The 56,783-nt window shown below is 72.5% G+C and carries 52 protein-coding genes (2 of these 52 only partly in view); 31 read left to right on the top strand and 21 right to left on the bottom strand.

What is annotated here, in order from left to right:
- Both AB0F52_RS43650 and AB0F52_RS43645 read right to left on the bottom strand, forming a co-directional pair.
- On the bottom strand, positions 1–15 hold the start of the coding sequence (locus AB0F52_RS43650; protein ID WP_360183947.1) for a crosslink repair DNA glycosylase YcaQ family protein. 1,089 nt of this gene lie to the left of the window's left edge; 15 of the gene's 1,104 nt are visible here — the first part of the coding sequence; the start codon lies at positions 13–15; its stop codon lies off the left edge, out of view.
- A 9-nt stretch (positions 16–24) separates the two neighbouring features.
- The gene (locus AB0F52_RS43645; RefSeq protein WP_360183945.1) at positions 25–420 is read right to left on the bottom strand and encodes a DUF3224 domain-containing protein; all 396 of its coding nucleotides are present in this window, start codon (positions 418–420) and stop codon (positions 25–27) included.
- Positions 421–483: 63 nt separating this feature from the next.
- Between AB0F52_RS43645 and AB0F52_RS43640 the strand changes: the two genes are divergently transcribed.
- Positions 484–1,452, top strand: coding sequence for a YafY family protein (locus AB0F52_RS43640; protein WP_360183943.1), 969 nt, complete (start codon positions 484–486; stop codon positions 1,450–1,452).
- Entirely contained in the window at positions 1,445–2,254 is an 810-nt protein-coding gene (locus tag AB0F52_RS43635; RefSeq protein WP_360183941.1) for a uroporphyrinogen-III synthase, read from the top strand. The genes AB0F52_RS43640 and AB0F52_RS43635 overlap by 8 nt, the downstream gene beginning before the upstream one ends.
- On the opposite strand, the gene AB0F52_RS43630 is transcribed toward AB0F52_RS43635, so the two are convergent.
- Together AB0F52_RS43630 and AB0F52_RS43625 are read right to left on the bottom strand one after the other, a co-directional pair.
- The gene (locus AB0F52_RS43630; protein ID WP_360183939.1) at positions 2,255–3,070 is read right to left on the bottom strand and encodes a siderophore-interacting protein; all 816 of its coding nucleotides are present in this window, start codon (positions 3,068–3,070) and stop codon (positions 2,255–2,257) included.
- A gap of 28 nt (positions 3,071–3,098) precedes the next feature.
- Positions 3,099–3,422, bottom strand: a complete 324-nt coding sequence (locus AB0F52_RS43625) for an MGMT family protein (protein ID WP_360183937.1) — start codon at positions 3,420–3,422, stop codon at positions 3,099–3,101.
- Between the two features lie 235 nt (positions 3,423–3,657).
- Between AB0F52_RS43625 and AB0F52_RS43620 the strand changes: the two genes are divergently transcribed.
- Both AB0F52_RS43620 and AB0F52_RS43615 read left to right on the top strand, forming a co-directional pair.
- Positions 3,658–6,831: an ATP-dependent DNA helicase gene (locus AB0F52_RS43620; protein ID WP_360183983.1), complete on the top strand. Its 3,174-nt coding sequence runs from the start codon at positions 3,658–3,660 to the stop codon at positions 6,829–6,831.
- Between the two features lie 139 nt (positions 6,832–6,970).
- Positions 6,971–10,213, top strand: a complete 3,243-nt coding sequence (locus AB0F52_RS43615) for an ATP-dependent DNA helicase (protein WP_360183935.1) — start codon at positions 6,971–6,973, stop codon at positions 10,211–10,213.
- 146 nt (positions 10,214–10,359) lie between these two features.
- On the opposite strand, the gene AB0F52_RS43610 is transcribed toward AB0F52_RS43615, so the two are convergent.
- A complete protein-coding gene (locus AB0F52_RS43610) occupies positions 10,360–10,728 on the bottom strand; it encodes a hypothetical protein (protein ID WP_360183933.1) in 369 nt (122 codons plus the stop codon).
- A 79-nt stretch (positions 10,729–10,807) separates the two neighbouring features.
- On the opposite strand from AB0F52_RS43610, the gene AB0F52_RS43605 reads away from it, so the two are divergent.
- Positions 10,808–11,887: a potassium channel family protein gene (locus AB0F52_RS43605; protein ID WP_360183931.1), complete on the top strand. Its 1,080-nt coding sequence runs from the start codon at positions 10,808–10,810 to the stop codon at positions 11,885–11,887.
- Between the two features lie 81 nt (positions 11,888–11,968).
- Positions 11,969–12,418, top strand: a complete 450-nt coding sequence (locus AB0F52_RS43600) for a hypothetical protein (protein WP_360183981.1) — start codon at positions 11,969–11,971, stop codon at positions 12,416–12,418.
- Here the strand turns inward: AB0F52_RS43600 and AB0F52_RS43595 are convergent.
- The gene (locus AB0F52_RS43595; RefSeq protein ID WP_360183929.1) at positions 12,411–13,385 is read right to left on the bottom strand and encodes a neutral zinc metallopeptidase; all 975 of its coding nucleotides are present in this window, start codon (positions 13,383–13,385) and stop codon (positions 12,411–12,413) included. The genes AB0F52_RS43600 and AB0F52_RS43595 overlap by 8 nt on opposite strands.
- Before the next feature lie 298 nt (positions 13,386–13,683).
- On the opposite strand from AB0F52_RS43595, the gene AB0F52_RS43590 reads away from it, so the two are divergent.
- From AB0F52_RS43590 to AB0F52_RS43570, 5 genes are read left to right on the top strand one after another with little or no spacing between them, the layout of a single operon-like run.
- On the top strand, positions 13,684–14,877 hold the full coding sequence (locus tag AB0F52_RS43590; RefSeq protein ID WP_360183927.1) for a hypothetical protein: 1,194 nt from the start codon (positions 13,684–13,686) through the stop codon (positions 14,875–14,877).
- Complete coding sequence (locus AB0F52_RS43585) at positions 14,871–15,512, top strand: DUF4129 domain-containing protein (RefSeq protein ID WP_360183925.1); 642 nt, start codon at positions 14,871–14,873, stop codon at positions 15,510–15,512. Before AB0F52_RS43590 ends, AB0F52_RS43585 begins: the two co-directional genes overlap by 7 nt.
- 34 nt (positions 15,513–15,546) lie before the next feature.
- Positions 15,547–16,686: a DUF4350 domain-containing protein gene (locus tag AB0F52_RS43580; RefSeq protein ID WP_360183923.1), complete on the top strand. Its 1,140-nt coding sequence runs from the start codon at positions 15,547–15,549 to the stop codon at positions 16,684–16,686.
- Positions 16,683–17,654 (top strand): MoxR family ATPase, encoded by a 972-nt coding sequence (locus tag AB0F52_RS43575; protein WP_013223047.1) that lies wholly within the window; start codon positions 16,683–16,685, stop codon positions 17,652–17,654. The genes AB0F52_RS43580 and AB0F52_RS43575 overlap by 4 nt, the downstream gene beginning before the upstream one ends.
- Position 17,655: 1 nt before the next feature.
- Positions 17,656–18,948, top strand: a complete 1,293-nt coding sequence (locus AB0F52_RS43570) for a DUF58 domain-containing protein (RefSeq protein WP_360183921.1) — start codon at positions 17,656–17,658, stop codon at positions 18,946–18,948.
- A gap of 1 nt (position 18,949) precedes the next feature.
- Here AB0F52_RS43570 and AB0F52_RS43565 read toward each other — a convergent pair whose 3' ends face one another.
- On the bottom strand, positions 18,950–19,957 hold the full coding sequence (locus AB0F52_RS43565) for a stage II sporulation protein M (protein WP_360183919.1): 1,008 nt from the start codon (positions 19,955–19,957) through the stop codon (positions 18,950–18,952).
- Between the two features lie 34 nt (positions 19,958–19,991).
- On the opposite strand from AB0F52_RS43565, the gene AB0F52_RS43560 reads away from it, so the two are divergent.
- Together AB0F52_RS43560 and AB0F52_RS43555 are read left to right on the top strand one after the other, a co-directional pair.
- A complete protein-coding gene (locus tag AB0F52_RS43560; RefSeq protein WP_360183917.1) occupies positions 19,992–20,939 on the top strand; it encodes an RDD family protein in 948 nt (315 codons plus the stop codon).
- Between the two features lie 153 nt (positions 20,940–21,092).
- Entirely contained in the window at positions 21,093–21,461 is a 369-nt protein-coding gene (locus AB0F52_RS43555) for a VOC family protein (RefSeq protein WP_360183915.1), read from the top strand.
- 6 nt (positions 21,462–21,467) lie between these two features.
- Here the strand turns inward: AB0F52_RS43555 and AB0F52_RS43550 are convergent, their stop codons facing one another.
- Entirely contained in the window at positions 21,468–22,538 is a 1,071-nt protein-coding gene (locus AB0F52_RS43550; RefSeq protein WP_360183913.1) for a neutral zinc metallopeptidase, read from the bottom strand.
- A 500-nt stretch (positions 22,539–23,038) separates the two neighbouring features.
- Here AB0F52_RS43550 and AB0F52_RS43545 point away from each other — a divergent pair, with 500 nt between their 5' ends.
- The 6 genes from AB0F52_RS43545 (at position 23,039) to AB0F52_RS43520 (ending at position 31,379) form a co-directional block, all read left to right on the top strand.
- Complete coding sequence (locus tag AB0F52_RS43545) at positions 23,039–24,748, top strand: DUF2207 domain-containing protein (RefSeq protein WP_360183911.1); 1,710 nt, start codon at positions 23,039–23,041, stop codon at positions 24,746–24,748.
- Between the two features lie 2 nt (positions 24,749–24,750).
- A complete protein-coding gene (locus AB0F52_RS43540) occupies positions 24,751–26,373 on the top strand; it encodes a DUF2207 domain-containing protein (protein ID WP_360183909.1) in 1,623 nt (540 codons plus the stop codon).
- A 9-nt stretch (positions 26,374–26,382) separates the two neighbouring features.
- Positions 26,383–27,675 (top strand): pitrilysin family protein, encoded by a 1,293-nt coding sequence (locus tag AB0F52_RS43535; protein ID WP_360183907.1) that lies wholly within the window; start codon positions 26,383–26,385, stop codon positions 27,673–27,675.
- Complete coding sequence (locus tag AB0F52_RS43530; RefSeq protein ID WP_360183905.1) at positions 27,672–29,051, top strand: pitrilysin family protein; 1,380 nt, start codon at positions 27,672–27,674, stop codon at positions 29,049–29,051. Before AB0F52_RS43535 ends, AB0F52_RS43530 begins: the two co-directional genes overlap by 4 nt.
- Positions 29,051–30,070: an NAD(+) diphosphatase gene (gene nudC / locus AB0F52_RS43525; protein ID WP_360183903.1), complete on the top strand. Its 1,020-nt coding sequence runs from the start codon at positions 29,051–29,053 to the stop codon at positions 30,068–30,070. Before AB0F52_RS43530 ends, nudC begins: the two co-directional genes overlap by 1 nt.
- A gap of 220 nt (positions 30,071–30,290) precedes the next feature.
- The gene (locus AB0F52_RS43520) at positions 30,291–31,379 is read left to right on the top strand and encodes a hypothetical protein (protein ID WP_360183901.1); all 1,089 of its coding nucleotides are present in this window, start codon (positions 30,291–30,293) and stop codon (positions 31,377–31,379) included.
- A 41-nt stretch (positions 31,380–31,420) separates the two neighbouring features.
- On the opposite strand, the gene AB0F52_RS43515 is transcribed toward AB0F52_RS43520, so the two are convergent.
- Complete coding sequence (locus AB0F52_RS43515) at positions 31,421–31,897, bottom strand: hypothetical protein (protein ID WP_360183899.1); 477 nt, start codon at positions 31,895–31,897, stop codon at positions 31,421–31,423.
- A gap of 220 nt (positions 31,898–32,117) precedes the next feature.
- Here AB0F52_RS43515 and AB0F52_RS43510 point away from each other — a divergent pair, with 220 nt between their 5' ends.
- Genes AB0F52_RS43510 through AB0F52_RS43485 form a run of 6 tightly spaced genes read left to right on the top strand, consistent with a single transcriptional unit; the run spans position 32,118 to position 38,880 of the window.
- Positions 32,118–33,329: an ROK family transcriptional regulator gene (locus AB0F52_RS43510; protein ID WP_360183979.1), complete on the top strand. Its 1,212-nt coding sequence runs from the start codon at positions 32,118–32,120 to the stop codon at positions 33,327–33,329.
- Between the two features lie 11 nt (positions 33,330–33,340).
- On the top strand, positions 33,341–34,699 hold the full coding sequence (locus AB0F52_RS43505; RefSeq protein WP_360183897.1) for an extracellular solute-binding protein: 1,359 nt from the start codon (positions 33,341–33,343) through the stop codon (positions 34,697–34,699).
- On the top strand, positions 34,696–35,727 hold the full coding sequence (locus AB0F52_RS43500) for a sugar ABC transporter permease (protein WP_360183895.1): 1,032 nt from the start codon (positions 34,696–34,698) through the stop codon (positions 35,725–35,727). Before AB0F52_RS43505 ends, AB0F52_RS43500 begins: the two co-directional genes overlap by 4 nt.
- Positions 35,724–36,614 (top strand): carbohydrate ABC transporter permease, encoded by an 891-nt coding sequence (locus tag AB0F52_RS43495; RefSeq protein ID WP_360183893.1) that lies wholly within the window; start codon positions 35,724–35,726, stop codon positions 36,612–36,614. The genes AB0F52_RS43500 and AB0F52_RS43495 overlap by 4 nt, the downstream gene beginning before the upstream one ends.
- Positions 36,611–37,876, top strand: a complete 1,266-nt coding sequence (locus AB0F52_RS43490) for a 6-phospho-beta-glucosidase (protein WP_360183891.1) — start codon at positions 36,611–36,613, stop codon at positions 37,874–37,876. Before AB0F52_RS43495 ends, AB0F52_RS43490 begins: the two co-directional genes overlap by 4 nt.
- Positions 37,873–38,880 (top strand): BadF/BadG/BcrA/BcrD ATPase family protein, encoded by a 1,008-nt coding sequence (locus AB0F52_RS43485; RefSeq protein WP_360183889.1) that lies wholly within the window; start codon positions 37,873–37,875, stop codon positions 38,878–38,880. The genes AB0F52_RS43490 and AB0F52_RS43485 overlap by 4 nt, the downstream gene beginning before the upstream one ends.
- Positions 38,881–38,935: 55 nt before the next feature.
- Here AB0F52_RS43485 and AB0F52_RS43480 read toward each other — a convergent pair whose 3' ends face one another.
- The 5 genes from AB0F52_RS43480 to AB0F52_RS43460 all read right to left on the bottom strand — a co-directional run bounded on the left by AB0F52_RS43480 (position 38,936) and on the right by AB0F52_RS43460 (position 42,113).
- Positions 38,936–39,448, bottom strand: a complete 513-nt coding sequence (locus AB0F52_RS43480) for an SRPBCC domain-containing protein (RefSeq protein WP_360183887.1) — start codon at positions 39,446–39,448, stop codon at positions 38,936–38,938.
- Positions 39,445–39,768 (bottom strand): metalloregulator ArsR/SmtB family transcription factor, encoded by a 324-nt coding sequence (locus AB0F52_RS43475; protein WP_103340579.1) that lies wholly within the window; start codon positions 39,766–39,768, stop codon positions 39,445–39,447. Before AB0F52_RS43475 ends, AB0F52_RS43480 begins: the two co-directional genes overlap by 4 nt.
- A 120-nt stretch (positions 39,769–39,888) precedes the next feature.
- Positions 39,889–40,155: a DUF2510 domain-containing protein gene (locus tag AB0F52_RS43470; protein WP_360183884.1), complete on the bottom strand. Its 267-nt coding sequence runs from the start codon at positions 40,153–40,155 to the stop codon at positions 39,889–39,891.
- Positions 40,156–40,251: 96 nt separating this feature from the next.
- On the bottom strand, positions 40,252–41,619 hold the full coding sequence (locus AB0F52_RS43465; protein ID WP_360183882.1) for a gluconate:H+ symporter: 1,368 nt from the start codon (positions 41,617–41,619) through the stop codon (positions 40,252–40,254).
- Positions 41,616–42,113: a gluconokinase gene (locus tag AB0F52_RS43460; RefSeq protein ID WP_360183880.1), complete on the bottom strand. Its 498-nt coding sequence runs from the start codon at positions 42,111–42,113 to the stop codon at positions 41,616–41,618. The genes AB0F52_RS43465 and AB0F52_RS43460 overlap by 4 nt, the downstream gene beginning before the upstream one ends.
- 60 nt (positions 42,114–42,173) lie before the next feature.
- Here AB0F52_RS43460 and AB0F52_RS43455 point away from each other — a divergent pair, with 60 nt between their 5' ends.
- Both AB0F52_RS43455 and AB0F52_RS43450 read left to right on the top strand, forming a co-directional pair.
- Positions 42,174–42,920, top strand: coding sequence for an FCD domain-containing protein (locus AB0F52_RS43455; RefSeq protein WP_360183878.1), 747 nt, complete (start codon positions 42,174–42,176; stop codon positions 42,918–42,920).
- 43 nt (positions 42,921–42,963) lie between these two features.
- Positions 42,964–43,848: a cobalamin biosynthesis protein gene (locus AB0F52_RS43450; RefSeq protein WP_360183876.1), complete on the top strand. Its 885-nt coding sequence runs from the start codon at positions 42,964–42,966 to the stop codon at positions 43,846–43,848.
- 24 nt (positions 43,849–43,872) lie between these two features.
- Here AB0F52_RS43450 and AB0F52_RS43445 read toward each other — a convergent pair whose 3' ends face one another.
- From AB0F52_RS43445 to AB0F52_RS43430, 4 genes are all read right to left on the bottom strand, one after another.
- Positions 43,873–44,493 carry an FMN-binding negative transcriptional regulator gene (locus AB0F52_RS43445; protein WP_360183874.1) on the bottom strand — a complete coding sequence of 207 codons (621 nt, stop codon included), beginning with the start codon at positions 44,491–44,493 and terminating at the stop codon, positions 43,873–43,875.
- Positions 44,494–44,543: 50 nt separating this feature from the next.
- Positions 44,544–45,374 carry an SURF1 family cytochrome oxidase biogenesis protein gene (locus tag AB0F52_RS43440; RefSeq protein ID WP_360183872.1) on the bottom strand — a complete coding sequence of 277 codons (831 nt, stop codon included), beginning with the start codon at positions 45,372–45,374 and terminating at the stop codon, positions 44,544–44,546.
- A gap of 49 nt (positions 45,375–45,423) precedes the next feature.
- A complete protein-coding gene (locus tag AB0F52_RS43435) occupies positions 45,424–45,885 on the bottom strand; it encodes a low molecular weight protein-tyrosine-phosphatase (protein ID WP_360183870.1) in 462 nt (153 codons plus the stop codon).
- A gap of 652 nt (positions 45,886–46,537) precedes the next feature.
- Positions 46,538–46,963, bottom strand: coding sequence for a hypothetical protein (locus AB0F52_RS43430; RefSeq protein ID WP_360183868.1), 426 nt, complete (start codon positions 46,961–46,963; stop codon positions 46,538–46,540).
- Positions 46,964–47,059: 96 nt separating this feature from the next.
- Here AB0F52_RS43430 and AB0F52_RS43425 point away from each other — a divergent pair, with 96 nt between their 5' ends.
- The 4 genes from AB0F52_RS43425 (at position 47,060) to AB0F52_RS43410 (ending at position 51,854) form a co-directional block, all read left to right on the top strand.
- The gene (locus tag AB0F52_RS43425) at positions 47,060–47,881 is read left to right on the top strand and encodes a Nif3-like dinuclear metal center hexameric protein (protein WP_360183866.1); all 822 of its coding nucleotides are present in this window, start codon (positions 47,060–47,062) and stop codon (positions 47,879–47,881) included.
- Between the two features lie 9 nt (positions 47,882–47,890).
- Positions 47,891–48,628 (top strand): C4-type zinc ribbon domain-containing protein, encoded by a 738-nt coding sequence (locus AB0F52_RS43420; RefSeq protein WP_360183864.1) that lies wholly within the window; start codon positions 47,891–47,893, stop codon positions 48,626–48,628.
- A gap of 77 nt (positions 48,629–48,705) precedes the next feature.
- Entirely contained in the window at positions 48,706–49,914 is a 1,209-nt protein-coding gene (locus AB0F52_RS43415; protein ID WP_360183862.1) for a bifunctional RNase H/acid phosphatase, read from the top strand.
- A 197-nt stretch (positions 49,915–50,111) separates the two neighbouring features.
- Positions 50,112–51,854 (top strand): hypothetical protein, encoded by a 1,743-nt coding sequence (locus tag AB0F52_RS43410; protein WP_360183860.1) that lies wholly within the window; start codon positions 50,112–50,114, stop codon positions 51,852–51,854.
- A gap of 12 nt (positions 51,855–51,866) precedes the next feature.
- Here AB0F52_RS43410 and AB0F52_RS43405 read toward each other — a convergent pair whose 3' ends face one another.
- The 3 genes from AB0F52_RS43405 to AB0F52_RS43395 form a co-directional block, all read right to left on the bottom strand.
- On the bottom strand, positions 51,867–53,108 hold the full coding sequence (locus AB0F52_RS43405) for an SLC13 family permease (protein ID WP_360183858.1): 1,242 nt from the start codon (positions 53,106–53,108) through the stop codon (positions 51,867–51,869).
- 559 nt (positions 53,109–53,667) lie between these two features.
- Entirely contained in the window at positions 53,668–56,583 is a 2,916-nt protein-coding gene (locus AB0F52_RS43400) for an AAA family ATPase (protein ID WP_360183856.1), read from the bottom strand.
- Between the two features lie 31 nt (positions 56,584–56,614).
- A protein-coding gene (locus AB0F52_RS43395; protein WP_360183854.1) for a hypothetical protein crosses the window boundary here: on the bottom strand, positions 56,615–56,783 show its 3' end. Its footprint extends 239 nt past the window's final position; 169 of the gene's 408 nt are visible here — the last part of the coding sequence; its start codon lies off the right edge, out of view; the stop codon is at positions 56,615–56,617.

Below are 56,783 nucleotides of genomic sequence, written 5' to 3'. Positions count from 1 at the left end.
CTGACGGCGGTCCACGTGCGGCTCCTAGAACGCGTACTCGAAGGTGTAGGCCACCTTGTCCTCGCCCAGGGCGCCCCCGGCGGTGCCGCTGCCGGTGATCCCGGCCAGCTCGCCGGTGCCGGAGCCCGGGACGACGGTGAACGTCGAGGCGATGCCCTTGGCGTCGAACGTGTACTCGTGGCGCACGATGAACGTCCCTTCGCGACCGTCGACTTTGCCCTCGAAGCGCTCGAAGCACGGCGACGTCGTCTGACCGCTTTCGTACCCTTCGCCCGCGTAGTACAGCAGAAGGTCGCAGATCGACTCAGCCTCGATGACGCCTTCGTACGCGAAGGTGGCGTGCGCGTACGCCACCCGGGGGCCACCTTCGGTCCCGCTGACGATCTTCTCTTCCCAGTTCTTCGTGGTGAATCCGTTCATGGGGACCACTCTGCCGGGCATACCTGTCAGCTTGTGTCAGGTATTTCTGCCAGAATTCGAGTCATGCGCGCGAGCCGCCTCCTGTCCGTCCTCCTGCTGCTGCAGAACCGCGGCCGGATGACGGCCGAGGAGCTGGCCGAAGAGCTCGAGGTCTCGGTGCGGACGGTCTACCGGGACATCGACGCGCTCTCGGCGTCCGGCGTCCCGGTGTACGCCGACCGCGGCCGCACCGGCGGCTACCGGCTGGTCGACGGCTACCGCACCCGGCTCACCGGGATGACCGAGGAAGAGGCCCAGTCGCTGTCACTGGCCGGCCTGCCGGTGGCGGCCGCCGAGCTGGGGCTCGGCACGGTGCTGGCGGCGGCGCAGCTCAAGCTGTACGCGGCGCTGCCCGCCGAGCTGCGCGACCGGGCCGGCCGGGTCGCCGAGCGGTTCTACCTGGACGTTCCCGGCTGGCACCGGGGCATCGAAAGCCTGCCCACACTGTCGGCGATCGCCGACGCCGTGTGGTCGTCGCACCGGATCCGGATCCGCTACGAACGGTGGGGGCAGCGGGTCGTCGAGCGGGAGCTGGAGCCGCTCGGGCTGATCCTCAAGGCGGGCAACTGGTACCTCGCGGGCCGCTGCGACGGCACCGACCGGACGTACCGCATTTCGCGGGTGCTGGAGCTGACCGACCTCGGCGAGGTGTTCGAGCGGCCGGCCGGGTTCGACCTCGCGCGGTACTGGCAGGAGTGGTCCGAGCAGTTCGAACGCCGGATGTACCCGCGCGTCGCGGTGGTGCGGCTTTCCCCTCGGGCCCAGGCTCTCGTACCGTTCTACGCAGGTTCCGTCGGCGCCCGCGCGTTGCGCGACTGCCGCAACGAGCCCGACGCGGACGGCTGGCTCACCGTGGAGCTGCCGGTGGAGCCGGGCGAACCGGCCATCGGTGAGCTGCTGCGCTTCGGGCCGCACCTGGAGGTCCTCGCCCCGGCGGACCTGCGGGCGGAGCTGGCCGAAGCGATCGAAGAGATGGGCGCGTTCTATGGGTGAGCTGAGCGGCACCGCGATCGGCGTGACGGCCGAGCGCCGGGCCGGCGAATTCATCGGTGCTCTCGAACGCTACGGCGCCGAGGTCCGGCACGCGCCGACGATCACCATCGTGCCCCTGGACAGCGACCCCGAGCTGCGCGCGGGCACCGAAGCCGCGCTGGCGGCCCCGGTCGGGTTCACGGTGGTCACGACGGGTGCGGGCTTCCGCGGCTGGCTCGACGCGGCCGAAGGCTGGGACCTGCGCGATCGGCTCGTGGCGGCGCTGGGGGCGTCCCGGATCTACGCCCGCGGTCCGAAGGCGGTGGGCGCGGTCCGCGGCGCCGGCCTGCGCGAGTCCTTCTCGGCCGTCTCGGAGAGCAACGCGGAACTGTTCGAAGCGCTGACCGCGGCCGGGGTCGGTGGCGAGCGGGTCGCCGTCCAGCTGCACGGAACGCCGCTGCCGGAGCTCACCGATCCGCTGGTGCGGGCCGGCGCCTCCCTGGTGCAGGTGCAGCCGTACCGCTGGCATTCGCCGCCGGACGTGACTCCCGTGCACGAGCTGATCGACGCGATCGTGACGGGTGAGCTGGACGCACTGGCCTTCACGAGTGCCCCGGCGGCGGCGAACTTCCTGACGCTGGCCCGCACCTCCGGCCGCTACGACGAGCTTTTGGCGGCTCTGCGCGGCCCGCTGGTGGTGGCGTGCGTCGGCCCGGTGACCGCGGCCCCGCTGGAGGCGGCGGGCATCGAGACGCTGCAGCCGGACCGCCAGCGCCTGGGCGCTTTGGTGAAGCTGCTGGTCACGAAGCTCGGCAAGGGGTAGTCAGGCCTGCACGGCTTCCCGGGCCACGGCTTCCTCGCTCATCCCTTGCCGCCAGTACCCCGTGAAGCAGATCAGCCGCTTGCCGACCTCGCGCTCACGCACCAGGTGGCGCCGCACCGACTTCACCACTCCGGCCTCGCCGGACACCCACGCGTACGGCGTCCCACCCGGGAACACCGCTCCCCGCAGTGTCGCCAGCAACGCCTCTCCCAGCGGCCGCGATCCCCGCAGGACCCAGTGGATCTCCACCGCTCCGCGCGTCTCGAACGTCTGCCGCGCCGCGCGGTCCGCCAGCTCGACGTACACCGAAGCCCGCGCGCCCGGCGGGAGCTGCTCGACGATCGCGCCGATCGCCGGCAGCGCCGTCTCGTCGCCCACCAGCAGCTGCCAGTCGCAAGTCTCAGGCGGCGCGTACAGCCCGTACGGCCCGGCGAACGTCACCCGGTCGCCCGGTGCCGCCCGCGACGCCCACGCCGAGGCCAGCCCCGAATCGCCGTGCAGCACGAAGTCGACGTCGATCTCCGCCGCTTCCGGGCGGTGGGCTCGAACCGTGTACGTGCGCATCGGCGGGCGGACGTCGTCCGGCATCGCCAGGTACGTCCGGTACCAGGACATGACGTCGGAGCCCGTTTCCGGCAGCACCGGCGCGTCCTGCCCCGGCAGCGGGAAGAACACCTTGACGTACTGGTCGGGCGCCCCGGCCGGCACCTCGCGGAAACTCTCCGCGGCGAAGGTCGCCCGCACCATGTGCGGGGTGATCGGGCGGACCGCGCTCACCGCGGCACGGTGGTAGGTCAGAGCCTCCTGCGTCGTCATTAGGCGAGGCTAACCTAATAATATGGGGTTAGAACAGCCCTTCGGGTCCCGTTTCCTCCTCTCCGTCCGGTTTCCACCGGTACTTCCGCAGGTCGACGCGCTGGCCGTCGGCCAGGACACCCTCCGCGCGCAGCCGCTCCAGCTGGTCGTGGACCAGGTGCGGCGCCGGGGTGCCGTTCGCGCGCAGGATCCGGTGCCACGGCAGGTCGTGCCCGTCCTCGGCCAGGATGGCGCCGACCATCCGCGGCGAAGGCGCGCCGGCGAGGGCCGCGATGTCGCCGTACGTCGCGACCGTGCCGGCCGGCACGGACTCGATGATTTCCCGCACGCGCTCGTGCAGAACGTCGTCCATACCGACACTGTGCCGTACGGGTACGACATTTTTTCGGGGGTTCGGGTGGCGGAGCCCCCGGCTTGGGGCGGAGCCCCGGATGTCACCGACACTTTTCGTGGCCGTCCGCCGCACCGCCGGGCGCCTTCACCGAACGAAGCCCCGCTAAGCCGTGCCGGTGCGCCACCCGGGGGACCGGGCGTGGTTCCATCGCGGGGTGAACGGGAGGCGAACGGCGCAGGCGGACGCGCGGCTGGTGCGCACGCCGATCACCGCCACACCCTCGTTCACCTGGGACGAAGGCGCCCGGCGCGTGCTCTCCGCACCCGGCGGGTTCCTCCGCGTGCTCGGCGGCCCGGGCACCGGCAAGACGGCACTGCTGGCCTCGGCCGCCACCCGCCGCATCGCCGAGGGCGCCGACCCGGAGAGCGTGCTCGTGCTCACCACGTCCCGCAAGTCCGCCGACGCGTTGCGTGCCGACATCACGCGGCGGCTCACCGCCGATCCCGACCTGGCGCGGCCGCTGCCCCGGACCGTCCGCGAGCCCCTCGTGCGCACCGTGCACTCCTACGCGTATTCACTGCTGCGGCTGGAGGCGATGGCCGAAGAGCTCCCGCCGCCGCGCCTGCTCGCCGGGGCCGAGCAGGACGTCGTCGTCCGCGAGCTCCTGGCCGGTGACCTCGACGAAGAGGCCGAGTACTGGCCCGAGCAGCTGCGGCCGGCCCTGGTGGTCCCCGGCTTCGCCGAAGAACTGCGCGACCTGCTGATGCGTGCGGCCGAGCGCGGGCTCGGCCCCGGGGACCTCGTCGAGCTGGGCCGCCGCCGCGGGCGCGAGGAGTGGATCGCCGCCGGGCACTTCTGGGCGCAGTACGAAGAAGTCACGCAGCTGCAGGGCGCGGGCGGCAACGCACTCGGCGTGGCGAGCGCGCCCGCGCTGGACGCCGCCGAGCTGGTCACCTCCGCGCTGCTCGCCCTGGAGGACGACGACGAGCTGCGCGAACGCGAGCGCACCCGCGTCCGGCACCTGTTCGTCGACGACGCCCACCACCTCGACCCGCTGCAGACCGGCCTGGTCCGGATGATCGGGCACACCGCGGCCGAGTTCGTGGTGGCCGGCGACCCCGACCAGAACGTGTTCTCCTTCCGCGGCGCCGACGCGAGCCTGTTCGCCGACGCCGACCCGGACGGCAGCCGGACCGTCACGCTCACCACGGCCCACCGGCTCGCCCCGGCCGTGCGGCTCGCGGTGGCCAAGATCGGCGCGACACTGCCGGGCGCGTCGGCGCACCGCAAGATCGTCCCGCCCGCGGGTGCTTCCGGGGGGACCGTCCGCGTCCGCGTGATGCCGACCCCGGCCGCCGAAGCGAGCTGGATCGCCGACCAGCTCCGCCGCGCGCACCTCGTCGACGGTGTGCCGTGGTCGGAGATCGCGGTGCTCGTCCGGTCGCCCGCGCGGACTTTCCTGGTGCTGCAACGCGCGTTGCGCGCGGCCGGCGTCCCGATCGGGTCGGCGACCGAGGAGCTGCCGCTGGCCAAGCAGTCCGCGGTGCGGCCGCTGCTGGCCGTGCTGAAGCTGGCGCCGTCGCCCGAACTGCTCGACATCGACCTCGCCGAGATGCTGCTTTCGTCCGCTCTCGGCGGCGCGGACCCCCTGGCGCTGCGGCGGTTGCGGCGCGGCCTGCGCCGGCTCGAACTGGCAGGCGGTGGACAGCGCTCGAGCGACGAACTGCTGGTGGAAGCGTTGCGCGGTGGGGACATCCTGGCCGGGCTGGCCGACGCCGAGGCCGAGCCGGTGCGGCGCGTCGGCGGGCTGCTGCGCGTCACGCACCAGGCCGTGACCCGCGGTGAGGGTGTCGAGCAGGTGCTGTGGCAGCTGTGGCGGGAAAGCGGGCTCCAGGACAAGCTGCTGAAGCAGGTCGAGCGCGGCGGGTCGCTGGGGGCGCAGGCCGACCGCGACCTCGACGCCGTCGTCGCGCTGTTCGACGCCGCCGGCCGGTACGTCGACCGGCTGCCCCGCGCGAGCGTCGCCTCCTTCGCCGACTACCTTGGCGCACAACGGATCGCGGGTGACACGCTGGCGCCGGCGGCCGTCCCGTCCGACGGTGTCTCGCTGCTCACCGCGCACGCCGCCGCCGGTCGCGAGTGGACGGTCGTCGCCGTCGCCGGTGTCCAGGAGGGCGCGTGGCCGGACCTGCGGCTGCGGGGGTCCGTGCTCGGGGTGGAGCGGCTGAAGGACCTGATGGCCGGGGTCGACGACGACGCCGTCTCCCAGACCGCGCCGATCCTCGCCGAGGAGCGGCGCCTGTTCTACCTCGCGATGAGCCGGGCGAAGCAGACGCTGCTGGTCACGGCGGTGTCGGGGGAGGACGAGCGGCCGTCCCGGTTCCTCGACGACCTGGAGGAGAACGGCGCCGACGACGGCGGGCTCGACTCGCGGATGAAGCCGCCGGGCCGGTCGCTGGTGCTCGCCGAGCTGGTGGGGGAGCTGCGCGAGGTCGTCTGCGACGACAAGGCCGACCCCGCACGCCGCCGCCGGGCGGCGAAGCAGCTGGCGCGGCTGGCCGATGCTCGCGTTCCGGGCGCGCACCCGTCGACGTGGTACGGCCTGCTGCCCGCGTCCAGCGACGAGCCGGTGCACCCGCCGGGCGACCTCATCCGGATCTCACCGTCCACAGTGGAGATTCTGACGAAGTGCCCGCTGCGCTGGATGATCGAGCGCCACGGCGGCAGCGACCCGGCCCAGCTGGCGGCGGTGACGGGGACGCTCGTGCACGGGCTCGCGCAAGCGGTGGCTTCGGGGAGCACCGACGCGGAACTGCAGGCCGCGCTGGACGAGGCCTGGGTGCGCGTCGACGCGGGCGCGCCGTGGTTTTCCCGGCGTGAACGGCGTCGCGTCGAACAGATGCTGCGGAACTTCACGACCTGGCTGGAGCGCAGCCGTGCGGAGCTGAAGGAAGCCGGGGTCGAGCAGGACATCGAGGTCGAGCTGCCGGCGGGTGGTTCGGACGAGGTCCGGGTGCTGCTGCGCGGGCGGGTCGACCGGGTGGAGCTGGACGCTTCGGGTCGACCGGTCATCGTGGACATCAAGACGGGCAAGGTCCCGGTGTCCGGCGCGGAGGCCGAGGCGCACCCGCAGCTGGCGGCGTACCAGCTGGCGGTGCTGCTGGGGGCGATCGAGGGCCGCACCGAGGCCGGCGGCGCGCGGCTGGTGTACGTCGCGAAGGCCAACAACAAGACGGGGGCGACGGAGCGGTCGCAGCCACCGCTCGACGAAGTGGGCGGCAAGCAGTGGCTGGAGCTGGTCCAGAAGGCGGCGGCCTCGGCGGCTGGGCCGGACTACCAGGCCCAGGAGAACCCGGACTGCGACCGCTGCCCGGCGCGCGGGTGCTGCCCGCTGCGCCCCGAGGGGCGGCAGGTGCCGGGGCCATGACCGGTCCGAGCCACCGCCCCGATGCAGTGAATGACTCATTCCTGACGTTCGAGGCAGACGCGGTGAATGACTCATTCCTGACCTCCGGCGATATGAATGAGTCATTCACTGCAGTGGTGGGCCGCGGTGGAGGGCGCCCGTGAGCCCGCTCCTCATCGCCAACCCCGTCGAGCCCGCCGAACTCGCCGATGCCCTCGGCCTGCACCGGCCCACGCCCGAACAGGCCACCGTCATCGCCGCGCCCGTCGAACCGTCGCTCGTCGTCGCCGGGGCCGGGGCCGGGAAGACCGAAACCATGGCCGCGCGGGTCGTCTGGCTCGTCGCCAACGGCATCGTCAGCCCCGATCGCGTCCTCGGCCTCACCTTCACCCGCAAAGCCGCGCGCCAGCTCGGCGAGCGCGTCCGGGCCCGGCTCCGCCGCCTCGCCGGCTCCGGCCTGCTCGACCGGCTCGACCCGACCGGCGGCCTGCGGTCCACTGTGGTCGCCGGCGAACCCACCGTCCTCACCTACCACGCCTACGCCGGGCGCCTGCTGTCCGAACACGGCCTCCGTCTCCCGGTCCAGCCCGGCGTCCGGCTCCTCTCCGAAACGTCTTCGTGGCAGATCGCGCACCGCGTGGTGTCCACTTGGGACAACGAACTCGACACCGATCGCGTCCCGCCGACCGTGACCGCCGACGTGCTCACCCTGGCCGGGGAGCTGGGCGAGCACCTCGTCTCCACCGAGCAGCTCGCCGAGTACACGACGTGGCTGTGCCGCGTCATCGAGAACGCGCCGCGCGCCAAGGGACAGCGGGCCGCGCTGCCGCAGAAGCTCACCGAAATCATGGCCGCGCAACACTTCCGGCTCGCGCTGCTGCCGCTCGTCGACGACTACCACCGCCGCAAGCGCAACGAAGGCGCGCTGGACTTCGCCGACCAGATGTCGCTCGCCGCCCAGCTGGCCGGCGGCTACCCGTCGGTCGTGCGCGGGGAACGTGAGCGCTACGGCGCCGTGCTGCTCGACGAGTACCAGGACACCGGGCACGCCCAGCGCGTGCTGCTGCGGGCGCTGTTCGGCGGCGTCGAGAACCCGCCGATGCCGGTCACCGCTGTCGGCGACCCCGCGCAGGCCATCTACGGCTGGCGTGGTGCCAGCGCGGCCAACCTGCCCCGGTTCACCACGGACTTCCCGCGCTTCGACGGCGAACGGCTCGTCCCCGCGCACGAATTCGGGCTGCTGACCAGTTTCCGCAACCCACCGGAGATCCTGGACCTCGCGAACGCGATCGCCGAACCGCTGCGCGCCCGCGGCCTCGGCGTCGAGCGGCTGCGGGCGCGCGAAGGCGCCGGGCCCGCGGACATCGCGTGCGCGCTGCTGCCGGACATCCGCGCCGAACGCGCGTGGGTCGCCGACGCGCTCGCCCGGCGCTGGTACGCCCACCAGGAACAGGCCGGCAAGCCGCCGACCGCCGCGGTGCTCGTGCGGCGCCGGGCCGACATGGCCCCGATCGCGGCCGAACTGCGGGCGCGCGGGCTGCCGGTCGAGGTCGTCGGGCTCGGCGGGCTGCTGGACGAGCCCGAGGTCGCGGACCTCGTTTCGACGCTGAAGGTGCTGGCCGACCCGCTGTCCGGGAGCGCCGCGGCCCGGCTGCTGACCGGTGCGCGCTGGCGGCTCTCGGCCGCCGACGTCGCCGCGCTGTGGCGGCGGGCCGGCGAGCTGTCCAGCCCGGAGAAGCCGGACACACCGGAACTGGTCGTCGAGCGCGTCGAGCAGGCCGGGCTGATCGACGCCGTCGACGAGCCGGGCGACCCGGCGCGGTACTCCGAGGAGGGGTACAAACGCATCCGGCGGATCGGCTGGGAGCTGGCCGCGCTGCGGCGGCGGCTCGACCAGTCGCTGCCGGAGCTCGTCGCCGACGTCGAACGCACGATGCTCCTGGACGTCGAATCCCTGGCCCGGCCCGGCTCCGCGGGACGGGCGCACCTGGACGCGTTCGCCGAAGTCGTCACCGACTACGCCGAGACGGCGCCGACGGCGACCCTGCTGTCCTTTGTGGACTACCTCAACACCGCCGCGCACGCCGAGGACGGGCTCACCCCGGGCGAGGTCGAGGTCGTCCCGGACCGCGTGCAGGTGCTGACCGTGCACTCGGCGAAGGGGCTCGAGTGGGAAGTCGTCGCCGTGCCGCACCTGGTGCACGACGTGTTCCCCGGGCGGCGGCGGTCGTCGTCGTGGCTGCGGACCGCGACGTCGCTGCCGGCCGCGTTGCGGGGCGACGCCGAGGACCTGCCCGAATTGCGGATCGCCGAGGGCTACGACCGCAAGGAAGTCCAAGAAGGACTGGAGCTGCACGAAGCCGGGTTCGTCGAGCGGGAGCAGGCGGAGGAACGGCGGCTCTGCTACGTCGCGCTGACGCGGTCCGAGCACGCACTGATCGTCTCCGGGCACTGGTGGAACGAAAGCAGCAGCCGGGCGAAGGGGCCGTCGGAGTTCCTCACCGAGATCGCCGACGTCGTGCGCGAGACCGGCGCCGGGCAGCTCGCGGAGTGGGCGCCGGAACCCACCGAGGACGACGAGAACCCGCTCGTCTCGGACTCGCGGGCGGCGCGCTGGCCGGTCGACCCCCTCTCCGACCGCCGCACCGGCGTGCAGACCGGCGTAGAGCTCGTGTCCGAGGCGCTCGCCTCGCCGCCGGACGAGGAAGTGTCCGAAGAGGACGACGACCCCGACGGCTGGCTGACCGACACCGACGTCCTGCTGGAGGAGTGGGCGCGCAAGGACGACCACGTCAAGCTGGTCCCGTTGCCGTCGCGGCTTTCGGTGAGCCAGCTGGTCGCCCTGGCCGACGACGCCGCCCGGCTCGCCGCCGACCTGCGCCGGCCGCTCCCGGTGGAGCCCAACAGCTTCGCCCGCCGCGGCACGGAGTTCCACGGCTGGCTCGAACGCCGGTTCGCGGGCGACCAGCTCATCGAGATCGACGACCTCCCGGGCGCGGCCGACTTCGGCGAGGCCCCCGACGCGGACTTCGAGGAGCTGCAGACGGAGTTCGAGAAGAGCGAGTGGGCGTCGCGGGTCCCGGTGGCGGTGGAGGTGACGTTTTCGGCCGACGTCGAAGGCCTCACCCTGCGCGGCCGCATGGACGCGGTCTTCGCCGACCCCGACGGCGGCTGGACGGTGGTCGACTGGAAGACCGGCGCGGTCCCGCCGGAGTCCCGGATCCCGGCCCTGTCGGTCCAGCTCGCGGCGTACCGGATGGCCTGGGCGGCCCTGAAGAACGTCCCGGTGGAGCAGGTCCGCGCGGCCTTCCACTACGTCCGCGCGAACCGCACGATCCGCCCGGCCGACCTCCTGGACCCGGAAGCCCTCCGCCGCCTCCTCCGCGACATCCCCGAGGCGTGACCAGCGGGGCATCTCACGTGACTGGAGGGGCATCTCGCGTGACTGGAGGGGCATCTCGCGTGATCAGAGGGGCATCGGCCGAGATGCCCCGCCAATCACGCGAGATGCCCGCTCAGACACGTGAGATGCCCGCCTGATCACGCGGGTCAGGCGTTGTCGCGGACCTTCAGGGCCCAGGCGATCAAGGGCCACTGGAGGGGGAGGCGGGCCCAGGCCATCGCGCGGCGGGGAGCGGGGGCGCGCCGGGCGTCCACGGCCATCTTGACGTTGCCCGGGAAGACGCCCAGGAACAGCAGCGCCGCCGCCAGGCCGCCGAGGCGGCGGGTGCGCGGGGCCGCCACCGCGGCCGCGATGGTCAGCTCCGCCACGCCCGACCCGTACGTCCACGCCCGGCGCGAACCCGGCAGCGAAGCCGGGATCAGGCCGTCGAACGGCTTGGGGACGGCGAAGTGCAGGACGCCCATCGTGCCCAGCACGCCGGCCAGCACGTGGGCGGGCCGTTGCGAGGTTGCCATGAACTCATCGTTTCACGCGGCGGCACGGTCTCCGGTTCGGCTATCCTCCGGGCGTGAGTGACGCTCGACACGAGCCAGCATGAGGGCCCTCAAACGGTTGCCGCTGGGCAGTCTCACCGATCGGCCCGACCACGAGCTCGTCGGCATCCTGCGGATGCCGGAACTGACGGTCAGCCCGCTCCGCGCGATCGTCAAGCGGATCATCGGGGCGACGCTCGCGCTGCTGGCCACGGTGATCATCGTCTACGTCGACCGTGACGGCTACCGCGACGCCAACGGCGACGGCCTGTCCTTGCTGGACAGCCTGTACTACGCCACGGTCTCGCTGTCGACGACCGGCTACGGCGACATCGCGCCGGCCACGTCGTCCGCCCGGCTGGTGAACGTCCTGGTGATCACGCCGCTGCGGGTGCTCTTCCTCATCGTCCTGGTCGGGACCACCCTCGAGGTGCTCACCGAGCGCTCCCGCCAGGCGTTCAAGATCCAGAAGTGGAGGACGAAGGTGCGCGACCACACGGTCGTCGTCGGGTTCGGCACCAAGGGCCGGTCCGCCGTCAACGCGCTGCTCGGCGACGAGAACATCGCCCCGGGCCAGATCGTCGTCGTCGACACCGACCAGCAGGCCCTCGACGCGGCCAGCGCGCTCGGTCTCGTCGCCGTGCACGGGTCGGCGACCCGGTCCGACGTCCTGCGCGTCGCCGCGGTGCAGCACGCCCGCGCGGTCGTGGTCGCCCCGAACCGCGACGACACGGCGGTGCTCGTCACGCTCACCGCCCGCGAGCTGGCGCCCAAGGCGCACATCGTCGCGTCGGTGCGGGAGGCGGAAAACGTCCACCTGCTCAAGCAGTCCGGCGCCAACCAGGTCGTCGTCTCCAGCGAGACGGCCGGGCGGCTGCTCGGCATGGCGACGTCGACACCGCTGGTCGTGGACATCATGGAAGACCTGCTGACCCCCGAATCGGGCCTGGCGATCGCCGAGCGCGCGGTCGAACCGTCCGAAGAGGGCGGGTCGCCGCGGCACCTGTCCGACCTCGTCCTCGGCCTGGTCCGCGACGGCGTTCTCTACCGCGTTGACGCGCCGCAGGCCGACGCCATCGAGCCGGGCGACAAGCTGCTTTACGTCAAGAAGGTGACGCAGGCGGAGAAGATCGAGCGCTGACCAGGGCACCTGGGTTTTGCCCGCGGGATCTGGAACCATGACCAGGTGCCCCCGCGACCTCTCGCCCTCAAGTGGCCCACGGTGGCGATCCCCGCCGCGGCGGGCGTGCTCGTCGTGCTGCTCGCCTGGCTGGCCGGGCCCGGGCTGCTCGGCATCGGCAACGAAGTCCTGGGCGTGCCGGTGCAGGCCGAGGTGACCAAGCCGGCGCCGTGCGACCGGCCGGACGCGAAGGAAACCGTCAAGTTCACCGTCGGCGGGAAGGCCCACGAAGGCACGCTCGACGGCTGCGGGCACGGCCCGGGCGAACGCGTCGAGGTCGCCGTGCCGGACGTGGTGGCGGACCAGGGCCCGGTCGCCGTCACCCTCGCGGACACGTCGATGGGCGCGTCGGACGCCCGGCGCCCGCTCGGCCTGGCGCTGCTGGTGTTCGCGTGCTTCTCCGGCGGGATGTTCGTCTACCTCTGGCTGAGCATCCCGCTGCGACCCAAGACGGCCGGGCCCGCCACAGCCAGACCCAAAACCGCTAGCTGACCTCGGACGACGGCGCCGCGAAGGTGTTGCAGTCGGAGATCCGGTTGCTCGTCGCGCCCGCTCGCCACCAGGACGCGTAGTGCGCGTTCGTCCCGTGGTCGTGGCTGCGGGAGGTGTTGTCGCCGCGGGTCTCCTGGTCGTTCCAGGCCTTGTTGTACATGTCGCGGGTGACTGTGCCGCCCTGTTCGACGTGCGCGCCGAGGAACATTCCCGAGAAGCACTGGGCCTGCAGTTCCTTGCGCCGCGACATCTCGAGCCCGGCCGGGCTGTTCTGGCCGGCCTCGTAGATCTTCTGCCAGGCCGCGTCCATCAGCCCGGCGACCTCCTGCACGTGGTGGCCGTACTCGTGGGCGAACAGGGCCAGGTAGACGCCGGGGTTGTTGCCGTACTGGTCGGTCTGCAGGCCGCGGAACGGGACGTACAGGTTGTTTTCGCAGTAGTACGCGGCCGTCGCGATGCCCACCTGGATGGTGCCGCACTCGGTCTCGAAGCTCGCGCCGGTCGGGAAGTGCAGCGACGGCGGCGTGAACGGCAGCTGGTAGGCCGTGAGGAACGGGCCCCACGCCGCGTCGAGGCACTTGCTGGCCGCGGTGAAGAACGCTTCGGCGCCGGCCTGCGTGCTCTGCCAGGCGGGCAGCGTGCAGACGCGGTTCTGGAGGCCGGCGTTGGGGTCCTGCAGGATCGGGTGGTCGGCCAGCTTGAGGATCTTCTGCGGGCCGGTCGGGCTGGGCGTCGACAGCTCGGTCGCCGGGCTCGACGCCGACGCCGGGGCACCCGCGCCACCGGGTGGCAGCTGCTGCGGGGGAACGTCCTGCGACGACGGGACGTCGCGCAGGTTCGGGTTGGCCAGGGGGGTGTTGTCGCGGTTGAGGGCCACGATCGCGACCAGGCCGAGCACCAGCACGGCGACCGCGCCGAGGCACACGCCGATCACCGCCGCCGGCGAACGGCGCCTGGGTGCGGACACGGTGTGCGGGCGGCCGAGCCACGGAAGATCCGGTTGCGCATCCGGCACCGGCGGCGGCTGGACGGTCCCGCGAGGCGGTACCTGGCCGGGGGGCGGTTGCGTCACTAGGCAGTCCCGAAGGGTCTCGGTACGGACCGGGGGTACCCGATCCCGCCATTCAGCATATCGGGGGAATGGGTCGGCTCGCACCCGTCCGTGCGCGTGCGGTCACGGCGCACCGACGTCACCCCAGGTCTGGCCGGGTGCAACCGGCTCTGAGAGAGTGAACGCAAGCAGGTACTGCAGGCGAGGGGCTTCGATGACAGACACCGGTGGCGCGCCCGGCGGCGAGGGCGCCGACACGCCGACTCCGAGCCAGGGCGTCCCCCAGGCTCACGCCCCCGGATCGGGTGAGCCGAACCGGCCCGAAGATCACACCGCGTCACCGGCGACGCCGCCGCGAGGCTGGCAGGCGCCGGACGCGCAGGCCGCACCGCCGACCCCGCCGCCGGGCTGGCAGCACGGGCCGGGCCACCGGCCGGAGGCGCTGCCGCCGTTCGGCGCCCAGCCGCAGTTCCAGCAGCCGCAGTTCCAGCAGCCGCGCTGGAACCCGCACGGGCTCGGCAAGCCCGGTGTGATCGCGCTGCGGCCGCTCAACATCGGCGACATCCTCGACGGCGCGATCACGGCGATCCGCCGGCACGCGTTGCTGGTCCTCGGCATCGGCGCGGTGATGGCGGTGATCGGCGCCGCCGTCACGTTCGTCCTGCAGAAGTACCTGTTCACGGACCTGGAGCGCTTCCCGTCGACGGTCCGGCTCGGTCCCGCGGCGACCAACGAGGAGCTCCGCGACGCCGTCTTCGGCACGTTCGGCGACGCCGTCTTGGTGCTGGTCTCCCAGACGCTGGTCTCGACGTTCCTGCTGACCGTCACCACCGGCCTGATGGCCGCGGTGATGGGCCGCGCCGTGCTGGGCCGCGAGGTCAGTTTCGGCCTCGCCTGGCGCGAGGTGCAGCCGCGGCTGCTGCCGCTGCTCGGCGTGGCGTTCGGCTACGCGCTCCTGACCACCATCGGCGTCGTGCTCTGCATCTTCCCGGGCGTGCTCGCCTGGGTGTTCTGGGCGCTGGCCGCCCCGGCGCTCGTGCTCGAGCGCGGCACGTTCCGGGAGGCGTTCGCGCGGTCGGTCAAGCTGGTCGGCGGCGCCTTCTGGCGGGTGCTCGGCGTGCTGCTGCTGGCCCGGATCATCGGGTCGTTCTTCGAGAGCATCATCCAGCTGCCGTTCACCATCGGCAGCGGCACGTTCAGCCAGATGCTCAACCCGGCCAAGGTGATCGTGCCGGGCACCGGTGACCTGCTGCTGGCGTCGGCCGGGCAGATCATCGCCGGCACCATCTCGATCCCGTTCATCGCGCTGGTCACCGTGATCGTGTACCTCGACCAGCGGATGCGCCGCGAAGGCATGGACATCGAGCTGGCCCGCGCCGCCGGGGTGCAGCCGCCCCAGGCGTGGTGACCTTCCGGCTCATCGACGTCCCGGTCGACATCGACCGGGACGCGGCCCGCCGCGCGGCCGAAAAGGAGCTGTCGGACCCGAAGTACCGCGACGCCCGTCCGGGTTTCCTGCAGCAGATCGGCCAGTGGCTCGGGGAGCAGCTGGAGAAGCTGCTGAGCAGCCTGTCTTCGGATGTCCCCGGCGGGATCTTCGGGGTGGTGCTGGTCGTCGCGCTGCTGATCGTGCTCGTCGTGGTGATCCGGCTCCGCACCGGCAAGATGGCCGGCTCCGCGCGGGCCGATCGCGTCGTCTTCGGCGGGCAGCGCAAGAGCGCGGGCGACTACCGCCGGGCGGCCGAGGAAGCCGCCGCCGCGGGCCGGTTCGGCGACGCCGTCCGCGACCGGTTCCGCGCCGTCGTGCGGGCCCTGGAGGAACGCGCGCTGCTCGACTCCCGCTCCGGCCGGACGGCGGACGAGGCCGCCGCCGAGGCCGGCCTGCTGCTGCCGAACGTCGCGGACCAGCTGAGGCAGGGCGCCCGGCTCTTCGACGACGTCCACTACGGCGGCCGCGAAGGCACCGAAGCGGCGTACCGCACGCTGACCGAGCTGGACGAACGCTGCCGCCGTGAGCGACCGGTCGCCATGGCGGCCCCGTGAGCCCCGCCGACGTGCTCTTTCCCGCGGAGGTGGCATGAGCACAGCGGTTTCGCCCGACCTGAACCGGATCTGGCGCGGGGCCCGCGTTCCCCTCGCGCTCCTCGCCCTGATCTTCATCGCCGGTGCCCTGCTCCTGCTCGGCCGCGGCGAGCAGACCCACGGCGCCCTCGAGCCCGGCTCGTACGAACCCGGTGGCGCGCACGCGCTCGCGAAACTGCTGAAGGACCAGGGCGTCGACGTCCGGACCGTGCACACGATCGCCGAAGCGGACGCCGAGATCGGCGACGACGCGACGCTGCTCGTCACCGCACCCGACCTGGCCCCGGCGAAGCGGTTCGACGCGCTGCGCGAGCGCGCGGCCGACGTCGTCCTGGTGACGCCGGGGGAGCCGACGTTGCGTGATTCGCTGCCGCTGGTGCACCAGGCCGGCCACAGCGATGTCGGGACGCTGCCGCCGCAGTGCACGGTCGCCGCGGCGGTCGCGGCGGGCGAGGTCACGCTCGGCGGGATCGGCTACGCCTCGCCCGGTGCGCGCTCGTGCTACCCCGGCGAGGACGGCGGCGGCACGCTGCTGCAGCTCGCCGACGGCGGCGGCACGACGACGCTGCTCGGCTCACCGGCCCCGCTGACCAACGCCCGGCTCGCCGAACAGGGCAACGCGGCGCTGGGGCTGCGCCTGCTCGGCGCGCACCCGAAGCTCGTCTGGTACCTGCCGGCCACATCGGACCCGGCGCTCGACGGCTCCCGCCGGTCGATCTTCGACCTCATCCCGGACGGCTGGTACTTCGGGGCCGCGCAGGCGTTCGTCGCCGTCGCCCTGCTGGCGTTGTGGCGGGCCCGCCGGCTCGGCCCGGTGGTCACCGAGCCGCTGCCGATCGTCGTCCGCGCGGCCGAAACGGCGGAAGGCCGCGCCCGGCTGTACCGGCGGGCCAAGGCGGCCGGGCACGCGGGCGAGACGCTGCGGGAAGCCGCGCGCGGCCGGCTGCGGACCGCGCTGGGCCTGCCGCGCGACGCCGACCCGGCGGCGCTGGTGGAGTCGGTGAGCACGCGGACGCACCGGCCGCCCCACGACGTCGGCGCGGTCCTCTACGGCCCGCCGGTGCCGGACGACCCCGCGCTGGTCCGGCTGGCCGGCGAACTCGATCAGGTGGAACGAGAGGCAGGGCGAACTTGACCAGCGGTACCGAGAACGCGACCGGGGCCCGCGACGCGCTGATCGCGTTGCGCGCCGAGGTCGGCAAGGCCGTCGTCGGCAACGAAGCCGCCGTCACCGGGCTGATCCTGGCGCTGCTCTGCCGGGGGCACGTGCTGCTCGAAGGCGTCCCGGGCGTGGCGAAGACGCTGCTCGTGCGGGCGCTGGCGGCGGCGCTGGACCTGGAGACCACGCGCGTGCAGTTCACCCCGGACCTGATGCCCGGCGACGTCACCGGGTCGATCGTCTACGACGCGCACAGCGGCGAGTTCTCCTTCCGGGAGGGGCCGGTGTTCACGAACCTGCTGCTCGCCGACGAGATCAACCGGACCCCGCCGAAGACGCAGTCGTCGCTGCTGGAGGCGATGGAGGAGCGGCAGGTCTCGATCGACGGCAAGTCGCGGCCGCTGCCCGACCCGTTCATCGTGATCGCCACCCAGAACCCGGTGGAGTACGAGGGCACCTACCCGCTGCCGGAAGCGCAGCTGGACCGGTTCCTGCTCAAGCTGACCATGCCGGCGCCCTCGCGCGAAGACGAGATCGGGATCCTCTGGCGGCACGCCCAGGGCTTCGACCCGCGGAACCTGGCCGCGGCGGGCCTGCGCGCGGTCGCCGGTGCCCCCGAACTCGCCGCGGCGCGCGAAGCCGTGGCCCGCGTGACGATCGGGCCCGAGGTGATCGGGTACGTCGTCGACCTGTGCCGGGCGACGCGGCAGCTGCCGTCGGTGCGGATCGGCGTTTCCCCCCGTGGTGCCACGGCGTTGCTCGCGGTGACCCGCGCCTGGGCGTGGCTCGCCGGGCGCGACTACGCGACCCCCGACGACGTCAAGGCCCTCGCCCGGCCCGCGCTGCGGCACCGCCTGGACGTCCGGCCGGAGGCGGAGCTCGAGGGCGTCACCGCGGACGGCGTGCTGGACCGCGTGCTCGCGTCCGTGCCCGTGCCGCGCTGACATGGCCGTCACCGGAAGGCTCGGGCTGCTGGCGCTGTTCGGTGCGCTGGTGGTCGGGCTGCTCCTGCCGTCGGGCACGGGGATGCTGGCGGTCGCCGCGGTGCTGCTGGTGCTCGTCGTCGTCGACCTCGTGCTGGCGGGAAGCGTGCGGGCGCTGACGTTTTCGCGCTCGGGCGACACTTCGGTCCGGCTCGGCGAGCCGTGCGAGGTGACGCTGGTGGTCGCGAACCCCGGTGGCCGCGCGGTGCGCGGGCAGCTGCGCGACGCGTGGCCACCGAGCGCCGGCGCGTCCGACCGCCATTCCCTGCGCGTCCCGGCGGGGGAGCGCCGGGCGCTGGTGACGGCGTTGCGGCCGTCGCGGCGGGGTGACCGGACGGCGGCGCGGGTGACGGTCCGGTCGGTCGGGCCGCTGGGCCTGGCCGCGCGGCAGGGTTCGCACGCGGTGCCGTGGACGGTCCGGGTGCTGCCGCCGTTCCACAGCCGCAAGCACCTGCCGTCCCGGCTGGCGCGGCTGCAGCAGCTCGACGGCCGCAACGCGGTGCTGATCCGGGGCCAGGGCACGGAATTCGACTCGCTGCGCGAGTACGTCATCGGCGACGACGTCCGGTCCATCGACTGGCGGGCGACCGCGCGGGCGCACGACGTCATGGTCCGGACCTGGCGCCCCGAGCGCGACCGGCACGTCGTGCTGGTGCTCGACACGGGCCGCGTCTCGGCGGGCCGGGTGGGCGACGCGCCCCGGCTCGACGCGGCGATGGACGCGGCGTTGCTGCTGGCAGCACTGGCTTCCCGGGCCGGCGACCGCGTCGACCTGCTGGCCTACGACCGGCGGTTGCGGGCGGCGGTGCAGGGTTCGTCGGGAGCTTCGCTGCTGACGTCGCTGGTGAACGCGATGGCGCCGCTCGAGCCGTCGCTGGTCGAGACGGACGCGCGCGGCATGATCGCGGAAGTGCTCCGGCGAACCCGCCGCCGGGCCCTGGTCGTGTTGCTGACCGGGCTGGACGCGGCGCCGCTGGAGGAGGGGTTGTTCCCGGTGCTGAGCACGCTGACCGGGCGGCACGAGCTGGTGGTGGCGTCGGTCGCGGACCCCCGGGTGGCGGAGATGCTGGCGGCCCGCGGCGACGCGGAAGCGGTCTACGACGCGGCATCGGCGGCGCGCACGACGGCCGAGCGCCTGCGGGTCACCGAGCGGTTGGTGCGGCACGGGGTGAGCGTGGTGGACGCGGTCCCGGAGGAGCTGCCGCCGGCGCTCGCGGACCGTTACCTGGCTTTGAAAGCCGCCGGACGGCTGTGAGTCAGGCGGCTTCCGGCAGGGCGTCACCGGCGTCGCGGGCCTCGAGGTCGCCCACCTCGCCGTCCTTCGCCGCCCGGCGGCCGAGCGTGAAAACGTAAGTCAAGAAAGCGATTTCGGCCAGTGCGCCGATGCCGACGCGCAACCACGTCGGCCAGCCCGACGGGGTCACGAACGCCTCGATCACCCCGGACACGAACAGCACGCACGTCAGCCCGAGCGCCATCACCACCACCGACCGGCCCTGTTCGGCGAGCGCGGCCGTGCGGGAGCGGCGGCCCGGGTCGATCACCGTCCAGCCGAGCCGCAAGCCGGTGCCCGCCGCGACGAACACCGCCGTCAGCTCCAGAAGACCGTGGGGGAGCAGGAGACCGATCATCACGTCGCCGCGGCCGGCCGCGCTCATCGCGCCGATGATCAGCCCGGCGTTGAGCGAATTGAGCCAGAGCGCGCCGATCACCGGCAGGCCCAGCGCGACGCCGAGGAACAGGCAGGTCGCCGCCACCCACGCGTTGTTCGTCCAGACGTGCGCCGCGAAGGACGCCGCCGGCCCGGTCGAGTAGTAGTTCTCCGCCTGGCCGCCGGGCTTGGTCAGCTCGCTCAGCTCGTCCGGGGTGCCCAGCGACGCGCGCACGAGCGGGTCGCGCGCGACCCAGACGGCGATCACCACCATCACCGCGATCGACGCCAGCGCGGCCGGGATCCACCAGCGCCGCGACAGGTAGACCGCGGCGGGGAACCGGTGGGTGAAGAAGCGGGCGACCTCGCGCCAGGCCGGGTTGTGCGCCCCGGAGACCGCCGACCGGCCGCGGGCGACCAGATCGGACAGCCGGCCGAGCAGGGCCGGGTCCGGCGCGACCGACCGCACGATCGACAGGTGCGTCGCGGTCCGCTGGTAGAGCGTCACCAGCTCGTCGGCTTCCGGCCCGGTCAGCTTGCCGCCGCGCCGGATCAGCTCACCGAGCCGGGTCCACTCCGCCGCGTGCGCGGCGACGAACACGTCCACATCCACGCCGACCACCCTATCCGTCGATACGCTGGGCAGCGTGCACGAGGAATCGGAGCTGGTCACCGGCGAAGCGGTCGTCCTGGACCTGCGCGTGGCCAAGCTCGCCAGCCGCGCACTGGCGATGGCGCTGGACGTGCTCCTGCAGCTCGCGCTGCTGCTGGCGGCGATCATGGTGCTCTCGTTCGTGATGCCGGGCGCCGACGAATCGCTGGTCCTGACGGTGCTGCTGGTCTTCGTGGTGCTGGTCATGGTCGGCTACCCGGTCGTGTTCGAGACGCTCTCGCGCGGCCGTTCGCTCGGCAAGATGGCGGTGGGCCTGCGGGTGGTGCGCGTCGACGGCGGCCCGATCCGGTTCCGGCACGCGCTGGTGCGCGGGCTGGCCGGCTTCGTCGTGGACTTCTGGGCGCTCGGGTTGTTCGGCGCGGTCGCGGTGATCGTGTCGCTGTGCTCGTCGAACGGCCGCCGCGTGGGCGACTTCCTGGCCGGGACGCTGGTGGTCCGCGACCGGGCCCCGTCGACCGCCGCGTACGCGGCGGTCGCCATGCCGCCGGGCCTCGAGGGCTGGGCGGCGCAGCTCGACCTGACGCGGTTGCCGGACGACCTCGCGCTGGCGAGCCGCCAGTTCCTCGCCCGGTTCCGCGAGCTGCGGCCGGAGGCGTCGCACGCGCTGGGCTGGGGGCTCGCGCAGCAGATGGGGAACGCGCTGGGCACGCCGGTGCCGCCCGAGGTGCCGCCGTGGGCGTTCCTGGCGGCGGTGCTGGCGGAGCGGCGCAACCGCGACCACGCCCGGGCGTTCCAGGCGTATGCGGCTCAGGACCGGCCCGGTTACCCGCCGGTGGCGCCCTACCCGGGGTCCGCTGGGCCGCCATGGCCGCCGGCGGGGCCGCACCCGGAGGCCGTTCGGCCCGCCGCCCAGCCGGAGCCCCCGACGCCGCCGTCCGGCACGCCGATGCCCGTGGAGAACCCCTTCACCCCGCCCAGCTGACGGGCGCTCCGAGACTTTCCTTCGCGGACGACAACCACAAGGCGGCCAATGAGCCGCGCCCGGTTCCGGGCGATGTCGTCTTGACGTATGTCAGGATCCTGACATACGGTGGTGTGTGTCAGGAACCTGACATCAAGCGAAAAGGAGCACACCATGCCCGCCACCGGCCCCGACTTCATCTCGCTCCAAGCGCGCGATCTCACCGCGTCGCAGGCGTTCTACGAGCGGTACCTCGGCCTCGTCCGCTCGCCGGCCGGACCGCCGCACGCCGTCGTCTTCGAGACGAAGCCGATCGCGTTCGCGCTCCGCGACATCGTCCCCGGCACCGATCTCGCCTCCGTCGCCCAGCCCGGCATCGGTGCGGCGATCTGGCTCCACGCGACCGACGTCCAGGCCATCCACGACGCTCTCGCCGCCGACGGGCACCCCATCGTCTCCGCCCCGATCGACGGTCCCTTCGGCCGCACGTTCACCTTCGCCGACCCCGACGGTTACCACGTCACGCTCCACGACCGCGGCTGACCGGCGCTACGAGACGTCACCCGATGGCGAAAGCCACGTGTTGCACTGCTGGTTCCGGTTTTTCGAAGCACCGTGCTGCCACCAGCTGATGTTGTGCTTGGCGCTGCCGTGGTCGCGTTTGCCGTTGCGGGCGTAGTCGTCGCCGCGGTCCTGGGCGTTCCAGGCTTCGTTGTAGATGTTCTTGTCGACCGAGCCGCCGGAAACCGAGGCCGAGCCGAGGAACATCCCGGAGAAGCACTGCGCCTCGAGTTCCAGGCGCCGCGACAGTTCCAGGCCGGCCGCCGAGTCGGCGCCCGCGTCGTAGCGCTGGTTGGCGAACGCCTCCGTGATGCCGGACATGTTCTGCACGTGGTGGCCGTACTCGTGGGCCAGGATCGACAGGTACGGGCCGGGGTGGTTCCCCCACACGTCGAGCTCGATCCGGTCCATCGGCATGTAGATCGTGTTGTTCGCCGAGCAGTAGAACGGCGTGACGCCGGTGGTGGTGCCCCCGCTGCCGCACGGCGTCGACGATTCCGACAGCGACCGCGGCACCGACAGGTTCGGCGTCCGGAACGGCAGGTCGACGGCGCCGAGCATGCGCGACCACATCGCGTCGAGGCAGGCGATGCCGGACTGGAAGAAGCGCGTGACGCTGCTCTGGTCGGTCGCCCAGTGGCTCAGTGAGCACGGGACGTTCTGCAGGCCGTAGTCCGCGCCGCCGAAGAGCGGGTTGTCCCCGGTGGCCACGACCGAGCGCGGCCCGGCGGGGGGACGCGACGTCGGTGTCTCGCGCTCGGTGGTGCGGGCCGGACGCGTGGTCGGTTCCTCGGTGGAGGAGGTGGTCGCGGTGGTGCTCGGCTCGGTGGTGGTCTCGTCGGTGGTGGTCGGGTAGGTGCTGGAGTAGCCGGCGTCGGCGACGTGCCGCTGGTGGTTCCCGGACAGCGCGACGGCGGCGACGAGCCCACCCGCGACGACGACGATCGCGAAGAGGGCGACCGCGACGATCACCCCGGCGTTCGACTTCTTGGCGACGTAGGGGGTGTAGCCGGGCGCGAACCGCGGCCCGAAGGAGGACGGCCCGGCATAGCCCGGCACGAAGACGGGCGCAGCAGCGGCGGCCGGCGGCGGCAGAGGGGCCCGCGCGGGCGGCGGAAGGGGACGGCGGTACGGCCCGGTGGGCGGCCCGTACGGGGCAGGCGGCGGCTGCGGGACACCCGGCGCCGGCGCACCGAAGGGGCTTTGCGGTTGCTGGGTGGGCGTGCCGAAGGGGGTGGGTGGCCCGGGTGCTGCGGGCGGTCCAGCTTGGCCGGGCGGGCGGCCAGGACCTGGTGGCTGCTGGCCGGGCGCACCGAAGCGGTTCGGCGGCCCACCCTGCCCCGGCAACGGCCGCACCCCCGGCGGCGGCAGTGGGCGCGCTCCCGGTGGCGGCAGCGGGCGGCGCGGGTCCTGCGGACCGGGACCAGGACCCTGCGGGCCGTGCGTCATCGAGTGGAACCCCCCGTGCGATTTCCCCGTCGGAAGCGGCGTACCTGCGGTGATCGCGCCGTTCCGGGCGTCAGCATAGATCGAGTGCTCTAGGGTGTGGTGCTGTGCCGATGAAATGGTGGACCGCCGCCGCGATCGCCGTCGCGGGGGTGCTGGCCGCCGGCGGGCCCGCGGCCGCGCAGGGGCCGTCGGCCGGGCCCGTCCTGCCGAACCTGCCCGCCGACCAGGTCAAGAAACCCCAGCTGCTCACCGGGCAGGACGTGCGGCCGGCCGAAGGGGCCACCGCCGACGTCGCCCTCAAACTCCTGCGCGACGGCACCCTCTCCGTCACCGAACGCGTCACCGTCCCCGGCGGCCGGCAGCTCGTCTCGCGCGTCCCCCTCAAGGTCCCCGCGAGCGACGAGCAGGACCGCGTCTTCGCCGTCCGCGACGTCAAGACCGAAGGCGCCGCCACCGGCGCGCTCACCGGTGACCAGCTCGTCCTCACCTTCGCCGGCGGCACCGGGAGCGCCACGTTCACCGTCGACGGCGCCGTCGCCGACCAGAACGGCCGCCAGCAGGCCCGCTGGCAGGTCGGCAGCGGCTTCGACTCCCCGCTGGCCAAGCTCACCGCGTCGCTGCTCGCCCCGAGCACCCAATTGTCCCCTGTGGACTGTTTCGCCGGGCCGGTCGGCTCCAGCCAGCGCTGCACCCTCGCCGAGGTCGACCACACCGGGGTCGTCCGGCTCGAACAGAACGACGTCCGCCCCGGCGACCGCGTCGACCTCCTCGTCGGCCTGCCCGCGGGCACCACCCCGGCGAACGCGGAGTTCGCCGACATCGGCCTGCTGGCGAACGCCTTCGCGCTGACGCCGCTGACCGGGATCGCCTTCGCCGTCCTGCTCGTCTTCCTCGTGGCGGCCGCGCTCTTCGTCCGGCGGCGCCGCAAGCGGGACGCCGGCGTGCTGCGCACCGCCACCGGCCCGGTCGAAGTGCTCCTGCGCGACGGCGACCGCGTCTTCTTCGCCAGCCCCGACGGCGTGCTGCCCGGCCAGGTCGGCACGGTCGTCGACGAGACCGTCGACGTCGTCGACATCAGTGCCACCGTGGTCGACCTGGCCGTCCGCAACTACCTGTGGCTGGCCGAAGTACCCGGCCCCGACTGGCAGCTCACCCGCCGCAACCCGCCGGACGAACACCTCCACGACTTCGAGCGCGCCGTCTGCGAAACCCTGCTGCCGCCGGGCACCGACACCGTGCTCGTGTCGCAGCTGCGCGCCCGCGGCGGGCTCGACCTGCGGCGGATCAGCGACGCGATGTACGCCGACGTCGTCACCAAGCGCTGGTTCTCCCGCCGCCCGGACACCGCCCGCGGCCGGCTGACCTGGCTCGGCGCCGGGATCTTCACGCTCGGCCTGGTCACCACCGCGGTGCTCACCTTCACCGCCGGGTACGCGCTGCTCGGCGTCGCCGTCGCGCTGGCCGGGCTCGCGGTCGTCGCGGTGGCCGCGCTGCTGCCGTCCCGCACCGCCCGCGGCCGCGCCCTGGTGGGGCAGGTCCGCGGCCTGCTCGACTACCTGCACACCGCGAAGGCCGAGGACATCCCGCCCGCCGACCGCGAGCTGGTCTTCTCCCGCTCGCTGCCGTACGCGGTCGTCCTGGGCGACACCGAACGCTGGCTGGGCGCCTTCGCCGCGCTCAACCCCTCGGCGGACGGCGCGGCCGGGCTGTACTGGTACGGCGGCATGGAGGCCGAGCACGACCTGCGCCGCTTCGGCGCGCACTTCCCGTCGTTCCTGACCGCGCTCGACGGCGTGCTCACCGCCGCCGCGGCCCGCTGACCGTGCTCGCCGGGGCGCTCCTGGCGCTCGCGCTGGCCGCCGGCCCCGCCGACCAGCCGCCCCTGCCCACCGTGCCGCAGAGCGCCGAGATCCAGCTCAAGGTCCAGCGCGACGGCTCGCTGTCGGTCGCCGAAGCGATCTCGGTCCCCGGCGGCGTCACGATGGATCGCCGGGTCGCGCTGCGGGTCCCGGCGCCGCACCACCGCGACCGCGTCTACGGCGTCCGCGACGTCGTCCTGGAAGGCAGCGGGACGGCGAACGTGGACAAGGACTTCTTCACCGTCCACCTCACGCCAGGGACCTCGATCGTCCGGTACACAGTGGACGGTGCGGTCGCCGGCGACCGGGTCACCTGGGAGCTGGCCGGCGGCTGGAACACCGAGCTGAAGTTCCTCCGCGCCTCCTTCGCCGCGCCGAAGATCCCCACCGCCGTCGACTGCCTCGCCGGGCCGCCGGATTCCGACTTCTCCTGCGCGGCCGCGCAGATCGACCACGCCGGGCTGACCCGGTTCAGCCAGCAGAACCTCGCCGCGGGCCAGCGGATGACGGCGACCGTCGAACTGCCCGCGGGCACCGTTCCCGCCAACGAAGTCCTGGTCCCGGCGAAGACGATCGCCGGCGCGTTCGTGCTCACCGCCCCGGTCGGCTGGGCGTGGGCGGGCTTCGGTGCGCTGCTGCTGCTCATGGCCGCGCTGGTCTGGGCGGCCCGCCGCCGTGAAGTCTGGGCGGCCCGCCGCCGTGAGTCCGGCACCGGCGAGCCGGAGAGCACGAGCCTGGTCGCCCCGAACGGCGAGTTCGCCTCGCCCGAGGGCGTGCTGCCCGGCCACGCCGGTGTCCTCCTGCGCGGCCGCCCCGGCGCCGCCGACCTCGCCGCCACCGTGCTCGACCTGGCCGTGCGCAACTACCTCTGGGTGAGCGCCGAGGACGGCGGCTGGCGGCTGGCCCGCCGCAACCCGCCCGACGAGCACCTCACCGCCTTCGAAACCGCCGTCTACACGGCCGTCGTCCCGGACGGGCCGGTGACCCTCGCCGAACTGCGGGAACGGCACGTCACCGTCGGCCCGGCCGAGCTGTACGCCGACGTCGTCCGCCGCGGCTGGCTCGCCCCGCGGCCCCGGCGGCTCGGCCGCGCCGGGGTCCGGATCGGCTGCTACGGCCTGTTTCTCACCGTCCTGCTGGCCCTGACCGTCGGCTACGCCCAGCTCGGCGTCATGGTCGTGCTGGCCGGGGCCGCGGCCGTCGCCGCCTCGGCCGCGCTGCCCGCGCGGCGGCGGGCCGGTGCCGACGTGGCGCGGCGCCTGCGCGGCCTCGGCGAGACGCTCGCTTCGGTCAAGGCCGAGGACCTGGACAAGCCGCAGCGCGAGCTCGTCTTCTCCCGCGGCCTGCCGTACGCGCTCGCTCTGGGCGAACTGGCCTCGTGGGTGGCCGCGTTCGATCGCCTCAAACACCCGCCGCCGGTCTACTGGCACGCCGGCGAAATCAGTCCTGACCAGGCCGGATCCTTCGCGGCGGCGGTGTCGGGGACGTTCGCCGCCGCGCGCCGCGGCCGGCTCCTCGACGACGCCGGCCGGGACACCGGTGCCCAGCAGCCGGTCGCGACGCGGGCGACCGCCTCGCCGTCGTAGGGTGGGGTCATGGCCGATCCCGAGCTCGTCCGATACACCCTCGACAACGGTCTGCGGGTGGTTCTCGCCCCCGACGCGACCGCGCCGGTGGTCGGCGTCAGCGTGCACTACGACGTGGGTTTCCGCTCCGAGCCGGAGGGACGCACCGGTTTCGCGCACCTCTTCGAGCACCTGATGTTCCAGGGCTCCGAGAGCCTCGAGAAACTCGCGCACTTCCGGCACGTGCAGTCCAGCGGCGGAACCTTCAACGGGTCCACCCACCCGGACTACACTGACTACTTCGAGGTGCTCCCGAGCGCCGCGCTCGAGCGCGCGCTGTTCCTCGAAGCCGACCGGATGCGCGCGCCCAAGCTGACGGCGGAGAACCTGGCGAACCAGATCGACGTCGTCAAGGAGGAGATCCGGCTCAACGTGCTGAACCGGCCCTACGGCGGGTTCCCGTGGATCACCCTGCCGCCGGTGCTGTACTCGACGTTCCCCAACGCGCACAACGGGTACGGCGGCTTCGAGGACCTCGAAAGCGCCACGGTCGAGGACTGCGCGGCGTTCTTCGACACCTACTACTCGCCGGCGAACGCCGTGCTCACGGTGGCCGGCGACTTCGAGCTGGACAACGCCAAGAAGCTGATCGAAGACCACTTCGGCGACGTCCCGCACCGGCCGGCGCCGCAACGGCCGTCGTTCGCCGAGCCGCTGCCGACCAGCGAGCTGCGCGGCGAGATCGAAGACGCGCACGCCCCGCTGCCCGCGCTCGGCATCGGCTACCGGATGCCGGACCCGATCAACGACGTCGACAGCTACCTGGCCTACCTCGTGCTGGCCGGCGTGCTCACCGACGGCGACGGCTCCCGCCTGCAGCAGCGGCTGGTGCACCGCGAGCCCCTGGTCGTGGACATCGGCGCCGGCGCCGGGCTGTTCGGGCCGTTCGAGGCCCGCGACCCCGACACGTTCACCATCACCCTGATCCACCCGCACGAGGTGTCCCGCGAGCGGGTGCTCGCCGCGCTCGACGACGAGCTCGAGAAGCTCGCCGAGACCCCGCCGAGCGAGGAAGAGCTGCGCAAGGTCACCGCTCGCTGGGCGGCGAGCCTGCACTCGGAGCACGACAGGCTGGTGTCCCGGACCCTGGCCCTCGGCTCGTTCGAACTGCTCTACGGCGACGCGTCGCTCGTGTACCGGCTCGCGGACCGGATGTCCGCCGTCACCTCGGAAGCCGTGTCGGCGGCGGCGAAGGCGCTGCGCCCGGACGCGCGCGCCGTGCTGGTGGTCAAGCCCGCTTCGGAAGGGAACAACGAGCAGTGACTTCAGCAACGCACCGCAGCGCCGAGGAGATCGGCCGCACCGCGCGGGGACCGCGGCCGCTGCCGCCGCTCGGCGAGCAGCGGGCCGCCGCCGATCTGTCCCATGTGGACACGACGCTGGCGAACGGCCTGCGCGTGGTGGCCGTGCGCAAGGCGACCGTGCCGATGGTCGAAGCCCGGCTGTGGATCCCGTTCGCGGGTGACGACGCGCTGCACCCGGCGATCGCCGAGGTGCTCGCCGAGACGATCCTGACCGGCACGGCCCGCCGCAACCGCATCGAGATCGACGCCGAGCTGGCGCTCATCGGCGGCGACATCGGCGCCGGCGTCGACCCGGAACGCCTGGTGCTCACCGGGTCCGCGCTGGCCGACAAGCTGCCGACGTTCCTCGACGTCCTCGGCGACGTCCTCACCGGGGCGACCTACGCCGACGAGGAGATCGCCCGCGAGAAGGAGCGGCTGGTCGAGCGGATCGCCGTCTCGCGCACCCAGCCGCGCACGATCGCGCGGGAGGCCCTGCAGAAGCACCGCTACGGCGACCACCCGGCGACCCGCGAGGTCCCGCGCGCCGAAGACGTCGCCGTGGTGACGCCGGAGCAGGTCCGGGCGCTGCACGAGGCGTCGGTGCTGCCGCGGGGTTCGGTCCTGGTGCTGGTCGGCGACCTCGACCCGGCCGGGGTGATCGGCGAGCTGGAGAAGGTGCTCGCCGGCTGGGCGTCGGACCGTTCCGCCGTGCGGCTGCCGCCGCTGCCCGACCTGACCGGGCCGGACGTGCTGCTGGTGCCGCGCGCCGGCGCGGTGCAGTCGCAGATCCGGCTCTCGGCGCAGACGGTTCCGCGCACGGACCCGGGCTACGCGGCGCTGCAGCTGGCGAACCTGGCCTACGGCGGGTACTTCTCGTCGCGGCTGGTCGAGAACATCCGCGAGAACAAGGGGTACACCTACTCCGCGCACTCGGGGTTCGAGTTCACCGACGGCACCGCGGTGGTCAACGTCGACGCGGACACCGCGACCGACGCGACGGCCCCGGCGCTGCTGGAGACCCGTTACGAGCTGGGCCGCCTCGGCCAGGTCCCGCCGTCCGGCGACGAGCTGGAGTCGGTGCGGCAGTACGCGATCGGCTCGCTGCTGACCTCGACGTCGTCGCAGGCCGGACTGGCCGGGCAGGTGCTGGCGCTGGCTTCGACCGGGCTCGGCCTGGAGTGGCTGACCGAGCACCCGGCGCGGGTGGCCGCGGTGACGGCCGAGGACGTGGCGGAAGCGGCGCTGAAGTACTTCGCGCCCAAGCGGTTCACGGGTGTGGTGGTCGGCGACGCAGGCGTCCTGGAGCGCAAGCTCCTGGCGCTCGGCGACGTCGTCGTGGGCGAGCCGGCCTGATGTCCGTCCCGTTCACCCTCGGTGCCCTGCCGACCCTGTCCCGGTCCACAGTGGACCGCCAGGAGGACTTGCGCACCAACCCGTCGCGGCTGGTGTCGCGGTGGGCCGACGCCCGGGTCGTCCTCCTGGACGACGCCGGGCGCACCCCGGTGGTCGAAGGCGCGTCGACACTGGCGTTCCGGAAGGCCGTCGACTTCGGCGCTTCACCGCCCGCGGACGCGGTGTTCCTCGGCGAGTGGCAGGACGTCGACTACTGGTCGCTGCCGGGCGGGCCGTCAGGCGAGGCCGACACGGTGAAGATGGCGGGCAGCTGGGGCTTCGTGGAGGAGGTCCCGCGCGCGGACGGCGAGGTCTGGGTCGAGCTGCGCGGCTACGGCGACCTCCTGGACGACACGTCGGCCGGGCTGTTCACGACGGCGCAGGCGTTGCGGTTTTGGCGTCGCCAGGCGAAGTTCTGCACCCGCTGCGGCAGTGCGACGGAGCTGATCCAGTTCGGCTGGGCGAGCAAGTGCACGGGTTGCGGGCGCGAGGAGTACCCCCGCACGGACCCGGCGGTGATCTGCCTGGTCCATTCGACGGAGGGCGTGAACGGCTCCCACGTGCTGCTGGCCCGCCAGCCGATCTGGCCGGCGGGCCGGTATTCGGTGCTGGCGGGGTTCGTGGAGGCGGGGGAGTCCCTCGAGGCGTGCGTGGTCCGGGAGATCCACGAAGAGGTGGGCGCTTCGGTGTCCGACGTGCGGTACCTGGGCAGCCAGCCGTGGCCGTTCCCGAGGTCGATCATGCTGGGGTTCACGGCCCGGGCGGATCGTGCCGCCCCGCTGGTACCGGCGGACGGGGAGATCGAAGAGGCGCTGTGGGTCTCGCGGGCGGAGGTGCGCACGGCGTTCGAGAACAGCGCGGCGCGGGGCGAGGGGTCAAAGCCGACCCCGATCGCGGGCGGCGCGGCGGAGATCATCCTGCCGGGGAATTCGTCGATCGCCCGCGTGATGCTCAAGGCCTGGGCGGACGCGGAGGAGTGATTCCGATGGTGTGAGGGCAGGTGTTTCCGGCCTGCTCTCACACCGTTTCACCCGCCTGCCGCGGCAACCGGCGATTCCTGCGCCTGTTGTGGTAACCGGGATTTGTGAGGCCAAGTCCTGTCACGATTGGTGACCTCTCGATTACCGGCGTGGCGGTATTGCTCGCTCGGGTCCGCTCGGAAGATCGAGCAGGGTGGATCGCCGAGCGAGGGGCCGGCCGATGGCAGCGACGAAAACGCATCCCCCGAGCTGCGCGAAAGCGACGCGGCCCGGCTGCAAATGCACCAACTGCGGTGGCACGCAACACGGCTGGAGCAACTGGGTCGAGATCGCCCGCGAACCAGAGCCGGTGCGCACCGAGAGACGGATGAGGCTCATCCGGATGCTGACCGATTGGTTGGCGAAGCACGGGGAGAAGCCGAAGGCGAAGGTTCATCCCAAGGAAGCGACCGTGGACTTGCTGCGGATCGACTGCGCCGGCGGGCTCGCGCGGAGCGCTGCCGGCGCCGCTCCCGATTCCGCCCCGATACCCCGCCACGACGCGCGAACCGAGTCCGGGGAAACGTCCGCCGGGCCACCGGTCGCGGGCGATCAACCCGGTTCGCGGGCACCTGCCGGTGAACCCGATGGATCGGCCTCCGAAGCCGAGGTCGCACGGGTTCCACACGAGGTCGAACCGGATCGGCCGGACGCGGTCGAGCAGGTTGACGCCTTCGCCCAAGCGATGACCAAGGACATTTGGCAGGACGTTGTCGGGGAGCTCCAAGGGAGCCCTGAGGAGATCAAGGCGATCCGCCTCCAGTTCGCTCATCACTGCTGGTGCGACCTGTTCATCGGGTTCGTGCAGGCTCTGGAGGCGTTCGGCAAGGTGGTCGAAAAGGCCCCGGACAAGGCCAAGGAGATCATCACCGAAGCCATTTGCGGCTCCAGCAAGCAGAAAAAGCGGTCGAAGCTCACCGAGCAGGTCGTGGACATGGTCGTGGACAAGGCGTGGTCGGCCTTCAAAGCCGCCGCCATCGCCCACTCACCCTTGTTCGGCCTGCTCAGCGGTGAAGAACTGCTGAGGAATCTCCGCATCATCGCGATCTTCATCTGCCCGGCGCCCAATAACCACAAGGAAGTGCAGGAGCACGCCATCGACCCGCTCCTGCGAGATGCGCGCGCCTACATCTCGGACGAAACGAAGCAGTGGCTGGCGACCCGGTTCAAGCAGTGGGCAGACGGGGTGGCGAGACCGGCGGTGCCAGGCAGCCGTGAAGGGGAGGGGCGCAGCGAACTGGGGCCGCCGAAGCGCCCTCCACACGACTGAAGCTCGAGGCATGGGCGGATGCGGAGTAGTACGTCCGAAGGTCACCGCAGGTCATCGAGTTCGATCACCGTGCGGGACGGCTTCCCCGAGAAGTCCGCGGGCCGGCCGTACGCCAGGTTGAGCGTCTCCAGCCGGTAGCTCCAGTCGCTGCCGCAGCCGCACGTTGCACCGAAACGCAGGTTGAACTGCCAGCGAAGCCACTCGCCGGGTTCGAGCCGGACCGGTGACGGCCGCCAGTTCCGCTTCGGCGTCCCCCACAGCGATGGGGTGACCAGCACCGACAGCCCGCCCTCCGCCTCGCGGAGCGTGACGCTCTCGAGCTCGCCGAGCGGGCGCAGCGCGAACCGCGGCTCGAAGCCGGTCGACTCGTCGACATGCACGTCGTGGAGTTCCACGCCCGGAGGCAGCGGGAACGCGATCGGCACCCGGTTGCGCACCGCAGCCGCAGGCCCGCCCCTGGATCGCTTGGTCCAAGTAGTCCGCACCCGCTGCGCCACGACGTCCACGACGTCCAGCATCCCCGCCGCCGCAACCCGAAATTCCCTGACCAGGCCCGCCGGCACCGGCGCAACTGGTTCACCGGTACGGCCTCCACCTGGCCCAACGGCCCTCAAGCGTTACCTGGCCGTTTCACGAGGCCGTTGACGGCTGTGCCCCGGCTCACTACAGTCCCCGGAAACCGTCTGTAAAGTATCCTAATTAAGTCCGGAGGAACGAGTGCGAGCCGGTAGCCCGCGGATGCTGCGCGAGATCAACGATCGCGCCGCCATCGAGGTCCTCCTGCGGGAGGGGCCGCTCACGCGGGCCGAACTCGAGCTCGCCATCGGGCTTTCCAAGCCCGCCACCGCCCAGCTGCTCACCCGGCTCGAACTGGACGATCTCGTCGTCAAAGCCGGGGTGCGGGGTGGCGGTCGCGGGCCGCGGGCCCAGCTCTGGGCGGCCAACGGCGGCCTCGCCTTCGTCGCCGCCGTCGATCTCACGCCGCACGTGGCCGACTTCGTCGTCGCCGATGTCGCCGGGGTCGTCCTCGCCGAGTACCGGACGCCGCTGCCCGTGCACGCGGGTGCCGACGTCGTCGGGGCCTTCGGCGAGGCGCTCCAGAAAGTCGCCGAAACAGCCGGGATCCAGCGGGAAGACCTGGCCCACGTCGTGATCGGCGCGCAGGGGGCGTTCGATCCGCGGACCGGCCTGCTCTCCTCCGCACCGCACATCCCCGGCTGGCTGGGCTTCGACGTCCCGCAGAAGCTCAGCGACGAACTCGGCGTCGACGTCCTCATCGAAAACGACGTCAACCTGGTCGCCGTCGAGGAGATGACCGCCGGGCTGGCCCAGGACGTCGACGACTTCGTCATGGTCTGGCTGTCCGAAGGCGTCGGCGGTGCCGTCGTGATCGGACGGCGGCTGCTGCGCGGGGCGACCGGCGGGGGTGGCGAGATCGACTGGATGCGCGTGCCCGATCCGGCCACCGTGGACACCGGGGACGTCTGGCCCGAGGCCGGCGCCCGGTTCGGCAACCTGGTCGACTCGCCGGCCATCTGCCGCCTCGCCGCCGCCCACGGCATCCAGGCCGACACCGCCTGGGAAGCCGTGGCGAAGACCGGGTCGGACCATCCCTTCCGACACGATCTCGCCAGACGGGTCGCCGGCGGTGTCGCCAACCTCGTCGCCGTCGCCGACCCTCAGCTCGTGCTCCTCTGCGGCGACACCAGCCGGGCCGGCGGGGAGGACTTCGCCGCGCTCGTCCAGGAAAAGCTGCACGAACTCGTCCTGCCGCGCACGCCCGTCGGCTGCGCTTCCGTGCAGGGCAACGCCGTTCGCGCGGGCGCGCTCCAGTCGGCGCTCGCCACCACCCGTGAGGACGTCTTCGGCGTCGTCACCCCCACGCTCCTCGGGTCGCGCAGGCCCGAGGGCGACAGCACCCGTCCCCGAACGAGTAGCCCCAACCGATGAGGAGGAGGGCCATGCCCCTGACCACCCGGACCCGCCGCGGCGCCCTGCTGGTGGCCGCCGCCGCGGCGTCCGTCCTGTTGACCAGCGCCTGTTCCGGCGCCGCCGCCCCCAGCGGCGGTGACGCGGCCGCCGCGCCCGGCAAGGACGACAAGATCACGATCACGGTCTACAGCAAGTTCACCGACCGCGAGTACGGCGTGGTGACGGCGGGCCTGAACAAGCTCAAGGCGAAGTACCCGAACATCGAGATCAAGCACGAGGGCAACCAGGACGACGACAAGCTCACGCAGTCGATCCGCGGCGGCAACCCACCCGACGTCGCGATCTCCTTCTACACCGACAACCTCGGTGCCTGGTGCTCCACCGGCAGCTTCCAGGACCTCAAGCCCTACATCGACCGCGACAAGATCGACCTGAACCAAATCCCCGAAGCGGTCCGCAACTACACCGAGTACCAGGGCAAGCGGTGCGCGATGCCGATGCTCGCCGACGTCTACGGCTTCTACTACAACAAGGACATGTTCGCGGCGAAGGGCGTCACCTCGCCGCCGAAGACCACGGACGAGTTGCTCGAGGACGCCAAGAAGCTGACCGAGTACAACGCGGACGGCTCGATCAAGGTCGCCGGCTTCCTGCCGTCGATGCCGTTCTACGCCAACCAGGCCCAGTACTGGGCGCCGAACTTCGGCGCGCCGTTCCTGGGCCCGGACGGCAAGTCGGACCTCGCCACCAACCCCGGCTGGAAGGCGATGTTCGAGTTCCAGCAGAAGCTGATCGACGCGCTCGGTGGCCACGACAAGGTCGAGCAGTTCAAGGCCGGTCTCGGTGACGAGTACTCCGCCGACAACGGCTTCCAGAAGGGCAAGCTGGCGATGATCTACGACGGCGAGTTCCGCACCGCGTTCATCAAAGACCAGGCGCCGACCCTGAACTACGCCACCGCGCCCGCCCCGGTGCTCACCACCATGGCGGACAAGTACGGCAGTGCCTTCACCACCGGCACGATCATCGCCATCCCCAAGGGCGCCAAGAACCCCGGCGCCGCGTGGGAGCTGATCAAGCAGGTCACCCTGGACACCGACACCCTGGTGGACATGGCCAACGGCCTGAAGAACGTGCCCAGCACGAAGGCCTCGCTGACGTCGCCGCGCCTCGACCTGCAGCCGCAGTTCAAGACGTTCCTCGACATGTACGACAGCGGCAAGCTCGTGTCGAACCAGACCACCCCGATCGGTGACGCGCACCTCAAGGCGGTCAACGACTTCGCCGAGAAGTGGCAGGCCGGTTCGGTGCCCGACCTGACCGAAGGCCTGAAGAAGGTGGACGCGCAGATCGACGACGAACTGAAGCAGAAAGGCGCGGGCGGATGACTCTGTCCGATGGGGTCTCGGCGGTAGAGAGTCCCTCGACCCGCACTCTCGCTGCCAAGACCGACGGCTCCCCGTCCGCGCCTGCCAAGGCGCGGGCGGGGGCCCGCCGGGCCAAGCGCCGCCGGACCGTCCTGTTCTTCATGGCCCCGGCCTTCCTCGGGTTCCTGATCTTCTTCGGCTACCCGCTGATCGCCACGGTCTACTACTCCTTCACCCGCTACGACCTGATCAACCCGCCGCAGTTCATCGGGTTCGACAACTACGTCCGGATGTTCACCACCGAGCCGCTGGTCGGCACGGCCGCGTACAACACGCTGTGGCTGGTGGTCGTCCTGACGGTCTGCCGCGTGGTGTTCTCCCTCGGGATCGCGTCGGTGATCTCCCGCCTCAAGTCGGGCGTCGGCCTGGTCCGGACGCTCTGCTACCTGCCGACGCTGGCCCCGCCGGCGGCGGCCACGCTGGCGTTCGTCTTCGTGTTCAACCCGGAGTTCGGCCCGGTCAACCGGTTCCTGCGGCTCGTCGGCATCGACGGCGGGCTCTGGTTCAACAGCCCGGCGATGTCGAAGCCCGCGCTGACGCTGCTCGCGCTGTGGGGCTCCGGCGAGCTGATGATCATCATCCTCGCCGCGCTGCTGGACGTCCCGACCGAGCAGTACGAGGCCGCCGAGCTCGACGGCGCCGGCCCGGTCCGCCGGTTCTGGCACGTCACGCTGCCGTCGATCTCGCCGGTGCTGCTGTTCGGCGTGGTCAACTCGATCATCTACGCGCTGCAGTTCTTCACGCAGGCGATCGTCGCGGCGTCCGCGAGCGCGGGCACCGCGGACGTCGCCGGCAACTCGAAACTCATCGGGGCGCCGCAGAACTCGACGCTGACCTATCCGATCTGGCTGTACGTCCAGGGCTTCCGCTACTTCAACATGGGGTACGCGGCCGCGATGGCTGTCCTGCTGTTCATCGTGAGCTCGGGCTTCACCTGGATTCTCGTGCGGCAGCTCCGGAAGTCCCAGCATCAGGAGGAGGGCGCATGACCGCCGTGGCCGAAGCGCCGCAGAAAGCGGCGGGCGTACCGCCGAAGGTGCGGTTCAAGCGCAACTGGGACAAGCGGCTGGGCTTCATCGCCACCCACGCGATCGGGATCGCGCTCGGCGTGATCTTCATGCTGCCGCTGCTGTTCGTGTTCCTCACCGCGGTGATGGCGAGCGACCAGGCGATGACGTCGAGCCTGTGGCCGACCGAATGGCACTTCGAGAACTTCGTCAAGGTGTTCCAGAAGGCGCCGCTGCTCGAATACTTCGGCAACAGCCTGCTGTATTCGGCGCTGGCGACGGCGGGTGCGCTGCTTTCGGCGATCCCGGCGGCGTACGCGCTGGCGAAACTGCGGTGGCGCGGGCAGAACCTGTTCTTCATGCTGACCGTGGCGGCGATGCTGCTGCCGCCGCAGGTCACCGTCGTGCCGCTGTACGACCTGTGGGTGCGGATGGGCCTCACCGGCACGCTGGTTCCACTGATCGTGCCGTACTTCTTCTTCGACGCGTTTTCGATCTTCCTGCTCCGGCAGTTCTTCCTCACCATTCCGAAGGACTACCTCGAAGCGGCGAAGATCGACGGCTGCAACGAGTTCCAGGCGATGTACCGCGTGCTCATCCCGATGGCCAAACCCGGGATCGCGGCCACCGCCATGTTCTGCTTCCTGTTCACCTGGAACGACTACTTCGGGCCGCTGCTCTACACCGGCGAGAACCAGGACCATTGGCCGCTTTCGCTGGCCATTGCCTCCTTCCGCGGCATGCACCACGTCGAGTGGAATATGACGATGGCGGCGACCGCGCTGATCATGGCGCCGGTGATCGTGCTGTTCATCTTCGCCCAGAAGTCGTTCGTCAAGGGCATCACATTCACGGGGGTCAAGGGATGAAGCTGGCAGTCGTCGGTGGCGGGTCCACCTACACGCCGGAGCTGATCGACGGGATCGCCGGCCGCCGGTCCACTTTGGACGTCGACGAGATCGTGCTGGTCGACCCGGACGCCTACCGCGTGGAGGCCGTCGGCGGGTTCAGTCAGCGGCTCCTCGACCACGCCGGGCACCCGGCCCAGGTCCGCACGACGCAGTCGCTGGAGGAAGGCGTCGACGGCGCTTCCGCCGTGCTGATCCAGCTGCGCGTCGGCGGGCAGCGGGCGCGGCGCTCGGACGAGACGTTCCCGCACGCCTGCGGCTGCGTCGGGCAGGAGACGACCGGCGCGGGCGGGCTGGCGAAGGCGCTGCGCACGGTGCCGGTGGTGCTGGACATCGCCGACCGCGTCCGCAAGATCGCCGGCGACGACACGTGGATCGTCAACTTCACCAACCCGGTCGGCATCGTCACTCGCGCCCTGCTCAACGAGGGGCACCGCGCGGTCGGGCTGTGCAACGTCGCGATCAACCTGCAGCGACAGTTCGGGAAGCTCCTGGGCGTCGGCGCGGACGACGTCAAGCTCGTCCACACCGGACTGAACCACCTGAGCTGGGAGCGCGGCGCGCTCGTCGGCGGCGTCGACCGGCTCCCGGAGCTGCTGGACCAGCACCTGGACTACCTGTCGAACGAAGTCAGCGTGCCTCGGAAGTGGCTGCGGCGGATGAACGTCGTGCCGTCGTACTACCTGAAGTACTTCTACGCGCACGACGAGCAGGTCACCAAGCAGCGCACCGAACGTCCCCGCGCGGACGTGGTCAGCGACGTCGAGGAAGAGCTGCTGAAGATCTACCTCGACCCGGAGCAGAACACCAAGCCGGAGTCGCTGGAGAAGCGCGGCGGGGCGTACTACTCCGAGGCCGCCGTGCAGCTGGTGCACGCGCTGACCGCGGGCGGCCCGGCCGAGGAGCACGTGGTGAACGTCCGCAACGACGGCACCTTCCCGTTCCTGCCGGACGACGCCGTCATCGAAGCGCGCTCCACTGTGGACTCGCAGGGTGCGACGCCGATCCCGCAGCCACCGGTGGAGCCCCAGTTCTCCGGGCTGATCGCGGCAACGACGTCGTACGAGTACCTGGCACTGGAGGCGGCGCTCAAGGGCGGCCGCGACCGCGTGGCCGACGCTCTGCTGGCGCACCCGCTGGTCGGCCAGTACTCGAAGGCCGACACGCTCGCCGATTCGCTGGTGCAGATCAACCGCGAGTACCTGCCCTGGGCGCGCGGATGACAGTGTCCAATTGCGCCTCCGCGGGAAAGAGTGCGTCGGCGCCTGCCATCATCGCGATCGACGGCGGCAACAGCAAGACCGAGGTCCTGGTGATCTCGGAAGACGGCGTGGTGCTGGGGTCCTCGCGTGGCCCCGGCGCGTCGCCGCAGAACATCGGCGTCGCGGGTTGTGTCGCGGCGCTGGAGGAACTGGTGCTGGCGGCCCACCCCGCGTTCGGGGAGAAGCCGTTCGCCGTGCACACCTCGGCGTACCTCGCCGGCCTCGACTTCCCGCGCGAGGAGGAGGCGCTGCACGCGGCGCTGTCCGCGCGCGGCTGGAGCGACACCCTGACCGTCGGCAACGACACCCTCGCGCTGCTTCGGGCGGGCAGCGCGGGGGTCGGCGTCGCGGTCGTCTGCGGCGCCGGGATCAACGGCGCCGGTGTCGGCCCCGACGGCCGCGTCCACCGCTTTCCCGCGCTGGGCAAGATCTCCGGCGACTGGGGTGGCGGTTACCGGCTCGGCGAAGAGGCGCTGTGGTGGGCCGTGCGCGCCGAGGACGGCCGCGGCCCGCGGACGGCTCTGATGCCGGCGGTGGCGGCCTACTTCGGGAAGCCGACGCTGCTGGACATCGTGCAGGGCCTGCACTTCGAGGAGATCGACCCGGCGTCGATCCACGGCCTGTGCCCGCTGCTGTTCGAAGTCGCGGCGGCGGGGGACGAGGTCGCCCAGGACATCGTGACGCGATTCGTCGAAGAGGTCAGCGTCTTCGCGGCGGTGATCCTCCGCGAGCTGGACCTGACCGCGGACGCCCCGGAGATCGTCCTCGGCGGCGGCGTGCTGACCGGTGTCGGCGCGCCGGTGATCGCGGAGATCGAACGCCGGTGCCTCAAGGTCGCGCCGCGCGCGGTGGTTCGCGTCGTCGACGTGAACCCCGTGGTGGGCGCGGCATTGTTCGGACTCGACACGCTGGGGGCGCCCGAGGCTGCCAAGGCGGCGCTCAAGGCGGCCACCCAGCGCGTCTGAAAACTCTGGCGTGGCCCGTCCCGAAGCGGCGCGGGACGGGCCACGCCAGACCCCCTCACGGCGCCGGGACGATGGTTTCGCCGGTTTCCAGCAGGGACTTGAGGTCCGACAGGATCCAGGCCCAGCCGCCACCCGCGTTCTCGTTCGGCGGCGCGTCCAGCCGCTCGTAGGCCCCGCTGACCATCGCGGCCATCGTGGGGGCGCCGGTGACGTCGTGGGTCACGGTCAGCCGGGTACCGGCGGTCTTGGACTCCTCGATTTCGTAGGTGAGCGTCGTGTAGGGCTCGTCGGCCACGTCCTCCGGGGCCATCAGCAGCTTCCAGGTGAGGACCAGCTTGCGCGGCGGGTCCACCTCCAGGACCTCGCCGTCGACGACGTCCCCGGTCATCCCGGCGTCGATGAAGGCCTGGGTCGGGCGGGTGCGGTGCTTGCCGCCGGGCCGCAGGTCGAAGTCGACCAGTCCGGTGTAGCCGTACTTCTGCGTCCACTCGGGCTTGGTGATGGCGTCCCAGATGCGCTCCGGGGACGCCTTGATGTAGACGCGGTAGACCTGCACGGTGTTCGTCACGGTTCTTCGCCTTCCAGCTCGTTCTTGAGGTCGAGGAGCGCGGTGACCCGGCGCTCGGTGTACTTGTCGATCCACCGGTCGTGGATCTGGCGGATCGGGACGGGGTTGAGGAAGTGCCGCTTCTCGCGGCCTTCCTTCCGTGCGACGACGAGCCCGGCCTCTTCCAGGAGCTTCAGGTGCTTCATGACGCCGAAGCGGGTCATCTCCACCTGGGTCTCCAGCTCGGTGAGCGTGCGGCCGTCACGCTCGAAGAGCAGGTCGAGCAGGAACCGGCGGGTCGGATCCGCCAGCGCCTTGAACACCAGGTCGTCGTCGGGCACGTCAGCGAGAATAGGTGACCAAAAGGTCACATGTCAATGTACGAAGAAGGCCGCCACCCTTGGTGGGTGACGGCCTTCGTGATCGGCCGGCTCGCGGTGGCGGCTTCCGCCGCCGCCCGGTTACGTCGTCGGCGCGAAGGCCGGCGTCCACTGCGCGCCGTCCCACCACTGCGTCGAGCCGGGCTGCGTGGGGGACGGGTACCAACCGGGCGGTGGCACGGCCGGCGGTGCGGGCTGGGCCGCCGGTTGCTGCTGGAGCTGGGACTGCTGGAGTTTCGTCTGGACACGCAGCTCCTTCAGCTGGGCCTTGGCCACGCGCTGCTTCTTGCTGCTGCCGCGGACGGCACCCATCGTGCCGACCATCAGCGTCTTCCGGATGAGTCCCATGCGATCCCGCCTTCCCGTTGCGAACATCCCGAAGACGCTGATCGGGTCGGCGCTGTTACGCGTAGATCGGGATCGTGACCTCGAAGGTGTCGTCCTCTAAACGATCAGCGACAGCGGCAGGATCAGCGCGATGGCGACCACCGAGATGAGTGTCTCCATCACCGACCAGCTCTTCAGCGTCTGCCCGACCGAGAGCCCGAAGTACTCCTTGACCAGCCAGAACCCGGCGTCGTTGACGTGCGAGAAGAACAGCGACCCGGCGCCGATCGCCAGCACCAGCAGCGCGCTGTGGGACGGGTCCATGCCCGCCGCCAGCGGGGCCACGATGCCCGCCGCCGAGACGGTCGCGACCGTGGCCGAGCCGGTCGCCAGCCGGATCGCCACCGCGACCAGCCAGCCGAGCAGCAGCGGGGACAGGTTCGCGTCCTTGGCCAGGCCGGTGATGACGTCGCCGACACCGGCGTCGACCAGCGTCTGCTTGAACCCGCCGCCCGCGCCGACGATGAGGATGATCCCGGCGATCGGGCCGAGCGAGTCACCGACCACAGTGGACAGCCGTGCGCGGTCGAGCCCGGCCGGGCGGCCGAGCAGGACCATGCCCACCAGGACCGCCGCGAGCAGCGCGATCAGCGGGTCGCCGACGAAGTCGAGGATCTTGCGGGCCTGGTTGTCCTTGGCCAGCAGGATGTCCGACAGCGCTTTCGCCAGCATGAGCACGACCGGCAACAGCACCGTCGTGAGCGTCGCGGCGAAGCTCGGACGCGGCTTGTCCGTGTCGGCGCGTTCCGGGATCAGCCGCTCGGGTGGCGCGGCGTCCGGCACCAGCCGGGCCGCGAGCTTGCCGAACAGCGGGCCCGCGACGACCAGCGTCGGGATGCCGACGAGCAGGCCGAACGCCAGCGTGATGCCGACGTTCGCGTTCAGCGCGCCGGCCGCGGCCAGCGGGCCGGGGTGCGGCGGGACGAGCCCGTGCAGCACCGAAAGCCCGGCCACCGCGGGAATGCCCAGCAGCATCAACGGTTTCCCGGTGCGCTTGACCGCGAGCAGCACCACCGGGATCAGCATGACGAGCCCGATCTCGAAGAACATCGGCAGCCCGATCAGGGCCGCGACGAGCGCCATCGCCCACGGGAGCGCGCCGCCGCGGGCCCGGCCGAGCACGGTGTCGACGATCTGGTCGGCGCCGCCGGAGTCGGCCAGCAGCTTGCCGAGCATCGCGCCGAGGGCGATGAGGATGCCGACGGACGCGACCGTGCTGCCCACGCCGGTCGTGAAGCTCTTGAGCAGCTTGTCGACCGGCATCCCGGCGGTCAGCCCGAGCGCGAGCGAGCCGAGGACCAGCGACAGGAACGGGTGCAGCTTCACCTTCGTGATCAGCACGACGATGACGGCGATCGCGACGACGGTCGCGATGATCAGGCGCGTGTCGTGGCCGGTCCAGCCGGCGGCGAGGACGGCGTTCACGCGTGCTCCCGGAAGGCGGCCAGCGCGGCTTCGGTGATCTCGGCCGGCGTGCCCCCGGTGTTGTCGAAGACGGCCCCGGCCTCGTCCGGCTCCAGGGGTTCGAGGTCGGCGAGCTGCGAGTCCAGCAGCGACACCGGCATGAAGTGGCCGGTGCGGGTCTTCATCCGCTCGGCCAGCTGCGCGCGGTCGCCGTGCAGGTGCGCGAACCAGACGTCGCCGCCGGTTCGCAGGACGTCGCGGTACCGGCGCTTGAGCGCGGACGACGTAACGACGCCGCCGGAGTCCTCGTGTTCGCGGATCCAGCCGGCGATGGCCTCGAGCCAGGGCGCGCGGTCTTCGTCGGTCAGCGGCGTGCCGGCGGTCATCTTGTCGATGTTGGCCTTCGGATGGAACGTGTCCGCTTCCGCGTACTCGACGCCGAGGGCCTCGGCGAGTGCCGTGCCGATCGTCGTCTTCCCGGAGCCTGACACCCCCATCACCACGATGACGGTCATCCGCACCTCCCACTTCGTTGTGCCCAGGCGAGTGAAACTTAAAAGTACTACTTATTCAAGATGAAGTACTACTTAATCGAATCAGAGGGCTACGTTGATCAGGTGAGGCACGAGCAGGTCCTGGACGCCCTGGGCGCGGCGATCGCGAACGGTTCCCTGGAACCGGGCACGGTGCTGCGGTCGGAAGACCTTCAAGAACGCTTCGGCGCTTCGCGAACCGTGGCCCGCGAGGTCGTCCGCGTGCTGGAGACGATGCAGCTGACCACCAGCAAGCGCCGGGTCGGGGTGATCGTCCGCGAGCCGGCGGCGTGGAACCACTACGACCCGCGGCTGATCCGCTGGCAGCTCGACGGCCCGGCCCGCCCGGTGGCGCTCGCCACGCTGAACGAGCTGCGCTCGGCGATCGAGCCGTGCGCGGCGCGGTTCGCGGCCCTGCGCGCGACACCGGAGGAACGCGGCCGCCTGGGCGCGCTGGGGGAACGGCTGGCGCGGACGGCCCGGGCCCGTGACCTCCCGGCGTTCCTCGAGTTCGACATCGCCTTCCACGACCTGCTGCTCACCGCGTCCCGGAACCCGATGTTCGGGCAGCTGTCCGAGGTCGTCGCGGAGGTGCTCACCGGGCGGACCGGGCACGGCCTGATGCCGCCGGAGCCGCAGCCCGAGGCCGTCGCGCTGCACGCCGAGGTGGCCGCGGCGGTGGCCGCCGGGGAGGCGGACCGGGCCGAGCGGGCGATGCGCGACATCGTCGTCCAGGCCCGTGACGAGATCGCCGCCCTGGTGGCCGAGGCGGGTCCCGAGGGCGAGTAGCCTCCGCGGGAGAACTGGACTTTCTTTCCGCCGGGGGGCACGGGTGAGCGCGGCGCGCGCGATCGGACTGGTGTTGGGTGTGGCGGCCGACGGCGCCCTCGGCGACCCCCGCCGCCGCCTCCCGGTGACGGCGTTCCGCCGGCTCCCGCACCGCTCGGGCGTCCTCGTCGCGGGCGCGCTCGTCGTGGGCGGGACGTTGCTCGAGCGGGCGAGCCGCGGCCACCCACTGGCGCAGGCCACGGCGACGGCGGTGACGACGTGGGCCGTCCTCGGCGCGGCGGGCCTGGCCCAGCAGGGCACGGAACTGGCCCGCGACCTGGAGGAGTGCCGCTTCGAGCCGGCGCGCGCGACACTGTCCGAACTGGACCCCCGGGTGGCCGGCGGCCTGGGCGCGATCGCGCTGTCCCGCGCCTCGGTGGAGACGCTGGCGGAGAACACGTCCGACGCGGTGGTGGCCCCGCTGGTGTGGGGCGCGCTGGCGGGCGTGCCGGGCCTGCTCGGTGCACGGGCGGTGAGCTTGCTGCGCCGATCCCGCGCGGGCCGCCGCGGCCACTGGGCGGTGGACCGTGCCGACGAGCTGGTCCACCTCCTGCCCACCCGCGTGGCGGCGGCCTTGACGGTGGCGGCGGCCCCGGTGGTCGGCGGATCGGCGGGCGGCGCCTGGCGGGCGTGGCGCCGCGACACGATCGCCCACCCGAGCCCGAACGCGGGCCGCGTGGAGGCGGCGTTCGCCGGCGCGCTCGAGGTCCGCGTCGGCGGCCGGACGGTGTACCCGCACGGTGTACTGGAGCTGCCGGTGCTGGGGGTGGGCCGGAACCCGGACGCGGGCCACGTGACGCGCGCGGTGGAGCTGTCCCGGGTGGTCGGCTGGCTGGCCGGGGCGACCTCGGTGGTGGTCGCCTTGGTGGCGGGGTTCGGGCGCAGCTGAGGCTGGTTGTGGGAGTTTGCTCTCTCAGCCCCGCCGCCGCAGCTGGGCCAGCGCCTCCTCGTCCAGCGGCCCGCCCCGCTCCGCCAACCGAGCCCCGATCCGCTCCCGGTCCTCCGCCGTCCGGTTCCCGCCGAACTTGAACTTCGCCCGGACCCCGGTGACCGTGAACTCGATCCCGCGGATCCCCGGCAGCAGTCGCCGGTCGGGTGCGTCCGGGGCGGCGCTCACCGGCGCCCGTAAGCCGTCCGGCTCGAAGTGCCGCAGCTGCTGGTCCAGCAGGGCCGCCTTCGCCGCCGGATCGTCGACCAGCCGGACGTCGCCTTCGAGCTGCACCGTCGCGTAGTACGACGTCGGCACGCCGTACGCCGGGTCCGCGGTCGCGTTCCAGTCCGCGCGGATGTACGTGTAGTCGCCGATCACCGTCAGCAGGGCCCGCGGGTGCTCCTCCAGCAACGGCCAGATCGGGTTCGGGCGGGCGAGGTGGGTGACGACCGTGCGGTCGCCGTCGAACGCGAAGTGTGCCGGCGTCACCACCGGCAGGTCGCGGCCGCGGCCGCCGGCGATCAGCTGGCCGAAGTCGTGCCCGGACAGCCACTCGCGCCACTCCGGATCGGAAGCGGCGGCGTCCCACGGGTGGATCAGCATGACCCGAGTATCACCCGGGCAAGTGGACTCACCGGAGGGCCATTTGCGGCCTACTTCTGATGGCCACTTTCGGCGAGCTCGTCTTCCGCGAGGATCTCCGCGACGGACTTCCGGCGCGAAGGAGCTTCGGACGCGTCCAGCGCCCCGCCCGGCTTCAGCTCGCGGACCGTGAAGTACAGCCAGCCGAGCAGCGCCATCGCGCCGAACGCGATCCACTGCAGCGCGTACGACAGGAACGGTCCCGAGTCCGTCTGCGGCAGCGGCAGCGCGCCGAGCACACCGGGCTGGCCGACGTCGAGCTGGAAGTAGCCCGGCCGGATGTCGAGCCCGCCCGCCCGCGCCACCACCCGGGAGTTGACGACGTAGCTCTGCAGCCGCCCGCCGGTCGAGGCGTCGGCGAACGCGTCGCGGTTCTTCGGGTCGGTCTCGTCCGCCCGCACCCGGGCGGTGACCTGCACGGTCCCGGCCGGCGGCGGCGGGTACGGCGGCGCGGCCGACTTGCTGTCCAGGGGCACGTAGCCGCGGTCGATCAGCACGATGGTGCCGTCGGTGGTCCGCAACGGCGTCAGCACCTCGAACGCGCCTTCGCCCTGGACGGTCCGCAGCCGCGCGACGACTTCCTTGTCCGGCAGGTACTGGCCGGTGACCGTGACGAGGTGCCACTCGGTGTACCGGCCGGGCACGCTCCCGGGCGGCAGCAGCTGCGCCAGCGGCACCGGCGCCGCGGTGAACGACGTCTCGAGCGCGGCGTTCTGCTGCTCGCGCTCGGTGTTCCGGCTGAACTGCCACGGCGAGAGCAGGGTGAAGCAGCAGATGGCGAAGGTGAACACCACCGCCGTCAGAGCCAGCCACCCGGGCCGGAGCAGGAACCGCAACCGCACCCCACCACGGTAGCCCGTGCCCCCGGCGGGCCTTCGCGGGCTGTGACCGCTACCTCCGCGAACGCACCCAATCGAGCAAACCGGGCACCGAACGCTCGATCATGCGGAGGACGTCTTCGAAGCCGTCGTCGCCGCCGTAGTAGGGGTCCGGGACCTCGGCGCCCTCGGGTGCCGACGGGTCGAACGACCGCAGCAGCCGCACCTTCGCCGGGTCCTCGACCCGCGACCGCAGGAACTCGAGGTGGCCCTCGTCCGCGGCCAGCAGCAGATCGGCGGTGAGGTCTTCGCCGGACACTTCGGACGCGACGTGCGCGGTCGGGTAGCCGTGCGCCTTCAGCGTGGCACGGGCGCGCTTGTCGGCGGGCTCACCGGCGTGCCACGGACCGGTCCCGGCGCTGGTCACCCGGACGGAGTCACCGAGCCCGGCGTCGTCGAGCCGGGCCCGGAACACCAGTTCGGCCATCGGGGAGCGGCAGATGTTGCCGGAGCAGACGAAGACGATGTGCGTCACGCGCCGAGGGTAACCATCGGGTTCGCCTGGTCACCCGTCCGCCTGACGTGGCCGGGGGTGAGAACGTGACCGCCCGCATAGTTCCGGGGCGTGGATGCTGCTCGCTTGGCTCGCCGCGGTCGGGTGGGGTGGGTGCGATGCTCGCGGGCCCGGCACGCGGCGCGCGTGGAGACTGCTCCCCGGGCGCGGGGCGATGCGCTCGGCGGCCCGGCAGCCGGGCGCGAACGTGGCTCGCTTGGTCCGAAGAGGCCGGGCGGGGCGCGATGCGGCACGGCGGCTCTGCGACCGGGGGTGCAAAGGCGGCTCGCCGGCCCGATGTGCCCCCGGCACCGGCGCGCGAACGCCGCGACCGCGGCCATCAGCCCAGCGGTAATCCGCAACCCACCGAGCATCCCCCACCGCGGAACCGCACTCCAGCGCCCCGAGCGTAACCACCGGGTTCACCCGGTCACCCGCCCGCTCGGCGGTATCCGCGGCCCGCGGCGCGCACTTAGCGTCGATCGGGCGAGGACGCGAACCGGAAGGAGAGCGATCATGCACGGGTGCTGCTCGAAGTGCACCGGCCAGGGCTGCGGCTGCTGCGGCAACTGCAACTGACCGGTCCCGGCGCCCGCGGCGGCCTGGTGCCGCCGGGGCGCCTCCCGTCCCCGGATCAGGGGTGGTAGTACTCCGCGATCCGGGTGACCACGTCGCCTTTCGCCGTGATCTTGACCGCGTACAGGCTGTCCGGGGTGGTCGCCAGGAACTCGGCGCGGGTGCACGGGTTGGCACCCGCGCCGTCGGAGCCGATCGCGAGGCCCGCGGCCGCCGACGCGCACCAGCTGCCGACTCCCGTGAAGATCTGCACGTCGCCCGCCAGGACCGCCTTGTGCGCGGTGCCCGGGACCCGTTCGGCGATGCGGCCGTTCTCCTCGGCCTTGACGAACCGGGCGTCCGCCCACTCCACCCGGCCGTCCGGGTGGATCGCTGTCACGATCCCGTCCGCCGGACCCGCACCGTCGCCCAGCACGAACACGCCGGCCGCGGCCAGCGCCGCGGCCGCACCGGCCGCGGCGATCATCCACTTCGTCCTCGTCACGCCGTACGGACGCTCGTGGCGGCCGCGGGTTGCGCAGCCCGGAGAAGGCGGCGCGCTACCCGCACGGCCTCGGACCGTGCATGCGAAAATCACCGCGTGCCCGCCCTTTCCGAAGTCATCTCCGTGCTGGAACAGGCTTATCCGCCCGAGCTCGCCGAGTCGTGGGACGCCGTCGGCCTCGTCTGCGGCGACCCGGCCGAACCCGTGCGCCGGGTGCTGTTCTGCGTCGACCCGGTCGCCGAGACCGTCGACGAAGCCGTCGAACGCGGCGCACAGCTGATCGTCGCGCACCACCCGCTGCTGCTGCGCGGCGTGCACGGCGTCCCCGCCGACACCGCCAAGGGTGCCCTCGTGCACCGGATGATCCGCGAAGGCATCGCCCTCTACTGCGCGCACACCAACGCCGACTCGGCCGACCCCGGCGTCTCCGATGCGCTCGCGCAGGCGATCGGGCTGCGCGTCACCGGTCCGCTGGAGCCGAAGGCCGACGGCGTCACCGGCATCGGCCGCCTCGGCGAACTGCCCGAGCCGGAGCCGTTCGCGGTGTTCGTCCAGCGCGTCGCCGACGCCCTGCCCGCGACCGTGCCCGGCGTGCTCGGCGCGGGTGACGCCGACCGCCCGATCCGCACCGTCGCCGTGTCCGGTGGTGCCGGGGACTCCTACCTGAAGCAGGCCACCGAGGCCGGCGTCGACGCCTTCGTCACCGCGGACCTGCGGCATCACCCCGCCGGCGAGCACCTCGCGGGCCGCGGCCCGGTGCCCGCGCTGGTCGGGCTGACCCACTGGGCCAGCGAGTGGCCCTGGTGCGGGCAAGCCTCGGCGCTCGTGGCGCGGGCCTTTGCGGGTAACGTCGACGTTCACGTCTCCACGCGGCGCACCGACCCGTGGAACGTCCGCGCCGAGCGCACATCGATTTAGAGGAGCACCGTGAAGGCCGAACCCGCCGTGCAGCGCCAGTTGCTCGAGCTCGCCAAGGTGGACGCCGAGCTCTCGCGCACCGCGCACCGACGCCGCACCCTGCCCGAGCTGGCCGAGATCGACGCGGGGGAGAAGACCGCCCGCGAGCGCCGCGACGCGCTCGTCTCGGTGGAGACCGCCGCCTCCGACCTCGACCGCGAAATCGCCCGGCAGGAGAAGGAGATCGAGTCGGTGCGCGCCCGCGAGGACCGCGACCGGAAGCTCCTGGCCTCCGGCTCGGTGAACTCGAAGCAGATGACCGACATCGAGCACGAGCTGCAGTCGCTGGAACGCCGCCAAAGCGCGCTGGAGGACGACCTGCTGGAGCTGATGGAGCAGCGCGAGGCCCTCGGCCTGGACGCACAGCGCACCGGCGCCGAGGTCGACAAGGCCGAGGCCGAGGTCGCCGCCGCGATCGCGCGCCGCGACGAAGCGTTCAAGGACCTCGACACCACCCGCGCGCGCCGCGAAGAAGACCGCGTGAAGCTGGTGCCGCGCTTCCCGGAGCCGCTGCTCAAGCTGTACGAGCGCGTCCGCGAGCACAAGGGCATCGGGGCCGCACTGCTCCGGGCCCGCCGCTGCGGCGCCTGCCAGCTGGAACTGGACCGCAACACGGTCAACGAAATCAAGGCGGCACCGGAGAACGACGTCATCCAGTGCGAGAACTGCGGCGCGATCCTGGTCCGGACCTTGGAGTCGGGTCTGTGACATCGCACGGTGTCTTCGGGGGTGCAACCCCCGCACCCCGCCCGAGGGGCTCCGCCCCCACGGACCCCCCGAAGCACGTGGTCGTCGAAGCCGACGGCGGTTCCCGAGGCAACCCGGGTCCCGCCGGCTACGGCGCCGTGGTGAAGGACAGCGATGGCCAGGTCCTCGCCGAGCGCAAGGAAAGCCTCGGGGTCGTCACCAACAACGTCGCCGAGTACAACGGCTTGATCGCCGGCCTGGCCGCCGCGGCCGAGGTCGGTGCGTCCACTGTGGACGTCCGGATGGACTCGAAGCTCGTGGTGGAGCAGATGTCCGGGCGCTGGAAGATCAAGCACCCGGACATGCAGCCGCTGGCCGAGCGGGCCAAGGAGCTGGCCGGGGGCTTCTCCCGCGTCAAGTACGAGTGGATCCCGCGGGCGCAGAACTCCCACGCCGACCGGCTGGCCAACGAGGCCATGGACGCGGCGACCGGCAAGCCCGCGGCCGGCCGCCCCGGCGCCGCCACGGCCGGCCGGGCCAGGCAGGTCGCCCGGCAGACCGCCGTTCGCGGACCCGCCGCGGCCGAACGGGAACCCAGGGCCGCGGCGGCCGACCCGCCGAAGCTGCCGACCCGCAAGCCCGACCGCTCGGCCGTGCCCTGGACCGGCGCCCAGGGCACCCCGACCCGGCTGCTCCTGCTGCGCCACGGCCAGACCGAGATGTCGGCACTGCGCCGCTACTCCGGCCGCGGCGACGTCCCGCTGACCGAGCTGGGCCGCACGCAGGCCGCCGCCGCCGCGAAGCGGCTGGCCGCGATGGAGGGCCTGGTCGTCGACGGCGAGGCTGTCCCGATCATCTCCTCGCCGCTCACCCGCACGAAGCAGACCGCGCAGGCCGTCGCCGACGCGCTCGGCGGCCGCGTCGAGACCCACCCCGGCCTGATCGAGACCGACTTCGGCGAGTGGGAAGGCCTGACGTTCGCCGAAGCGGCCGACCGCGACCCCGGACTGCACCGCTCCTGGCTGGGCGACAGCGCGGTGGCGCCGCCCGGCGGGGAGAGCTTCGAGGTCGTCCACCGGCGGGTCCGCAAGGCCCGCGACGAGCTCATCGCCGAGCACGGCGGCCGGACATTGGTGCTGGTCAGCCACGTGACGCCGATCAAGACCCTGCTCCGGATGGGCCTCGACGCCGGGCCCCAGCTGCTGTTCCGGCTGCACCTGGACCTGGCGTCGCTGTCGATCGTCGAGTTCTACCCGGACGGGAACGCGTCGGTCCGCCTCGTCAACGACACCTCGCACCTGGCCTGACCACGGCTGAGGTTTTACAGAAGTGTGGGGTGGATCACGCTCGACCCCGACGCCTGGCCGACCCCGGATGGGGTATTGGCTACAGTGTCTCGACCGCGTCGCCGCGGTGTCGGGTCCGGCCTCCGGGTCCAGCAAGGGGGCGCCGGCTCGCGCGTATCCCACCGGCAGAAGCCTGCGGGCGGAACAGTGACGAGGACATGACGGCTAGCGCACTCACCGAGACCTCCCCGAGCGACGTCCCCGAGGACCCGGCCACCACCACGGCCGCCCGCGGCTGGGGCGCGCGCCTGGCGCCGGTGCTGGCCGTGCTCGCCGGTGTCGCGGCCGTCGCCGTCCACGCCACCCGCTACGGCCACTGGATCGTCGACGACGCCGCCATCACCTTCTCCTACGCCCGCAGCTTCGCCGACGGCCTCGGCCCGGTGCTGCAGCCGGGCGCGCCGCCGGTCGAGGGCTTCTCCGACCCGACGTGGATGGTGCTGCTCGGCCTCGGCAAGCTCGTCGGCCTCTTCGACCACGGCGCCCTCTTCGGCCTCCCGGACTACGTGCTGTTCCCGAAGGCGCTGGGCCTGCTGTTCACCGGCGGCGTCCTGACGGCCTGCCACATCGCCGCGAAGCAGGTCTTCACCCGCTTCGCGTGGCTGGCGACGCTGGTCGTCGGTCTCACGCTGGCGACGATCCCGTCGTACGTCATCTGGGTCGTGTCCGGCCTGGAGAACTCACTGTTCGCGTTCGTCGTCGTCACGCTGGGCGTGACGCTGTTCGTGTCGGTGCGGCGGGACAAGCTGCTGACGCCGAAGGTCGCGCTGTGGGCCGGGCTGCTGGTGGCGTTCGCCGCGCTGACCCGCCCGGAAGGCCTGATCTACGCGGGCGCGTACCCGCTCGCGGCGCTGTTCCTGCTGCGCTCCGGGCTGTTCTGGAGGAGCTTCCGGCTGGCGCTGCTGTCGGTGGCGGCGTTCGCCGTGCCGTTCGGCGCGTACGTCGTGTGGCGGCACTCGGAGTTCGGGCGGCTGCTGGCCAACCCCTCGGTGGCCAAGCAGCAGGGTCTGCCCGGGTTCGACGCGGTGAAGCGGCCGTTCGAGCTGGTCGGCTACGCGGGCTGGGCCGGCGTGATCGCGCTGGTGCTGGTGATCGTGTTCGCACTGGTCAAGGCGCCGTGGCGGCGTCCGCTGATCGCGCTGCTCGTCCCACTGGGGCTCGGGATCATCGCGTACGGCGTGATGGTCGCCGACTGGATGTACCAGCACCGGTTCGCCAGCCCGATCTGGCCGCTGGCGGTCATCGCGGGCACGCTTTCGGCCGGTGAGCTGCTGCGCCACCGGCAGGCGCTGCTGCGCGTCGGCGTCGTCGTGGTGCTGGTGGGCGCGTTCGTCCCGTCGGCCATCGGGTTCGCGGCCGCGGCGGACAAGTTCGCGAAGAACCCGAACATCACGGCGTGCCTGGTGGCCGACCGCTTCGGCCGCGGCTTCAACACCTACGCCGACATCCTCGGCGTGCAGAAGGCGTCGCTGCTGCTGCCCGACCTCGGCGGCTCGTCGATGACCAGCCGGCTCGAGCTGGTCGACATGGCCGGCCTGGTGAACAAGCCGATCGCCGACCTGGTGCACGAGAACGACCTGGCGGGCCTGCGCAACTACGTGTTCGACACGGTCAAGCCGACGTTCATCCACTCGTGGGGCCCCTGGGCGGCGGGCAACGGGATCGCGCTGGACCCGCGCCTCGACCGCGACTACGTGCTGATCTACAGCTCCCCGATCGAGGGACTCCGCAACGGCGACTGGGTCCGGCGCGACGCGGTGACGGACCCGGCGAAGCTGAAGGCGGCCCAGGAGTACGCGGCGAAGACGATCCCGGCCGTGGCGGCGGACCGCTTCGGCGGCCCGCTGGACGACTGCGGCGCGACGATGAAGCCGGGCCAGACGATCACGACACCCAGCTGAGGCTATTGGCCGTCAGCTCGCGAACCCGAGGCTCAGCCAGAGCGCGACGGTCGCCGCGGCCAGGCTCAGCGGGGTCGTGAGCGCCCCCAGGGCGTGGAAGGTCCTCGGCGAGGGCGGCTTCGGGAGCGTCCGGCGCCACAGCAGGGTCGCCAGTGAGCCGAGGTAGGTCGCGTTCGGGCCGATGTTGACGCCGAGCAGCACCGCCAGCAGCACGCCCGGCGCCGGGTACGGGCCCAGCACCGACAGCAGGATGAGCGTGGCCGGCAGGTTGTTGACCAGGTTGGCCAGCAGCGCCGCCACGCCCGCGGCCACCAGCAGGTCGACCAGGCCCGTCGACGTCGGCAGGACCTCGCGGAGCACCCCGCCGAGGACGTGCTCCGACACGGCCTCGACCACGACGGCCAGGCCCAGCACGAACAGGCACAGCTGCGGCGCCGCCTCGGTGACCAGCTGCCACGGCCGGATCTTGCCCCGCGCCACCGCACGCACACCGAGGATGAGCGCCGCCAGCGCGGCGATCCAGACCGGCTCGACGTGCCCGAGCTGCCCGACCGCGAACCCGGCGAGCGTGAGACCGAGGATGACGAGGGCGAAGACCGGCGTCTCGAGGTGCTGCCGCGGATCGGACGTCTCGCGCGGCCGCAGGTCGGTCTTGAAGAACCACAGGAACACGACCAGCTCGACGGCGATCGTGACCAGCCACGGCAACGCCATCAGCGCGGTGAACCCGGCGAAGGTCAGCCCGGACGCGGCGAAGGCGAGCAGGTTCGTCAGGTTGGACACCGGCAGCAGCGTCGACGCTGAGTTGGCCAGGTGCGCGCAGGCGTAGACGTGCGGCCGCGCGGGGAGTTCGAGGCTGCCGGCGGTGGCGAGCACCACCGGGGTGAGCAGCACGACGGTGGCGTCCAGGCTGAGGATCGCAGTGACCCCGGCGGCGGCGGCGAAGGTGAGGACGAGCAACCGTCGCGGCCGGCCGTGGCACGCCTCGGCGAGCCGGTTGCCGAGCCAGGCGAAGACGCCGTCGACACTGGCCAAAAAGGACAAAAGCAGGATCGCGGCGAGAAAACCGAGAGTGGGCAGGATTTCCACGGCCCGCGCCCCGGCGGCGGCGGGCGATACGAGCCCGAGCAGAAGCACGACCCCGGCGGCCGGCACCGCGGCGACGGCTTCCGGCCACCCCCGCGGCCGGACGATGGCGAAGACGAGCACACCGGCCAGGAGCAGCAGGCTGGCCGCGCCCGCGAGGAGGTTCACGCGTTCACGCTAACTGCGGCCCGGTTTTGTCGGTGCCGCCGGGTAGCGTGGAAGACGGGGGCGCCCCCGCGGGCGGGAGTCCAAACTGGACATGGCTGCCCGAAGCGGTGGGCCGAAGTGTTGGGCGAAGTGCGAGCTTGCGCGGCCTCGGCTCAGTGGGCTCCGGCGGGCTGCGCGGCCGGGCTTGCGGGGGCCGGGACGGTCAGTGCCCGCTCACGCTTGCCATCGTGCGCAACCCTCCGCTGCCTCACGCTCGGCGCCCGCCCGCAACCTCCGCAGCCCTCAGGCTCAGCGGCCGCCCGGGTGCTGCATCGGCGGAACCTGCGGGATTCGGGAACGGCTAGCCCCCGCCCGCGCTCGCCACCCTCCGCAGCCGCAGCCGCAGCCGCAGCCGCAGCCACCCTCCGCAGCCGCAGCGCGCGGGTGCTGCATCGGCCAGGTCTGCGCGGTCCTGGAACAGCTCAGCCCGCGCCCGCGTGCTGCACCAGCCGAACCTGCGCGATCCGCGAACGGCTCATCACCCGCCCGCGCACACCGCCGAAACCTGCACAGCCCAGGCTCAGCGACCATCCACCCGCTGCGAAGACTTCGCCAGCGCCCCACCGAGCTCCGCCCGCCCGGGAATCCCCAGCTTCCGGTACGCCCCGGACAGGTGCAGCTCCACCGTCCGCCGCGTCAAGTGCAGGGCCGTGGCGATCTCGCGGTTGGTCAATCCCTGGGCCGCCATCACCGCGATGCGGTTCTCCTGCCGGGTCAACCCGTGCTCGTTGTCCTTCGCCGGCGTCAGCGCACGCCGAGAGGAGCGCAGCTCCTCCGCCGCCCGGCGGGCCAGCGGGCGCGCTCCGCACTGCTCGCTCAGCTCCACCGCCTGCCGGAGCGTTTCGATGGCCTTTTCGGACTGGCCGTGCCGGGACTGCAGCGTGCCGAGCTCCGTCAGCGCCGTCGCCAGCTGCAGGCGGGCCGGGGACGATCGCAGCGTCGTGATCGCCTTCTGCAGCGCCCGCTCCGCCTCGTCGTCCTCGCGGACCAGCCCAAGCGTCGTGAGCGCCGTGCCCAGTGGCCGTGCCGCGCCCCAGCGGGCCGAGGCGTTGATGTCCTCTTCGGCCAGGCGGGCCGCGTCGTCGGTCTGGCCGAGGGCCAGCGCCGCCCGCGCCGCGTGCGCGCGCCACGGCACGAACCCCGGGAACCGCATGCCGTGGTGCGCCAGGCGCCGCCCGCAGCTGAGGAGGTCCTCGAACCCGAAACGCGTGTACCCCGTCGCGACGCGCAGGCGGCCCCGCGCGTACAGGAGGTACGTGTGCGTGAACAGGCCCTGGCTCGCGACGAAGTCCATCCGGTCCAGCAGGGACGTCGCCGCCTCGAACCGGCCGAGGTCCACCCAGCACTCGACGAGCTTCGCCGCGCACAGCACGCCGACCGGGCAGGTCGTCGTCCCGCCGCGCTCGTCGAAGCGGCGCAGCAGGGACTCGAAGTGCACGCTCGCCCGCTGCAGGTCGCCGCTGGCCTGCAGCGCGATCCCGCGGGCCAGGGTGGGCAGCGCCCCGTGCGGCACGTGCACGTCCCACGGCTCGCGCTCGACGTCCAGGACCCGGCACAGCCGGTCGACGTGCGCCGGCTCGTCCGCGAGCACCGCGGTGGCCAGCGTGAAGAAGTAGTGCTGTTCGAACAGCTCGCCGCCGTCTTCGCTGTTCGGCTCACGGGGGGTCCGGGTGGCGGAGCCCCCGGCCCGGGGCGGCGCCCCGGCTTGATTCGGCTCACGCGGGCTCCGCGTGGCGGACTCCCCGGCCCGGGGTGGCGCCCCGGCTTGGCTCAGCGCGTCCGCGAAGTGCCCGACGGCGTCCGGCGCCGACTCGCCGCTGCGGACGGCGTCCAGTGCCAGCAGCGCCGAGCGGCTCCGCTGGGCCGCCGGGTCGGTCAGCGGCGCCCACTGCTCCTCGAAGTCGCGGAACTCCGGGGGCGGGCCGAGCCGGCTGCCGGCCTCGGCGAGGTACGTCATGCACAGCAGCGGCCACACGGCGTCCGGGCCGCCCGCGTCGAGCCGAGCCGCGATCTGGCCCGCCGCGCTGATCCCGAGCCGGGCGTCCTGGCCGCCGCAGAGCGACAGCAGCATCGCCGTGGCGATGTACGCGGCCGTCTCGCGGTTGCCGACGGTGTCGACGGCTTCCCGCACCCGCTTCGCCGCGCCGGGCGGGTCGAACTGGAACTCCGCGTGCGCGAGCTGCAGCAGCACGGCCATCCGGCGCCCCGAGGTCAGCCGCTCCTCCAAGGCCCGGCGCAGGTGCCGGGCGGCCAGCTCGGACCGCCCGGAGAACACCGCGTCGCGCGCGCTCAGCCGCAGCATGTCCACCGCCCACGGGATCCGGATCGACGTCGCTTCCAGCAGGTGGGCGGCCACGCGCTCGGGCGGCGCCCCCGCCTCCGTCAGCAGCTTCGCCGCCCGGGAGTGGTTGACGGCCCGCGTGGTCTGCGGCATGTCCTTCAGCAGGGAGTTGCGGACGAACGAGTAGGTCAGCGTCGGCTGGTCGCTGTTGTTCAGCACGTGCAGCCGGACCAGGGTGTCGATCGCCTGCAGCGCGTCGAGCTCGTCGACACCGGCCAGCCGGGCCAGCAGGTCGAAGCCGGCGTCCTCGCCGAGGATCGCCGCCGCGTGCAGGATGGCCGGCGCGTGCGGGAACTCCTGCACCCGCGTGGTGAGCACCTGCCCGATCAGCGACGAGCCGAGCTCGTGCGGGTCCGCGCCGGGCAGCAGCCGCGGCCGCAGCGCCTGCAGCAGCACCGGGTTGCCGCCGGTCGCCTCGCGGCAGGCGGAGGCCAGCTCCCCGGGCGCGAGGCCGAGGATCTCCGCCGCGGCCGCGTCGCCGAGGCCGTTCAGCGTGATGGTGACCGGCGTGCTCCCCACCATGTCCAGCAGTGCGACCTCGCGGTGCGGGGGATAGCCGATGACGGACGTCAGGACGAGCAGCACCGGCCGGTCGAGCACGCGGCTGCGGAGGTAGGCCAGGCAGCGCATGGACCAGGCGTCGGCCAGGTGGATGTTGTCGATGCCGAGGAACAGCGGACCCCGCTCGGCCGCGTCGCGGACGATCCGGAAGAAGAGGTCGAGCGCTTCGCTCTCGCCGGCCGAGCCGCACAGCTCGGCCACGGGCGGGCGCGCGGGTGCCCCGGGCTCCTCGAGCGCGTCGGCGAGCTGGCGGACGAGCCCGCCGGCCAGGTGGCTTTCCAGCCGCGACCCGGTGGCCGTCGCGACGGTGAAGCCCGCGTTCGCGGCCAGCGCGCCGGCGGTCCGCAGGATGGCGCTCTTGCCCATGCCGAACTCGCCGGCCAGCACCGCGCTGGCGGCCGTGCCGCCCAGCACGACCGGGAAGAGCCCGGTCAGGCGGCCGAGCTCGGGCTCCCGGCCGGGGAGCCGCGGGGCGGGACGCTTCGGTACCGAAGCCCCGCTGGCGGGGTGCTCGGGATTTACTTCGGTATCCACCGTAAGGACTTTCATGTTGGGTTGGGGCAGACTACTGGAAACCGGCCGACCACGGGAGACACCGCGGACCGCGGCCGGTACCGGCCACGACCTGACCAGGGGAGACGATGGACGCAGTGGATGCGAACCGGGTCCTCCCCGCGACCGGCCCGGCCCCGCAGAGGGCCATCGTCGCCACGCCGAGCGCGAGCAGGAGCAGC

This window comes from Amycolatopsis sp. NPDC024027, assembly GCF_040638975.1.
Classification (GTDB): Bacteria; Actinomycetota; Actinomycetes; order Mycobacteriales; family Pseudonocardiaceae; genus Amycolatopsis.
This window is presented reverse-complemented; position numbering and strand designations above follow the sequence as displayed.

What these genes read in the sequence shown, in the direction of transcription:
- AB0F52_RS43535 (WP_360183907.1), top strand. Translation starts at nt 26,383, where the DNA reads ATGGCCGATCCCGAGCTCGTCCGATACACCCTCGACAACGGTCTGCGG.
- AB0F52_RS43590 (WP_360183927.1), top strand. Translation starts at nt 13,684, where the DNA reads ATGACAGACACCGGTGGCGCGCCCGGCGGCGAGGGCGCCGACACGCCG.
- AB0F52_RS43510 (WP_360183979.1), top strand. Translation starts at nt 32,118, where the DNA reads ATGCTGCGCGAGATCAACGATCGCGCCGCCATCGAGGTCCTCCTGCGG.
- AB0F52_RS43455 (WP_360183878.1), top strand. Translation starts at nt 42,174, where the DNA reads ATGAAGTACTACTTAATCGAATCAGAGGGCTACGTTGATCAGGTGAGG.
- AB0F52_RS43645 (WP_360183945.1), bottom strand. Translation starts at nt 420, where the DNA reads ATGAACGGATTCACCACGAAGAACTGGGAAGAGAAGATCGTCAGCGGG.
- AB0F52_RS43545 (WP_360183911.1), top strand. Translation starts at nt 23,039, where the DNA reads ATGAAATGGTGGACCGCCGCCGCGATCGCCGTCGCGGGGGTGCTGGCC.
- AB0F52_RS43555 (WP_360183915.1), top strand. Translation starts at nt 21,093, where the DNA reads ATGCCCGCCACCGGCCCCGACTTCATCTCGCTCCAAGCGCGCGATCTC.
- AB0F52_RS43515 (WP_360183899.1), bottom strand. Translation starts at nt 31,897, where the DNA reads ATGCTGGACGTCGTGGACGTCGTGGCGCAGCGGGTGCGGACTACTTGG.
- AB0F52_RS43505 (WP_360183897.1), top strand. Translation starts at nt 33,341, where the DNA reads ATGCCCCTGACCACCCGGACCCGCCGCGGCGCCCTGCTGGTGGCCGCC.
- AB0F52_RS43630 (WP_360183939.1), bottom strand. Translation starts at nt 3,070, where the DNA reads ATGACGACGCAGGAGGCTCTGACCTACCACCGTGCCGCGGTGAGCGCG.
- AB0F52_RS43485 (WP_360183889.1), top strand. Translation starts at nt 37,873, where the DNA reads ATGACAGTGTCCAATTGCGCCTCCGCGGGAAAGAGTGCGTCGGCGCCT.
- AB0F52_RS43625 (WP_360183937.1), bottom strand. Translation starts at nt 3,422, where the DNA reads ATGGACGACGTTCTGCACGAGCGCGTGCGGGAAATCATCGAGTCCGTG.
- AB0F52_RS43610 (WP_360183933.1), bottom strand. Translation starts at nt 10,728, where the DNA reads ATGGCAACCTCGCAACGGCCCGCCCACGTGCTGGCCGGCGTGCTGGGC.
- AB0F52_RS43490 (WP_360183891.1), top strand. Translation starts at nt 36,611, where the DNA reads ATGAAGCTGGCAGTCGTCGGTGGCGGGTCCACCTACACGCCGGAGCTG.
- AB0F52_RS43580 (WP_360183923.1), top strand. Translation starts at nt 15,547, where the DNA reads ATGAGCACAGCGGTTTCGCCCGACCTGAACCGGATCTGGCGCGGGGCC.
- AB0F52_RS43605 (WP_360183931.1), top strand. Translation starts at nt 10,808, where the DNA reads ATGAGGGCCCTCAAACGGTTGCCGCTGGGCAGTCTCACCGATCGGCCC.
- AB0F52_RS43495 (WP_360183893.1), top strand. Translation starts at nt 35,724, where the DNA reads ATGACCGCCGTGGCCGAAGCGCCGCAGAAAGCGGCGGGCGTACCGCCG.
- nudC (WP_360183903.1), top strand. Translation starts at nt 29,051, where the DNA reads ATGTCCGTCCCGTTCACCCTCGGTGCCCTGCCGACCCTGTCCCGGTCC.
- AB0F52_RS43410 (WP_360183860.1), top strand. Translation starts at nt 50,112, where the DNA reads ATGACGGCTAGCGCACTCACCGAGACCTCCCCGAGCGACGTCCCCGAG.
- AB0F52_RS43470 (WP_360183884.1), bottom strand. Translation starts at nt 40,155, where the DNA reads ATGGGACTCATCCGGAAGACGCTGATGGTCGGCACGATGGGTGCCGTC.
- AB0F52_RS43570 (WP_360183921.1), top strand. Translation starts at nt 17,656, where the DNA reads ATGGCCGTCACCGGAAGGCTCGGGCTGCTGGCGCTGTTCGGTGCGCTG.
- AB0F52_RS43500 (WP_360183895.1), top strand. Translation starts at nt 34,696, where the DNA reads ATGACTCTGTCCGATGGGGTCTCGGCGGTAGAGAGTCCCTCGACCCGC.
- AB0F52_RS43445 (WP_360183874.1), bottom strand. Translation starts at nt 44,493, where the DNA reads ATGCTGATCCACCCGTGGGACGCCGCCGCTTCCGATCCGGAGTGGCGC.
- AB0F52_RS43640 (WP_360183943.1), top strand. Translation starts at nt 484, where the DNA reads ATGCGCGCGAGCCGCCTCCTGTCCGTCCTCCTGCTGCTGCAGAACCGC.
- AB0F52_RS43635 (WP_360183941.1), top strand. Translation starts at nt 1,445, where the DNA reads ATGGGTGAGCTGAGCGGCACCGCGATCGGCGTGACGGCCGAGCGCCGG.
- AB0F52_RS43460 (WP_360183880.1), bottom strand. Translation starts at nt 42,113, where the DNA reads ATGACCGTCATCGTGGTGATGGGGGTGTCAGGCTCCGGGAAGACGACG.
- AB0F52_RS43520 (WP_360183901.1), top strand. Translation starts at nt 30,291, where the DNA reads ATGGCAGCGACGAAAACGCATCCCCCGAGCTGCGCGAAAGCGACGCGG.